The sequence below is a fragment of the Ensifer sp. genome (genome assembly GCF_035999185.1).
Taxonomy (GTDB): Bacteria; Pseudomonadota; Alphaproteobacteria; order Rhizobiales; family Rhizobiaceae; genus Ensifer.
In genome coordinates this window covers 1-57671 of the sequence record NZ_DASYHB010000127.1, presented here as the reverse complement: position 1 = coordinate 57671, position 57671 = coordinate 1, and the positions used below count along the sequence as shown (strand labels likewise).

Below are 57671 nucleotides of genomic sequence, written 5' to 3'. Positions count from 1 at the left end.
CGGCCGGTGCAGACCCTGCCGCCGGTGCGCCGCAACGTCGCCATGGCGTTCGAGGGCTATTCGCTCTATCCGCCGCTGACGGTGCGCGAAAACATCGCCTTCGCGCTCAAGGCTTCGAAGCTCTCGCAGAGCGTCGTCGACGAGAAGGTGGCGGGTATCGCCAAGCTTCTGGAAATCGAGGACATTCTCGGGCGTTACCCGAGCTCGATCTCCGGCGGCCAGCAGCAGCGCGCCTCGCTCGGCCGGGCGCTGATCCGCGATGCCAACCTGCACCTGCTCGACGAGCCGATGGGGCAGCTCGAGCCGCAGCTGCGGGCACTTTTGCGCGGCCGCATCAAGCACTTCATCAAGGAGCGCGGGCTGACGGCGATCCTCGTTACCCACGACCAGACGGAAGCCAATGCGCTTGCCGACCGCATCGCGGTCATGGAAGGCGGAGTGCTGCAGCAATTCGACACGCCGCAGAAGATCAAGGAGCGGCCGGCCAATCTCTTCACCGGCACCTTCGTCGGCGAGCCACCGATGAACGTCTTCGAGGCGAGTGTCACCGGTTCCGAAAGCAGGATGGCCTTCGGCCTCAAGGACGGCGTGCGGCTCGAATATCCGGCCTCGGATTTTTCGCATGCGGTGCGTGACGAACTCATCAAGCGGCAGAAGGTGGTGCTCGGCATCCGCCCCTATTCGGTGCGTCGCAGCGCCGATGGCGTGACCGGCCGCGTCGCCGTCAACCAGTGGCTCGGCGACCAGACCCATATCGCCGCCGACTTTGCCGGTGGCACCATGGTGCTGGTCGAGCACGACCGCACCGAGCTCGATGTCGGCCAGCCGATCGGCATCCATCTCGACCCGTCGAGCCTGCACGTCTTCGATGGCGAGAGCGGCCGGGCGATCAGCCATGGACAGGAGCTCGCCTGATGCGGGACATCCTCATCGGCATCGATGCGGGAACCTCGGTCATCAAGTCGGTGGCCTTCGATCTCGCCGGCCGGCAGCTTGGCATGGCCGCCTTGCCGAACGCCTATGAGGCGGCCGGCCGTGCCGGCAGCGTCCAGGATCTGGAGCGCACCTGGGCCGATGCGGCGACCACGCTGAAGCAACTGTCGGAGAAGATCGATAACCTCGCCGGCCGTGTCGCCGCAATCGCGGTGACCGGGCAGGGTGATGGCACCTGGATGATCGACCGGGACGGGGCGCCTGTCGGCAAGGGCTGGCTCTGGCTCGATGCGCGCGCCGGCGAGACGGTCGAGCGGCTGCGCGGCGACAGCGGCGACGTCGCCCGCTTTGAAAGCACCGGCTCAGGCCTTGCCGCCTGCCAGCAGGGGCCGCAACTTCGCTGGATGAGCGACCATGCGCCGGAGATGCTCTCAGGCGTCGCTACCACCTTCCACTGCAAGGACTGGCTCTATTTCAGGCTGACCGGCAAGCGCGCCACCGATCCCTCCGAGGCCAATTTCAGTTTCGGCAATTTCCGCACCCGCAGCTACAGCGACGACGTCATCGCCTTCCTCGGCCTCGAAAAGCTGAAGCATGTGCTGCCCGAGATCGTCGATGGCGCCACCACCCATCACCTGCTTTCCGGCGAAGCGGCGAAGGCCACGGGCCTCACCGAGGGAACGCCCATCGTACTCGGTTACGTCGACGTCGTCTGCACGGCGCTTGGGGCAGGGCTCTACGATCCGGGCACCGACACCGGCTGCTCGATCATCGGTTCGACCGGCATGCACATGCGGCTTGCCAATGGCGCCGACGACGTGCGGCTCAACCGCGATCTCACCGGCTACACCATGTGCATGCCGATCCCCGGCGCCTATGCGCAGATGCAGTCGAACATGGCGGCGACGCTCAACATCGACTGGATCCTGTCGGTGGCGTCGGGGCTACTGAAAGGCATGGGTGTCGAGAAATCGAAGAGCGAGCTGCTTACCCATGTCGACGGCTGGCTGGCGGATGCGAAGGACACGTCGCTGATCTTCCAGCCCTATATCTCGGAGGCCGGCGAGCGCGGGCCCTTCGTCGATGCCTCGGCGCGCGCGTCCTTCGTCGGGCTCTCGGTCAGCCATGGCTTTCCCGACATGGTGAAGGCGGTGTTCGACGGCCTCGCCATGGCCGCGCGCGATTGCTACGCCGAGATGGGGCCGTTGCCCGGCCGCATCCGGCTGACGGGCGGCGCTGCGCGTAGCGCTTCGCTGCGCCGTATCCTCGGTGCCGCCCTTGGCGCCAGCGTGCAGACGAGCGAGCGGGAAGAGGCGGGTGCGGCGGGTGCCGCCATGATCGCCGCCGTTTCGCTCGGCATCTATCCCTCGATGGCCGATTGCCTCGGTGAATGGGTCGCCCCCTATCAACGCCCGGCGGAGGCGCCTGACCCGGCGCTAGCCCAACGCTTCGAAGAACTTTTCCCCGCCTACAAGCAGTCGCGCACAGCGCTCAGGCCCGTCTGGCACGCACTCTCCCAAGGTGCAGCCGCGGGACACCAACAGGAAAGACCGAAATGAAGAAGATAGCCATTATCGGCGACCGGTTCATGCTGCCGGACGTGTTTCGCGACAAGATCGTCGAGGCGACCGGCAACGGCCATGACATCCGCACGCTCGAACTGCCCTGGCCTGACGTGCCGATGGAGCACGGTTATGCCGTCGAGGGCATGGACGGGCTGAAAGAATATCTCGGCACGCCCGACGAGATCGTCGAGTTCGTCGGCGACGCCGAGATCCTGGTGACGCAGCTGGCGCCGCTGTCGCGCGGCATGCTTCAGGCGCTGCCCGGGTTGAAGCTGGTCGCCGTGTCGCGCGGCGGTCCGGTCAACATCGACATGGGGGCGGCGAGGGATGCCGGCGTGCGCGTCGTCAACACGCCCGGCCGCAACGCAAACGCCGTCGCCGAATTCACGCTTGGCGCCATCCTTGCCGAGACACGGCTGATCCGCACCGGCCACGAGGCCCTGCGCAAGGGCGAATGGCGCGGCGATCTCTACCGCGCCGACCGCACCGGCCGCGAGCTCTGCGAAATGACCGTCGGCGTCATCGGCTACGGCAATATTGGCACCAAGGTGGTGCGCCTCCTGCGCGCCTTCGGGACCAAGGTGCTGGTGCACGACCCTTACGTGCAGCTCTCGGCCGACGATCTCAACGCCGGCGTCGAGCAGGTCTCGCTTGATGCCCTGCTTTCCCGCTCAGACGTGGTGACCTTGCACCCGCGCGTGACCGAAGAGACGCGCAACATGATGAACGCCGAGACCTTTGCGAAGATGAAACCCGGCGCGATCTTCGTGAACACGGCGCGCGGGCCGCTCTGCGATTACGACGCGCTCTACGAGAACCTGGTCAGCGGACATCTGTCTGCGGCGATGCTCGAAACCTTTTCGGTCGAGCCGGTGCCGGAGGACTGGCCGCTGCTGCAACTGCCGAACGTGACGCTGACGCCGCATATCGCCGGCGCCTCGGTGCGCACCGTCACTTACGCGGCCGAAATGGCGGCCGAGGAAGTGCGCCGCTACATCGCCGGCCTGCCGCCGGTCAATCCGTGCTGATGACAGGAGAGGCGACGGTGAGTTCCGAGACCGGAATATACGATCTGTTCGTCGTCGGCGGCGGCGTCAATGGCGCGGGCATTGCGCGCGATGCCGCCGGGCGCGGGCTTTCGGTGCTTCTCTGCGAAAAGGACGATCTGGCGCAAGGAACCAGCTCGCGCTCTGGCAAGCTGGTGCATGGCGGCCTGCGGTATCTCGAATATTATGAGTTCCGGCTGGTGCGCGAGGCGCTGATCGAGCGCGAGGTGCTGCTGCAGTCCGCCCCGCACATCATCTGGCCGATGCGCTTCGTGCTGCCGCACAACCCGGCGGACCGGCCGGCCTGGCTCGTGCGGCTTGGGCTCTTCCTCTATGACCATCTTGGCGGCCGCAAGCGGCTGCCGGGTACCCGCAGCCTCGACCTTGCGACCGCACCCGAGGGCGCGCCGATCAAGCGCGAATACCGCAAGGCGTTCGAGTATTCCGACTGTTGGGTGGACGACGCCCGGCTGGTGGTCTTGAACGCGCTCGATGCTCGGGATCGCGGCGCCCGGGTTTTGACGCGCACCGCCTGCAGCTCCATCCGCCGCCGCGACGGGCTGTGGTCGATCGAGATGACCGACACCCGCACCGGCGCAAAGACCGAGGCCAAGGCGCGATGCGTCGTCAACACCGCGGGCCCCTGGGTCAACGATGTCATCGGCCGGATCGGGGGCTTGAACTCCGCCCGCAGCGTGCGCCTGGTCAAAGGCAGCCACATCGTCGTGCCGAAATTCTGGGAGGGGCGGCAGGCCTATCTGGTGCAGAACCCGGACAAGCGGGTGATCTTCATCAACCCCTACCAGAATGACCTGGCGCTGATCGGCACGACGGACATCCCCTATGAGGGGCGCCCTGAGGACGTGGCGGCGGATGACAACGAAATCGCCTATCTCCTGAAATCGGTGAACCGCTACTTCAAGCAGCAGCTGACGTCAGACGATATCGTCTACAGCTTCTCCGGCGTGCGCCCGCTCTACGACGACAACGCCGAGAACCCGTCGGCCGTGACCCGCGACTACATTTTCGAGGTCGATGCTGCCGACAACCAGGCGCCGCTGCTTTCGGTTTTCGGCGGCAAGATCACCACGTTCCGCAAGCTTTCCGAGCATGCGCTGGAGCGGTTGAAGCCGTTCTTCCCGCGCATGGGGCCGGCCTGGACAGCAAAGTCCCACCTGCCGGGCGGTGACATGGCGGATGCAGATTTCGAACAGTTCCTGGGGGAACTCAAGGCGCGCTATCGCTGGCTGCCGGGTGAACTCGCAAAGCACTATGCGCGGCTCTACGGCACGCGGACGCACACGTTGCTTGCCGGCGCCACGGCCGTCGAAGATCTCGGCCCGGCCTTCGGCCCACACCTTTGCGAGCGCGAGGCGCGCTTTCTCATCGACACCGAATGGGCACTGACGGCGGACGACATTCTCGATCGCCGCACCAAGCACGGCCTGCACATGACATCAGCCGAACGGCAGGCCTTTACCCATTGGCTGGAACGCCAGCAGCAAGCGGCCTGAAGGAGAGCGGATGCGTAGCCTGGAATTCGAAGCGCTTCTCGACCTTTCAGCCCGCGTCGGGGCGGACCCGCTTTTGGTGCAGGGCGCGGGCGGCAACACCTCGATCAAGGAGGGCGGCACGCTCTGGATCAAGGCCTCAGGTCTGTGGCTGGCACAGGCGCGCCAGCGCGACGTGATGGTGCCGGTGGCGCTCGACGACTTGCTCGACGCGCTCGAACGCGGCGACCCGGCGACGGAGAAGGCCCAGGACTTCGTGATCGCCGAGCGCAACCCTTCGGGCCTGCGCCCCTCGATCGAGACGACGGTGCATGCGCTGATGCCGCAGAAGGTGGTGGTGCATGTCCACTGCGTCGAGACGATTGCGACGGCGGTGCAGACCAATGGTGCTGCGATCGTTGCAGAGCGGCTTGCCGGATTTCCCCATGTCTTCGTGCCCTATGCACGGCCGGGACTGCCGCTCGCGCGCGCGATCGCCGAGCGCTTGCAGGACAACACCTCGGTGCTCGTTCTCGGCAATCATGGCCTCGTCGTCGCCGCCAACAACGTCATCGATGCGGCGATCCTCCTGACGGACGTTACCCGTCGGCTGACGGGCGCGCGCCGGCCGGCACCGGCGGCCGACCTTGTTTCGCTCGGCCGCCTTGCCGTCGATAGCGATTACCGGCTGCCGGAGGATGTGAGCCTCCATGCGGTCGCAGCCGATCTCGACAGCTGCCGGCTTGCGGCCGGCGGCAGCCTCTACCCTGATCATGTGATCTTCCTCGGCAAGGGCGTCGTGGTTGCCGCACCCGGCGAGACGGCGCTGACGATCGAGGCGAAACGACGTGCGGCTGGCGAGAGCCTGCCGCCGCTTCTGCTTTTCCCCGGCAAGGGCGTGCTGGTGCAGAAGGAGATTTCCGCCGGTGCCTTCGCGATGGCGCGCTGCCTTGCCGACGTGACAGCCCGCATCCCGACGGATGCCCGGCTGCGTTACCTCACGGAAGCTGAAAATGCCGAGCTTCTCGGCTGGGATGCGGAAAAATACCGCCAGCAGCTCAACCGCGCCGGACAGGTGCTGCAATGAACCGCAGTAAGCTGGTTATCGGTATCGATATCGGCACGTCGGGTGCACGGGCGGTCGCCATGGCCGAGGATGGCACGGTCGTCGCGACGGGTGCAGCAAAACTCGCGTCCCATAGCGACGATCACCGCGACCCGATCGGCTGGTGGAAGGCCGTGCAGGCAGCGCTTGTCGAGACGCTTGGGGGTATCGACCGCCAGAACGTTGTGGCGCTTTCGATCGACGGCACGTCCGGCACGATGCTGCCGGTCGATGAGAAGGGCGCGCCGCTGGCTGTGCCGATGATGTACAACGATACGGTCGCCGACCGCGCGTTTCTCGATGCGATCGCCGCCCATGCACCGCGCGAAAGCGCTGCCCATGGCGCCACGTCAGGCCTTGCCAAGCTTCTTGTCTTCCAGTCGCTGCCGGGTATTTTTCGCGTCATCCATCAGGCAGACTGGCTCGCCGGACATTTCACCGGGCTCTACGACGTCTCCGACGAAAACAATGCACTGAAGACCGGCTACGATCCTGTGTCGCGGTCGTGGCCGGAGTGGATCGAGAAAACAGGCGCGCGTGTCGATCTGCTGCCGAACGTGCTGCCCGCCGGCACTCCGGTCGCGACGATCAGTCCTATGGCGGCCGAAGCCTTTGGTCTTTCGGATGATGTGGTGGTCGTTGCCGGCACTACGGACGGGTGTGCGTCTTTCCTTGCAACGGGCGCCGACCAGCCGGGCGACGGCGTCAGCGCGCTCGGCACGACACTGACGGTAAAAATGCTCTCCGACCGTCCGCTGTTTGCCCCGGAATACGGGCTCTACAGCCACCGGATCGGCGAGATGTGGTTGGCCGGTGGTGCGTCGAACACCGGCGGCGTGGTGCTCGCCGAACATTTTTCGCCGGAGCGGATCGCCGCATTGTCTGGCGAGATCGATCCGGACGTCGAGACCGGGCTCGACTATTATCCGCTGGTCAGGCCCGGCGAGCGCTTTCCCATCGCCGACCCGGATCTTGCGCCGCGCATGAGCCCGCGGCCCGCTGACGATGCGTCCTTCCTCAAGGCGATCTTTGAGGGCATCGCCGGCGTCGAGAGCCTTGCTTACCAGCGCCTGACCGCTCTTGGCGGACCGGCGCTCCAGTCGCTGCGCAGCGTCGGCGGCGGTGCGAAAAATACGGCCTGGACTGCGATCCGTTCACGCAAGCTGCGCGTGCCATTCCTGCCCGTGATTTCCGAGGAGGCCGCCGCCGGTACGGCGCGGCTTGCTCTTTCGGGCGCAAGAAAGGCAGGTGTGCTGTGACGATCGCGCATGTGATAGAGGGGCTTGCAGCGGTCGCCGACCGCTACGATGCGTTCCTGATCGATCAGTATGGTGTGCTCCGGGATGGGCGTGGACCCTATCCGGGGGCTGCCGAAACACTGGTGAGGCTTAAGCAGGCGGGCAAGCGCGTCATCATCCTCTCCAATTCCGGAAAACGCTCCGCGGAAAATGATCGTCGCCTCGTCGATCTCGGCTTTGCCGCCGGCAGCTGGGACTGGTTCCTGACCTCGGGCGAAGTGGCCTGGCAGATTTTGAAACGAGAGAGCGGGGCAGGTGGCGGCTCGCCACGCAAATGCCTGCTGATCAGCCGTGACGGTGATCTATCGCCGATGTCGGGGCTTAATCTTCAACGCGCCGAAAACGGCGCGGAGGCCGACATCGTGCTTTTGGCCGGCAGCGAGGGCGACCTCTATCCGCTCTCTCACTACGAGGCGCTGCTGGCGCCGGCGGCCAAGCGCGGCGTTCCCTGCCTCTGCACCAATCCCGACAAGGTGATGCTGACGAAGACCGGGAACGCTTTTGCCGCCGGGCGCATCGCCGAGCTTTACGAAGAACTTGGCGGTAGCGTGCGCTGGATCGGCAAGCCTTTCGCCGACATCTACGCCTCCGCGCTCGATTTTCTCGGCAATCCCGATCCGACACGGGTCTTGGCGATCGGCGACAGCATCGAGCACGATATTGCCGGGGCCGCGACTGCCAGCCTTCATTCTGTGCTGGTGACGACCGGGATCCTGGAGCAGGCCTCCGACGCGGAGCGCCACAAGCTCTTTGCCGAGCACGGCGCCAGCCCAGACTTCATCCTTCCGAAATTTCTCTGGTAGCCAGGAGTAAGGTCGTGGCCTTCACGCTGTCGCTCAACACCAATCCGCTGGTCAACCGCTTCGCCGAGCCCGACGACCTGATCGACACGATCGCCGAGAAGATCCGCATCGGCTACGTGCAGTTGACCCATGAATTCGTCAATCCGGGCTGGCCGGCCGCGACAATTGCCAAGAGCGTCCGACAGTTTCGAAAGGCGCTCAATCGTACCGGCGTCAAGATCACCTCGGGCATGACCGGGCCCTATGGCCGGCTCAACCATTTCGGCCATCCGGACCCGGACGTCAGGCGCTATTATGTCGACTGGTTCAAGACCTTCGCCGATATCTCCGCCGAGCTTGGCGCCGCAGGCATGGGCACGCAGTTCGCGATCTTCACGCTGAAGGACTACGACGATCCGGCGCGCCGCGAGGAGATGATGCGGATCGCCATCGATTGCTGGCGCGAGGTGGCCGAACACGGCAAGGCGGCGGGGCTTTCCTATGTCTTCTGGGAGCCGATGTCGGTCGGTCGCGAATTCGGCCACACGATCGAGGAATGCCGGACGCTTGATCGAAGGCTGGCCGATGCCGAACTGCCGATCCCGATGAAGATGATGGTCGACATCGACCATGGCGACGTCACCTCCGACAACCCCGACGACATCGACCCCTATGCCTGGGCGGGCGCCTTTCCGGAGCGATCGCCGATCATCCACATCAAGCAGTCCTCGATGAACAAGGGTGGCCATTGGCCCTTTACCGCCGCCTACAACCGGGACGGCCGTATCACGCCGGAAAAGCTCATTGGCGCGGTCCGGGCCGGAGGCGGTACCGACAACGAGATCTGCCTGGAGCTTTCCTTCCGCGAGCGCGAGCCGACTGATCACAACGTCGTCGAGATGATCCGGGAGTCGGTGGAATTCTGGGAGCCGCATATAGACACAGGTTTCAATCACCCACAAAAATCACATTGAAAGATCACAAAATCACACAACAGAAATTGAAATATCACAAATAGGTGTTATCTTCTCACGGTGAGCGCGGCTGAGGCTGCGCGCGATCGGGGCCGAGACGATGAAGCCGGAAGACAGGCGACAGGCGATCATGGATGTGCTGATGGAGGCCGGAACGGCGTCCGTCGAAGACCTGTCCTTGCGTTTCGGCGTCAGCAAGATGACGGTGCATCGCGATCTCGACGACCTCGAGCAGGCGGGGTTGCTGCGCAAGGTGCATGGCGGCGCCTCGATCCAGTCGAGCCCGCAATTCGAAAGCGACTTCCGCTATCGCGAGAAGATCGCGACCGCCGAAAAGCGCCGGATCGCCGAACACGCGGCGTCGCTGATCGAGCCGGGGCAGAGCATCCTGATCGACGACAGCTCGACGACGGGCGCGATCGCCGACTGCATCCGCGACATTCGCCCCTTGACCGTCATCACCAACAATCTCGGTGTGATCACCAGTCTTTCGGGTGCTGCGGGCATCAACGTGATCGCGCTCGGCGGGCAGTACAGCAAGAAGTTCAACGGCTTCTTCGGCATCGTCACCGACGAGGCGCTCAGGTCGCTGCGCGTCGATATCGCCTTCCTGTCGAGCTCGGCGATCGAGGGCACGACGGCCTTCCACCAGGACCAGGAAGTGGTGCAGGCCAAGCGCCTGATGGTGAGGGCGGCCAAGCGCAAATATCTGCTGGTCGATCACGACAAATTCGGGCGCTCGGCGCTGCACTTCCTGACCGGGCTCGATGCCTTCGACGCGGTGCTGACCGGCGCGGAAGTTTCAGCCGAGCACGCAGCGCCACTCGAAGAGGCGGGCGTGCGGCTGGTCAGGATCGACAATTCCAAGGAGAAAGCATGAGTAAGTCCGCACTCTGGGTCGGCACCAGCTGGAAGATGAACAAGACGATCGCTGAGGCGATAGCCTTTGCCGACGGGCTTGCGGCTGCCGACGCGTCGCGCGACGACCGCATCCAGCGCTTCGTCATTCCGCCGTTTACGGCGGTGCGTGAGGTAAAGGCACGGCTTTCCGGAACCAGCGTCAAGGTCGGTGCGCAGAACATGCACTGGGACGATGCTGGCGCGTGGACCGGCGAAGTGTCGCCGCTGATGCTTAGAGATTGCAACCTCGACGTGGTCGAGCTTGGCCACAGCGAACGTCGCGAGCATTTCGGCGAGACCGATCGCACCGTCGGCCTGAAGACGGCGGCCGCCGTACGTCACGGCCTGGTGCCGCTGATCTGCATCGGCGAGACGCTTGCCGAGCGCGAGGCGGGCGAGGCGGACCAGGTGCTGAAGCGCCAGGTCGAGGGCGCGCTTAAGCTTCTCGAAGGCGAGGCGAAGGCGGCGACGATCCTGCTTGCCTACGAGCCGGTCTGGGCGATCGGCGTCAACGGCATTCCGGCGACGTCGGACTATGCGAACGAGCGCCACAAGCGCATCGCAGACGTGGCGGAAGCCGCCCTCGGCCGACGTGTGCCGGTGCTCTACGGCGGCAGCGTCAATCCCGGCAATTGCGAAGAACTGATCGCGGAGACGCATATCGACGGCCTGTTCATCGGTCGCTCCGCCTGGGACGTCACTGGTTATCTCGACATTCTGCAGCGTGTTTCAAAGGCGATCTGAGCCTGTCGCGCGGCAGTTCATGAGGAATGGAAAGGAACAATCATGAAGATTGCAATCGGGGCAGACAGCGCCGGCAAGCCCCTGCTGGACGTCATCGCGGCCCATCTCGCGGGCCGGGCCGACGTCGAGGTCGTGGACCTCAGCCAGTCCGGCTTTTACGCCGATCTCGCGCAGAAGCTGGCGCAGACGATCGTCGAGGGTGAAAACCAGCGCGGCATCCTCTTCTGCGGTACCGGCATCGGCGTGTGCATATCCGCCAACAAGGTGCCGGGCATCCGCGCAGCGCTGACGCACGACACCTATTCGGCCGAGCGTGCCGCCAAGTCGAACAACGCCCAGATCATCACCATGGGCGCCCGCGTTATCGGGCCGGAACTGGCCAAGTCGATCGTCGACACCTGGATTGCATCGGAGTTCGACCCGAACGGACCTTCGGCCGGCAACGTCGATGCGATCGACCGGCTCGACGCGGCTAAAGCCTGACATCAGAATTCGCGACGCCCGTTGATCCTCCCTCAGGCATCGTGACGACACGCCCGGCAGAAATGCCGGGCGTTTTTATTGGGACCATCGCCCCGTCTTGACGAATATTCTGCAAATATTTGAATATGCTTGCGGATCGTCAAAATGGGGCGTCACCGCATGAGCGAAACTACCTCGACTGAGCCGCATCCGGGCAGCCATCACCACGTGGCGCGCATGAGTGGCCGCGATACGCACGAACATCACCGGACGGCGACGACACTCGAGCTGCTGTTCGACCTTACCTTCGTCATCGCCTTCAGCCTGGCCGCATCCCAGCTCGCGCATCTCTTCGCCGAGGGACATTTCGGCCCCGGCCTGATCGGCTTCGGCTTTGCCGCCTTCGCCATCTGCTGGGCCTGGATCAATTTCAGCTGGTTTGCATCGGCCTACGACACCGACGACTGGATCTACCGCAGCGTCACCATGGTGCAGATGGTGGGCGTGCTGATCCTGGCGATCGGCCTGCCGCCGATGTTCGAGTCGATCGACAAGGGCGAGCATTTGAACAACGGCGTCATGGTGCTCGGCTATGTGGTCATGCGCGTGGCGATGGTCTTCCAGTGGCTGCGAGCAAGCCGCCAGGATCCGGCGCGGCGCGAGGCCTGCATGGCCTATGTGAAAGCGATCAGCGTCGCCCAGCTTGGCTGGATCGTGCTGATCTTCTTCGATTTCTCGCTGGCCGTGACTTTCGCCATGGTCGTCGCGCTGACGGCAATCGAGATGCTCGGTCCCTATGTTGCCGAGATGCGCTATGGCGGCACGCCCTGGCATGCGCATCACATCGCTGAGCGCTACGGTCTGCTCGCGATCATCGCGCTCGGGGAAGGGGTGGTCGGCACGGTCGCCTCGATCTCGGCCGTGGTCGAGGGCGAGGGGTGGAACCTTGACGTCGCGCTGGTCTGCCTCGCCGGCACGGGGCTGACCTTCGGCATGTGGTGGATCTACTTTCTCTTGCCGAGCGCCGAGGTGCTGCACCACCACCGCCTCAAGCGGTCCTTCGTCTGGGGCTATGGCCATATCCCGATCTTCGCCGCGATCGTCGCCACCGGCGCCGGGCTGCATGTGGCGGCCTATTACATCGAGCACAAGGCGCATATCAGCTCGGTCGCAACCGTGCTGACAGTGGCCGTGCCCGTCGCGCTCTATATCGGCCTGCTCTATGCGATGTATGCCTATCTCTTGCGGCAGACGAGCCGGTTGCATCTCTGGCTGCTCGTTGGAACGGCGCTGGTCCTGGCTGCCTCCGTCGTCGCGGCCATGGCCGGGCTCGACATGGCGATGTGCCTTATCATCCTGATGTTTGCGCCCGTCGTCACCGTCGTCGGCTACGAGGCGGGCGGGCACCGGCATCGCATGGCGGCGCTGGAGCGCAGCTTGCAGGACGGCGAGGTTGCGCACTAGGCGGGAGTTCGAGAGTCGAAACAGCGGGTTATCGGCCGGTGCTGCCGGATTGATTCAGATGGTTCAGAGATTGATTCAAGGGGAGTCCGTGCGAGCCGGCCGGCTTGGAGCGGTCGGAGCCCCTTGCCCCTCTCCTCGGGTTTAACCCGAGGACTAACCCTCTCCCCGCGGGCGGGGAGAGGGGACGAGGTCTCCGGCTGCCTCAGCGTGTCTGGTTGGCCCAATGAGGACGGCTGTTCTCCATAGCTGATGGTTTGGGCGACAAGGGCGCCACATGCGTCCTTCTCCCCGCAAGCGGGGAGAAGGTGGCGGCAGCCGGATGAGGGGCAAGCCCTCACCGGGCGGATGAGGGGCAGGCGCGGCGACGAGACGTCGCACCGCCGCCTGAGGATCAGGCGTTGACGAGCGCCAGCTTGGCGCGGGCGTCCAAAATTTGGGCGCAGGCGTTGGCGGCCTCGGTTCCCTTGGCGACGAAGTGCTCTCGGAAGAAGGCGATCAGCGGTTCGCTTTCCTGGAAATTGTGTGGCGTCAGCACCGCCGAAAGCACCGGGACATTTGTGTCGAGCTGGACGCGCATCATGGCGTCGAGCACGGTGCCGGCGACGAAGTCGTGGCGGTAGATGCCGCCGTCGACGACAAAGGCGGTGCCGAGGATCGCGGCATAGCGGCCGGTCTTTGCCAGCGTCTGTGCATGCAACGGGATTTCGAGCGCGCCCGGCACGTCGAAGATCTCGACGTCGGCGGCCGAACCGCCGAGCTTCGTCCATTGCGCGACGAAAGCATCGACTGCACGGTCGACGATATCGGCGTGCCAGCGGGCACGGACGATCGCGATCTTGGCGGTGGGGTGGGAAAGAATAGTCATAGGTCTCAAGCCTTCCAGGGTTTGGCGTTTCCAATGATCCCGTCGGGCGAACATGCATGCGCGCGGGGTCCCGTTGTGGGGCCCACGTTCCTGCTTGCTCTCTTCCATCCGGACTGTGACCGTCGGCTCCGGAATTTGACCGGATCTGCTGACCCCTGAAGCGTGAGCTCCAAAGCGCTCGCGGGCTTCGAGGTTTCCCTCGCTACCGCCGGTGGGGAGTTTCGCCCCGCCCTGAGAACAATGCGACTATATAGGCGGGGACTGCCCGGTCAAACGCACGGCGCGACGAAAACAGCGGAAATCACGACAGATTTTTGCTTGTGCGGTGCAAGGACGACAAATTCGTTCCCGCAGTCATGCATTGGACTTTGCAGCGGTGGTGAGGCGCTATCCGCGCAGCTCGTCGTCTTCGGCTGCAAGTGCTCGCCCGGCCCAGTGGAGAAGGGCATCGCGATCGTCCAGGCAATCGATCGGCGCTTCGTAGAAGCGGTGCACGACCACCGTCTTTCCACCCTTCTCGTAGGTGAAGGGTTGGCAGCCCTCGGCGGCAAGTGCGTCTTTCAGCGCCTGGTCGACCCGAAAATAGAGGCGGTCCTTGATGCTGACGGCAAAACGCTTGTCGGCGACGAGATAGGCCCAGCCGCCGAAGAAGCGGTCTATCTGGACAGGTCCGATGTCGGAGAGCTCGTCCTGGATGTGCCTGACGAAGGCACTTGGCTCGGCCTTCGCCATGGTCGCGACCTCACGAAAGTTCGATCAAAAAAGCCTGCGGTCCTTGCCGGGAACGCTGGCGCCGCCGGCGCCAGCGTTGGCACTAGCTGGCGCTACTCGCGAATGACGAGCAGGTCCTTGGCGGCAAAGCGCAGCGTGACGTTGTCGCCGGAAACCGGCGGGGCCACGCCCGGATTGTTGAACATGTCGAAGGAGATGACGTCGCCGCCGACACGCAGGCGCGTGCGGATGACCGAGCCGAGGAAGCTGGTCGAGACGACTTGGCCGGCAAGCGACGTGTCGCCGGTGGCGCCTTCGGCAATCGAGCCTGCTTCCGGGCGCAGGGCCAGCGAGATGCTGTCGCCGCCCTTCATGCCGGCGATCGGCTCCTTCAGCGCCACCTGCTGGTTGCCGATCGTCACCGCGCCGGCTGCCGGGTCGGCGACCTTGCCTTCGATGATGCTCAGCGTGCCGACGAAGGAGGCGACAAAGCGCGTCGAGGGCGTGTTGTAGATCTCGAAGGGCGTGCCGATCTGATCGGCGCGGCCGGCATTCATGACCACGATGCGGTCCGAGATAGACAGCGCCTCTTCCTGGTCATGGGTGACGAATACGGTGGTGATGCCGAGCTGCTGCTGGATCTGCCGGATTTCCTCGCGCAGCGACACGCGGATCTTGGCGTCGAGCGCCGAGAGCGGCTCGTCGAGCAAGAGCACCTGCGGCTTGACCGCAATCGCGCGGGCTAGCGCCACGCGCTGCTGCTGGCCGCCGGAGAGCTGGTAGGGGAAGCGGTCCGCCAAGTGCTCGAGCTTGATCAGCCCGAGCATCTGCTTCACCCGTGCGTCGATCTCCGACTTGTCGGTACCCGCGATTTTCAGGCCGAAGGCGACGTTGTCATGCACGTTCATGTTGGGAAACAGCGCATAGGCCTGGAACACCATGCCGATGTTGCGCTGGTTGGGCTTCAGCGATCCCTGGTCCTTGCCGTTGATGACGATCTTGCCGGCCGACGGTGTCTCGAAGCCGGCGATCATGCGAAGCACGGTCGTCTTGCCGCAGCCGGACGGACCGAGGAACGAGACGAATTCGCCCTTCTCGATGTTCATGTTGAAATCGTGCACGACGTGAACCGGGCCGAAGGACTTCTTGATGCTGGTGAGTGACAGGAAACTCATGGGTGCGGTCCTCAGGCCTTAGGAGGCGCGCTTTTTTGAAAGCGCGAGACGAGTTGGATGAGGCCGAGGCAGCCCCAGGTGATGCCGAATGCGATGACGGCGAGTGCTGCCGGCTCATAGGCGCGGTTGGCGCCGAGAAGCTGCATGTAGGGGCCGAAGGCCGGACGGTTGAGCAGGGCCGCCATGGTGAACTCGCCGATGACGATAGCAAAGGTCAGGAAGGCGCCCGAGAGAACCGCGACGAGCACGTTCGGCAGGATGATCTTGGCAAGGATCGTCGCCCAGCCGGCGCCAAGGCTCTGCGCCGCTTCCGTCAAGGTGGCGACGTCGATGGTGCGAAGACCGGTATCGACCGCGCGGTACATGTAGGGCAGTGCAAGCGTCGCATAGCCGAACATCAGGAGGATGTTGGTGCCGGTCAGCGAGCCCGTCAGTGGCAGCCAGCTCGAGGTGTTGTAGAGCCGGATGTAGCCGAAGACGATGACGATCGCCGGAATGACCAGCGGCAGAAGCGTGATGAACTCGATGACGGGGCGCAGCCGCGGCAGCTTGAGGCGGACCCAATAGGCGGTCGGCACGACGAGCAGGACGCCGAAAATGATGGTGAACAGCGCCTGCATGACCGAATAGCTGAAGGTTTCCTGGAAGCGCGGATCGGCAAAGACCTTCTGATAGGCGTCGAAGGAATATTCGCCGCGGCGCATCTTCAGGGAGAAGTTGGTCATGCCGATGAGCGGCAGGGTGAAATAGAGGAGGCCGAAAACGAGGGCCCCCCAGGCCCAGATCTTCTTCATTTCAGCCACCTTTCGCTGCGGCCGCGCAGCCAGATGTAGATCGCGTTGGCGATGCCGGTAACGACGATCATGCCGAAGGCAAGCGCGTAGCCGAGATGCGGATTGCCAAGCACGTCGCCGCGGATCTGGGCGAACAGCAGGATCGGCACGATCGACAGCGACGAGCCGGTGAGTGCGATCGCGGTCGCGACGGCGCCGAAGGCGTTGGCGAAAAGCAGCGCCAGCGTGCCGAGGAGCGAGGGAAGCAGGATCGGGAAGGCGACCAGGCGCCAGTACTGGAAGCCGGTGGCGCCGAGGATTTCGGCGGCTTCGCGCCATTCGCGCTTCAGCCCGTCGAGCGCCGGCGTGATGATCAGGATCATCAGCGGGATCTGGAAGAACAGATAGGTAACCGTCAGCCCCCAGAAGGAGAGCAGATTGAAGCCGAGCATCCGCAGGTCGAGGCCGAAGTTCGAGCGCAGGAACACTGTGACGATGCCGACGGGACCAAGGGTTGCCAGGAAGGCGAAGGCGAGCGGCACGCCGGCGAAGTTGGAGGCGACGCCGGAGAAGGTCAGGAGCGGCCCGCGGATCCCCTTCGGCAGGCCGCCGAAGACGATGGCGGACGCCATGGCAAAGCCGATCAGGCAGCCGAGAAGCGCCGAGGCAATGCTGATCTTGATCGAAATCCAGTAGGCCGCAAGGATCGAGGGCGTGAACAGGCCGCGGATGTTTTCAAGCGTGAAGCTGCCATCCGGCGTCTGGAAAGCGCCGACCACGATCTTCATCGTCGGCAGGATCAGAAACAGCGTCACGAAGGCGGCAAAGGGCAGAATACCCAGCCAGTGAAGCGGTAGGCGACGCGCCGGCGGGCTGACGTCGGGTTTAGCAGATGACATTCCGGTCGCGCCCCTCATGCCGCGTTATTGACGCGGACGTTTCTTCATTCACGGCGAGCGGGACGTGGACAGAGACCGCGACGCCGCTCCAAAGAATTGATTTTCTTACGAATAACGTATGCGCCCCGGCCGGAAAACCGGTCGGGGCGACATGGTTGTGGAAAGACTTACTGGACGTTCGCGCCGACGACGGAATCCCAGCCGCCGGTGACGGCGGCCTTGTTGGCGTCGACTTCTTCGAGCGTCGGGAAGTAGGCCTTTTCATAGGCCGCTGCCGGCGGCAGGGCGTCGATCAGTTCCTGCGGAACCTTGCCGGCCTTGACCATGGCGTTGAAGCGGGCCGGGTGGCAGAAGCCCTTGAGCCAGCCGAGCTGACCTTCGTCCGAGTAGACATGCTCCATCCAGAGCTTCGCTGCATTCGGGTGCGGCGCGTAGGCCGAGATGCCCTGAACGTAGACGCCGGCGAGAACGCCGCTGGCCGGAACGACGACTTCGGTCGGCGGGTTGCCGGCAAGCGTCTTGGCCCAGCCGAGCGCATTGTAGTCCCAGGCAACGATGATCGGGGTCGAGCCCTGGGCGAGCGTGCCCGACTTGCCGATGACCGGTACGAAGTTGCCAGCCTTGTTGAGCTCGGCGAAGTAGCCGAGGCCGGCTTCACCGGCTTCCTTGCCCGACTTTGCGCCCTTGGCAAGACCAGCGGCGAGAACGCCGAGGATCGCCTGGTTGGAGGCGCGCGGATCGCCGGCAAGAGCGACCTGACCGGCATATTCCGGCTTCAGCAGGTCGGCCCAGTCCTTCGGCGCTTCCTTGACGAGGTCCTTGTTTACCAGGAACGACATCACGCCGTAGTAGTCGCCGTACCAGTAGCCTTCGGCGTCCTTGACCGAGTCCGGGATCTCGTCCCAGGTCGAGACCTTGTAAGGCTGCAGCAGGCCTTCGGCCTTCATCTGCGGGCCGAAGGCGAGACCGACGTCGACGACGTCAGGAGCCTGCGGGCCCTTGTTGTCCTTGTTGGCCTTGACCGCCTCGACTTCGTCGGCAGAGCCTGCGTCCGGGTTCAGTTCGTTGACCTGGATTTCCGGATACTTGGCCTTGAAGGAAGCGATGACGTCGCCGTAGCCGCACCAGTCATGGGGCAGGGCGATCGTGGTCAGCATGCCTTCCTTCTTGGCGGCTTCGATGAGCTCGGCGCTCGGCTCGGCGACGGCAATGGCCGTCGTTGCCATGAAAATGGCGGTGGAGAGCGAAAGCAGGCGTTGGGTCTTTGAAATCACTGGTGTTCTCCTTATGGGTTTTCAGTCAATTTCGGCGATGCAGTTAAAGAGATGCTATGAAAGTTGTGTGACAGCGATCAGTCTGTTCGCGCCGCGCATGTCGTTGGAAGAACAAATCTTTTTCCGACACGGCGCCTTCACTGAAACACATGTGCATAAAACTTTGTGAACGTGCCGGCTGTCCCTCCTAAACCGGTTTGCGAAAGATGCGGGTCGAATCGAACAGCCCCTCCAGCGTCTTCATCCGATCCCGGGTTTCGTCCCAGTTCGAACTCTGAACAGCCTCGATCAACGCTTCGACCAGAAACAGGATCACCACCGAGCTGTCCCATGCCGAGGGCACTTCGATCTGCGAGCGGAACACCCTGGTCGCGGACTTGGCGACCGGCGACGTCCAGCGGTCGGTGAAGAGCACGATCTCGACGCCGCGCTCGCGGGCGGACCTTGCAAGCGTCACCATCTCCTGCTCGTAGCGGCGGATGTCGAAGAGAATCAGCACGTCGCCCTGGCGCATGTCGAGCACGTAATGCGGCCAGGCGCTGGCATTGGTGGCGATTTCGGTCACGCCCGGGCGGATGACCTGAAGGTGGGTGAAGAGATAGTCGGCGAGCGAGCGCGTGATGCGACCGCCAAGCAGGTAGATGCTGCGCTTGCGGTCGGCGATCAGGGCCGCTGCCGCATCGAAATCCTGTGGCTCTATCTGGGTCAGCGTCTCGCGCAGATTGCTGGTGATCGCATCGGCAAATCGATTGAGCGTATGGGTGCCGGGGGCATTGGCGGCCCAGCGGTCGTGCTTGGTGATCGGGTTTGAGATCGTCGCTTCCAGCTCCTGATGCAGCCGCGCCTGGAAATCCGGAAAGCCTTTGAAACCAAGCTTTTGCACCATGCGTGCGACCGTCGGCGTCGACACGCCGGCGTTCTCGGCGACCGTGGTGATCGAGCCGAGTCCCGAAACGGGATAATTGTCGAGAAGTGTCTCCGCCAATTGCTTCTCCGCACGGGTCAGTGCGGTGAATTGGGCAGTGATCACGTCCGACACCGTCGTGGATGTCGCCTTGCTGCTCAAACTGTCTCCCCTGAACCGATCTAAAGCCGGTTTGTGACAGATTAAACATCGCTGTCACAATTGGAGTCAATCGCAATTTTGAAGAGATCGTTTCAGATTTCGATTGACACTCGCCGATCTCTGAAGAATTCTTTTCATTAACGAACGTCTAACGGGGCAAGAGGGGATGCCGGTGTTGACGCGACTTTTGACCGAAGCAGATGGCGATCCGGTTGCGATCGAAAACGCCGGCGGGCGAGGCGACATCGTTCTCGTCTGCGAGCATGCCTCGCGCCGGGTGCCCGAGCGGCTCGGCACGCTCGGCCTGAGCGCGCAGGCGCTCGAAAGCCACATCGCCTGGGATCCCGGCGCGCTTGCCGTTGCCAGGCTGCTTGCCGCCAAGCTTGATGCGGCGCTGATCTACCAGCGCTTCTCGCGCCTTGCCTATGATTGCAACCGTCCGCCGGAGGCGGAGGCGGCGATGCCCGTGGTCAGCGAAGTCTATGAAATCCCGGGAAACCGGACGATGTCTTCCGACGAGCGCCAGGCGCGGGTCGACGAGATCTACCGGCCGTTCCACGACGCGGTCGCCAGCTTCGTCTCGGAACGCCAAGCCCGCGACCGGCCGCCGGTTCTGGTGACCATGCACAGTTTCACGCCCGTCTACTTCGGCAATCCGCGGGCGGTCGAGGTCGGCGTGTTGCACGATACCGACAGCCGCCTGGCCGACCATATGCTGAACGTCGCGACCAAGGGGCAGGTCGCCTACGATATCCGCCGCAACGAGCCCTATGGGCCGGCCGACGGCGTCACCCATAGCCTGATCGAATACGGCGTCCAGAACGGACTGCCCAATGTGATGATCGAGATCCGCAACGATCTCATTCGCAATGACATCGGCCAAAGGGTCATGGCCGATTACCTGGAAGGGCTGCTGCGCAAGGGCGCCGCGGCACTTTCGGCACAATAAAAGACCCTGGGGAGCGGCTTTGCCGCGGTCCTGTTCCGGGAAGCTGGGGCAGGGTGGTTGATGGGACCCTGCCGCAATGGGGCGGTGTGGTCTGAAGAAATCAGGGGAAGAAAAATGCAAGACTACAGTGATTCAGACCAAAAGCAGGACATGAGTGTCTTGCACTCGATGGGCTACGCCCAGGAGCTCGAGCGGCGCATGAGCCAGTTCTCGAACTTCGCGGTGTCGTTCTCGATTATCTGCATTCTTTCGGGTGGCATCAACTCGCTCGCCCAGGCGACCGCGGGCGCGGGGGGCGCGGCGATCGGTATCGGCTGGCCGCTCGGCTGCTTCATTTCCTTCGTCTTCGCCGTTGCCATGGCGCAGATCAGCTCGGCCTATCCGACGGCAGGTGGCCTTTATCACTGGGGTTCGATCCTCGGTAACCGCTTCACCGGCTGGCTGACCGCCTGGTTCAACCTGCTCGGTCTCGTCACCGTTCTCGGCGCGATCAACGTCGGCACCTACTACTTCTTCATGGGCTCCTTCGGCACGCCTTACTTCGGGCTTACCGACACGACGCTGACGCGGATCGTCTTCCTGGCGATCATCACCGGCGGCCAGGCACTCGTGAACCACATGGGCATCGGGCTCACCGCCAAGCTCACGGACTTCTCCGGCTACCTGATCTTCGCAACGGCGATCCTTTTGGCTCTCGTCTGCCTCACGGCTGCCGACAGCTACGACATCGCCCGTCTCTTCACCTTCTCCAACTATTCCGGTGAAGCCGGCGGCAATGTCTGGCCTGAGACTTCGGGCACCTGGGTGTTCCTGCTCGGCTTACTGCTGCCGATCTACACGATCACCGGCTACGATGCCTCGGCGCATACCTCGGAAGAAACGGTCAAGGCCGCCCATTCCGTGCCGCGCGGCATGGTTTCCTCGGTGCTCTGGTCGGCGCTCTTCGGCTACATCATGCTGTGCTCGTTCGTCTTGATGATCCCGAACATGGACGAAGCCGCCAAGCAGGGCTGGAACGTGTTCTTCTGGGCGATGGATGCGCAGGTGCATCCCATCATCAAGGACATCCTCTATCTCGCCATTCTCGTCAGCCAGTGGCTGTGCGGCCTGGCAACGGTGACCTCGGTGTCGCGCATGATCTTTGCGTTCTCGCGTGACGGCGGCCTGCCGGCCTCCAAGGCGCTTGCCAAGGTCAGCCCGACCTACCGCACGCCGGTGGCGGCGATCTGGGTCGGCTCGATCCTGTCGGTCCTGTTCGTCTGGGGCTCGTCGCTGGTTTCGATCGGCGAGACGCCGGTCTACACCATCGTCGTGTCGTGCACGGTCATCTTCCTCTTCTTCTCCTTCGCGATCCCGATCACCCTCGGTCTCTTCGCCTGGGGAACCTCGAAGTGGGACAAGATGGGCCCGTGGAACCTCGGCGAAAGCATGTTCAAGCTCTTCGCCGTGCTTTCGATCATCGCCATGGTGCTGATCTTCATCCTGGGCGTACAGCCGCCGAACGACTGGGCGCTCTACATCACCGTGGGCTTCCTGGTGCTGACCGCCCTCATCTGGTTCGGCCTTGAAAGCCGCCGCTTCCGCGGCCCGCCGATCGGCGACGAAGTGGCGCGCCGTCAGGCGGAAATCGCCGCAGCCGAAAAGGCCGTCGGCCAGATCTGACCAACGACAAAAAGGGCGGGAGCGCGACCGCGACTTCCGCCTTTTCTTTTGCCGGAACCAATCCGGTTACTGAACGGAACACGTTCACGCGACCCAATAATATCGTGACCCAAGGGAACGGCCGCGTGACAAAAACATGGGATGGACGTTGATGAGCTATACGTTTGACGAGTTGAAGGAAGACGTCGCCGCCGGGCGCATCGATACGGTGCTTGCCTGCCAGGTCGACATGCAGGGCCGCCTGATGGGCAAGCGCTTCCACGCGCAGTTCTTCGTCGACGGCGCCTGGAAGGAAACGCATAGCTGCAACTACCTGCTTGCGACCGACATGGAGATGGAGACCGTTCCCGGCTACAAGGCGACGAGCTGGGAAAAGGGTTATGGCGACTACACGATGAAGCCGGATCTTTCGACGCTTCGCCGCATCCCCTGGCTTGAAGGCACGGCGCTCGTGCTCTGCGACATGCTCGACCCCCACACCCACGAGGAAGTGCCGCACTCGCCGCGCGCGATCCTGAAGAAACAGGTGGCACGTCTCGAGAATATGGGGCTGAAGGCCTATATGGCGAGCGAACTCGAATTCTTCCTGTTCGACCAGTCCTATGACGATGCCCGCCAGTCCGGCTATCGCGACCTGCAGCTCGTCAGCGGCTACAACGAGGACTACCACATCTTCCAGACGACCAAGGAAGAGGATGTAATGCGGGCGATCCGCAACGGCCTGCAGGGCGCCGACATTCCGGTCGAGAATTCCAAGGGCGAGGCGTCTGCCGGCCAGGAAGAAATCAACGTGCGCTACGCCGACGCGCTGACGATGGCCGACCGCCACGCGATCATCAAGAACGGCTGCAAGGAAATCGCCTGGTCGCGCGGCAAGGCCATCACCTTCCTTGCCAAGTGGAACTATCAGGCGGCGGGTTCGTCCTCGCATATCCATCAGTCGCTGTGGAGCGCCGACGGCAAGACCTCGAAGTTCTACGACGAGAGCGGCAAATACGGCATGTCGGAGATGATGCGCCACTATGTGGCCGGGCTTCTCACCCATGCGAGCGAGATCACCTATTTCCTTGCCCCCTATATCAACTCCTACAAGCGGTTCATGGCCGGCACGTTTGCGCCGACCAAGGCGGTCTGGAGCAAGGACAACCGCACCGCCGGCTATCGCCTCTGCGGCGAAGAGACCAAGGCGATCCGCATCGAGTGCCGCGTCGGCGGCTCCGATCTCAATCCCTATCTCGCCTTTGCCGCTTTGATCGCCGCCGGCATTTCCGGTATCGAGAACAAGATGGAATTGGAAGCGCCCTTCGTCGGCGACGCCTATGGCGGCAAGGATGTGCGCGAGATCCCGCGCACGCTACGTGACGCCACGGCGGCACTGAGTGAATCCAAGATGCTTCGCGAAGCCTTCGGCGACGAGGTCATCGAGCACTATGCGCGGGCAGGGCGCTGGGAACAGGAAGAATACGACCGCCGCGTCACCGATTGGGAGGTCGCACGCGGCTTCGAACGGGCCTGATCAGGGGCTCATCCTTCACGTCGATGGCCGGTCCTGAAGAGGGCCGGCCATCGCACCATTCGCAATGAAAGCAGGAAGACGATCATGAGCATGATCAAGTGCATTTCGCCGGTGAACGGCGAAGTCTACGCAGAGCGCCCGGCGATGCCGCTGGAGCTCGCAAAGCAGGTGGTTTCCCGCGCCCGGCAGGCGCAGAAGGCCTGGGCGCGCCGGCCGCTCGACGAACGCGTCAATCTGGTCCTTGCCGGTGTCGCGCGTCTCAACGAGATGGTCGACGAGGTGGTGCCGGAGATCGCCTGGCAGATGGGCCGGCCGGTGCGCTATGGCGGCGAGTTCAAGGGCTTCAACGAGCGCTCGAACTATGTCGCCTCGATTGCCGCCGATGCGCTGAAGCCGCTGGTGATCGAGGAAAGCGACCGCTTCGAGCGCCGCATCGCCCGCGAGCCGCATGGCGTCGTCTTCGTCGTCGCCCCGTGGAATTATCCCTACATGACCGCGATCAACACGGTCGCACCGGCGCTGATGGCCGGCAACACTGTCATCATCAAGCATGCGAGCCAGACGATCCTCGTCGGCGAGCGCATGGTGCGCGCCTTCGTCGAGGCCGGTGTTCCCGCCGACGTCTTCCAGAATATCTTCCTCGACCATGAGACGACGGCAGCGCTGATTGCCGCCAAGAGCTTCGACTTCGTCAACTTTACCGGCTCGGTCGAAGGTGGACGCTCGATCGAGCGGGCTGCCGCCGGTACCTTCACCGGCCTCGGCCTCGAACTCGGCGGCAAGGATCCGGGCTACGTCATGGAAGACGCCGATCTCGATGCGGCCGTCGATACGCTGATGGATGGCGCCACCTACAATTCGGGCCAGTGCTGCTGCGGCATCGAGCGCATCTATGTGCACGAATCTCTCTACGACGCCTTCGTCGAGAAGTCGGTCGCCTGGGTTTCCAACTACAAGCTCGGCAATCCGCTCGATCCGGAAACGACGCTCGGACCAATGGCCAACAAGCGCTTCGCCGCCACCGTGCGCGAGCAGATCGCCGATGCCATCTCCAAGGGCGCCAAGGCGCTGGTCGATCCGAAGCTGTTCCCGCAGGATGATGGCGGCGCCTATCTCGCGCCGCAGATCCTTGTGAATGTCGACCACTCCATGGCCTTCATGCGCGAAGAAACCTTCGGGCCCGCCGTCGGCATCATGAAGGTGAAGAGCGACAGCCAGGCGATCGAACTGATGAATGACAGCCAATATGGTCTGACCGCCTCGCTCTGGACCAAGGATGCCGAGCGCGCCGCGCGCATCGGCGCCGACATCGAGACCGGCACCGTGTTCATGAACCGCGCCGACTATCTCGACCCAGCGCTCTGCTGGACTGGCGTCAAGGAAACAGGCCGCGGCGGCTCGCTTTCGGTTCTCGGCTTCCAGAACCTTACCCGTCCGAAATCCTACCATCTGAAGAAAGTCACCGCATGACCATCACCGCCAACTGGAGCTATCCGACCGCCCTCAAGTTCGGTGCCGGCCGGATCAAGGAACTCGCCGACCATTGCAAGGCGGCGGGCATGAAGAAGCCGCTTTTGATCACCGACCGGGGCCTGGCGCCGATGGCTATCACGCAGAACGCGCTCGACATCCTCTCGGCCGCCGGTCTTGGCCGGGCGATCTTCGCCGACGTCGACCCGAACCCGAACGACGTCAACCTCGAAGCCGGCGTGAAGGCGTTCAAGGACGGCGGCCATGACGGCGTCGTCGCCTTCGGCGGCGGCTCGGGCCTCGACCTCGGCAAGTGCGTTGCCTTCATGGCCGGCCAGACCCGGCCCGTCTGGGACTTCGAGGACATCGGCGACTGGTGGACACGCGCGAGCGTCGAAGGCATCGCGCCGATCGTCGCCGTGCCGACGACCGCCGGCACCGGCTCCGAGGTTGGCCGCGCCAGCGTCATCACCAACTCGGCGAGCCACGTCAAAAAAGTGATCTTCCATCCGAAGTTCCTGCCGGCAGTGACGATCTGCGATCCGGAACTGACGGTTGGTATGCCCAAGGTGATCACCGCTGGCACCGGCATGGACGCCTTTGCCCATTGCCTGGAAGCCTATTCCTCGCCGTTCTACCATCCGATGTCGGCGGGCATTGCGCTCGAGGGCATGCGCCTCGTCAAGGAATACCTGCCGCGTGCCTATAAGGATGGCACCGACATCGAGGCCCGCGCCAACATGATGAGTGCGGCCGCCATGGGCGCCGTCGCCTTCCAGAAGGGCCTCGGCGCCATCCACTCGCTGTCGCATCCGGTGGGCGCGATCTACAACACCCACCACGGCATGACCAACGCCGTCGTGATGCCGCCGGTGCTGCGCTTCAACCGCCCGGCGATCGAGGACAGAATAGTGCGCGCTGCTGCCTATCTCGGCATTTCCGGTGGCTTTGACGGCTTCTACGACTACGTGCTGAAGCTGCGCGAGGAACTCGGCGTTCCCGATAAGCTCTCCGCACTTGGCGTCGGCACCGACCGGATCGACGAGATGTCGGAAATGGCGATCGTCGACCCGACAGCCGGTGGCAACCCGGTCGAGCTGACTCTCGATGCGGCCAAGAAGCTCTTCCGCGAGTGCATCTGATCTCGCTTCCGGCGCCCTGATTGCTCAGGGCGCCGGCTCTTTCGTACGTTGGTTACTCCAAAAGTACCACTTGCCATTGCAGACGATTCGTCGCCTAATTGTCATGGAACTGTCACGAATTGGTTCCGTGGAACGCGATCTTCACGCTTCGTTTACCCCGATCTGAAACGCTTCCATTAGAGTGCGCGTATGTATTCGGCCGCAAGGTTTTGCGGCCGTGGCGAGTAGGGTCGACCGATGGCGATTATTTCCCTCGCAAATGCGAAGGGGGGCGCGGGCAAGACGACGGCAGCCTTGCTGCTTGCCTGTGAGTTCGCCCGGCGCGGCGACCGTGTCGCGGTTCTCGATTGCGATCAACTTGCCTGCATGACCGACTGGTTCGGTCATGGTCGCAGCGACAGCAATCTTTCCGTTGTATCAGGAGTTTCGACCGGTACGCTCAGCGACCACCTCCGACGCCTGCGTGGCCAGGTCGAGCATGTGGTCATCGACCTCTCGGGCGCGGCGGATGTGCTCGTCGCGCTTGCAATCGGCCTCTCCGACCTGACGCTGATCCCGGTGCAGGGCTGCGTCATGGACGCGCGCGGCGCGATACAGGTACTTGATCTCATCCGCTACATCGAGAATAACGCGCGCGCCAACATCAACCACGCCGTGCTTCTGACGCGGGTGAACCCGATCGTGACGACGCGGGCGATGCGAAAGGTCAAGCTGCTGCTCGCCGAGAGCCGCATCCGGCTCGTCGATACGCCGCTCGTCGAGCGCACCGCCTTCCGCGAACTGTTCGAACAGGGCGACACGCTCTATTCGCTTGATCCCGCGAAGGTCAGCAACCTTTTGAAGGCGCAGGTCAACGCCCGCGAATTTGCCGACGACGTGCTCCGGCTGCTTGATCCGCCGGGCGAGGCGACGCCGCACGGGCCGTTTTCGTCCATGTGCTACCGCACGCGACGGGACGCGGAGCCGGTTGTAGCGCGAGCCTGAACATCCTGCTTTTCAAGATCTTTTCGGCCTGTTCCCCTGCACTTGAAGGGGATGCCGGGAGGGACGGACTGTCAGGTTTGACGTCCGGTCGTTACCATTTCGTTAACCATCTTCTGTAAGGTTTCGTTAAGAAGCGAAGCACCGGCCCTGGCCGAATGGTTCGCGCGGTAACATGCACAGAATTGGGGAATATCATGGCGGTCATCACTTTCGCCAATGCGAAGGGCGGCGCGGGCAAGACGACGGCGGCGCTGATCCTGTCGACGGAGCTGGCGCGGCAGGGACACCGGGTGGTGGTTCTCGATGCCGACCCGCAGCGCTGGATCACCAGCTGGGCCGAGACCTCCGGCCATATCGCCAACCTCACGGTCATTTCGCACATCACGCCCGGCTCGCTGGAGTGTCATATCCGCGAGGCGAAGGACGAGGCGGATTACATCGTCATCGATCTCGCGGGCGCCAAGGACCAGATCGTCGCGCTGGCGCTGGCCATCTCCGACCAGGTGCTGATCCCGGTGCAGGGCTGCGCCATGGACGCCAAGGGTGCCGCGCAGATCCTTGAACTGATCCGCCAGATCCAGGATCGCTCGGGCCTCAAGATCAGCCATTCGGTTGTGCTTACCCGCGTCAATTCGCTGGTCACCACCCGCGCGCTGCAGACCATCAAGGCGATGCTTGCCGAACGCGGCGTTTCCGTGCTCGATACCCCGATCGTCGAGCGCGCTGCCTATCGCGAAATTTTCGAGTGCGGCGGAACGCTGCACGCCATGGATCCCGCCCGCGTCAGCAATCTCGACAAGGCCTGCGAGAATGCGGCGGCGCTCGCCCGCGAAGTGCAGGCGCTGATGCCGGTGAAGACGCGCCGCTCCTGGGCAGCCCGCATGCCATCCTGGGCGTCGCGCCGCGCGGCGTGATGTTTCGACGCAGGCAGGCAGCTGTCGGCAACGCCAGCTCGGAAAAGTCCCGCTCGCAGCCCGTTCGTGGCTGCCATAACCTATTGAAATAGCGCGATTTTATTCCAGAGATCGCACGTCGCTTTTGTTGCATTGTTGCGGCTCAACCGGAATTGACGTTCGTCAGTTCCGGTTGAATCCTGTTTCAGCCTTCGCGAATTGGCTGTCGCCCGTAAGGCTTCCTTTACCCTGTGCTCTTAACTGTGCGGTTGGACGCAGCTAGCCCTTGCCATTAGAGCAGAAGGCAAAGCGGCCGCCATGATTGCGGCCACGATCTCCGACGCCTTGCGCCGTCGATCCTGTCTCCATGATTCATATAAAGCATGCAGGGAAGTCGCGCATGAAGACGGAACAAACCGCAGCCGGAACACAGGATGTTGCCGGTCGTCTGAATTTCATGGCGCTCGATGACGCCGCCAGAACAAGCCTCAAGGCGCTGAAGCCGATCCTGGAAAAGGAACTGAAGCCGGCGCTCGACACGTTCTACGAAAAGGTGAAGGCGACGCCTGAGACGAAGCGCTTCTTTTCCTCAGACGCGCATATCGACCGCGCCAAGGGTGCGCAGGTCGGCCACTGGGCCAACATTGCCGACGCCAATTTCAATGAAGACTACAGCGCCAAGGTGCGCACCATCGGCCAGGTGCACGCGCGCATCGGTCTTGAGCCGCGCTGGTACATTGGCGGCTATGCGCTGATTGCCGAGCACCTGATCACCGAAATCGTCAGGGCGCATTGGCCGAAGGCCGGGCTGCTCTCGCGCAAGGGTACCTCTGCCGAGGACATGGGCGCGATGCTGTCGAGCCTGATCAAGGGCGTGTTCCTCGACATGGACCTGTCGATTTCCGTCTATATGGACGCATCCGACGTCACCAAGCAGCGCGCCGTGCAGGAAGAAGTGCTGGCGGCCGAGCGGGCCTTGATCAGCAAGACCTTCGGCGCCGCCTTGAAGAAGATTGCCGACGGCGACCTGACGGCCCGCATCGGTGCGGACCTGCCTGTCGCCTACCAGGAGCTCGGCGAGAACTTCAATCACGCGATCGGCGAGCTTTCGCGCGCGATCGGCGGCATCGAGGCCGGCGCCAGCCAGATCCACACCAGCGCCAAGGAAATTGCAGCGGCCGCGGACGATCTCGCCCGTCGCACCGAGCGGCAGGCGGCCAACCTTGAGGAAACCGCGGCTGCCGTCGAGCAGGTGACGCGCACCGTCAAGCAGACCGCCGAAGGCGCCAACCAGGCGAATTCGACGGTGATTGCCGCGCGCGCCAATGCCGAACAGAGCGGGGAGATCGTCAGCCACGCGATCGAGGTGATGCAGGAGATCCAGACATCTTCGGCAAGCATCGCCCGCATCGTCGACGTCATCGACGAGATCGCCTTCCAGACCAATCTGCTTGCGCTCAATGCCGGCATCGAGGCGGCGCGTGCCGGCGAGGCGGGCAGGGGCTTTGCGGTCGTTGCCTCCGAGGTCCGCGCGCTCGCCCAGCGCTGCGCCGACGCGGCCAAGGACATCCAGGGTCTGATCGCCAAGTCGCGCGGCCAGGTGGACGATGGTGTCAACTCGGTCAACCAGGTCGCCCAGTCGCTGCAGCAGATCGTCGCCCAGGTGGTCGAAGTCAGCTCCGTCTTCGGCGCTATCCGCGCGAGCACCGCCGAACAGGCAACCGGCCTGCAGGAGGTCAACACCGCCATCACCCAGATGGACCAGATCACCCAGCAGAACGCCGCCATGGTCGAGCAGGCGAATGCCGCAAGCCAGGCGCTGACGGGCGAAGCTGAGACGATCGCCACGCGGCTTAGGGCGTTCCGGACGTCAGGGCAGGTACAGGTGAATGCCGGCTCGGGTTACCGCGCGGCGGCGTAACTGCTGCTTGCTTCGGAGATATGACGCCTCGGGTCAGGGATGATCCGGGGCGTTTTCGGTTTGGAGGTAGGAAGGGCTGCGTACTTGGGACAGATCCGTCGCAAGGCAAGAAGCGGTCACCGCGGCTCTCACCAAATCTATTGTCCTGTAGCGAAAATGTATCAGCGAACAAACGGCATTTTTCAACTTCTACAAGAGACTAAGTTGGGCTGTTAACAGTCTGGTGGCTAAGGTCGACCTTTAAACCCGCGCTAACAACTTCATATACGACTAATTGCTCAACAGGGCTTCCGATGGCTACCTCCCCAAAATTGGATTTTATCTCGCTCTCATACGACAAGAAAATTCCCGAAGGCCTAAAGAACACATTCGTCGTCCAGGGCGACAACTGGGACGACTATGGTAGCAAGGTGCGTTTCGGCCTTTTCTGGTTCGATGAAGACGGCGAGAAGAAGAGAGTTGGTACGACTAAGATTCTCCACGGCTCTGAGGAGAAGGCGGCTTGGGTTGTCGATAATAGCACCACCCTCCCGGCTCAGTTCAGCTCTGACATCGGATCGGACTTCATTTCATTGGGCCAATCCAAGGCTTACTATGTTTGGATGCATGACACTTTTGGCGACGACGCACACGAGGTGCTATCCGCGTTGCGTGACATTGCGATCATGCCCGGCCTCGCCGGACGGTTCGAGACATCGACTATTTTCCGAAACGGCATGATGCGCGAAAATGTGGCGTGGAGGTCGCGGCAGTTCGGGAGTGCTTGGTCGTTAGGAGACGACCCCATCGAAGAGCCATCCTTCGCTTATACTTGTCTGCCATCCGGCGATGAACAGTCGTTCCTAATCGAGTTCGATTTCTCCGTACGCGATATACTGCCTGGCCGCGTCGTCGGCGTCGTTGGTCGCAATGCGGTCGGAAAGACGCGTTTCCTCGCGCAGTTAAGCGCCGACCTCACTCAGTCCAGACAGGTTTCGGCTGCGACAGTCGAAGAACGCAAGCGGAGGTTTCCTAACGGGCAGCCGCTCTTCACAAGAGTATTAGCGGTATCTTACAGTGCATTCGACCGCTTTCGTCGACCGATCGCCCATGCCGAGAGCAGTTACGTCTATTGTGGTATTCGCGATGAAAAAGGGAACCTTTCTCAAACTGGATTGCAGCGTAGCTTTCACAACAATAAAGCCCGGGTCCGCGATCTGCGACGAGATAGCGAATGGGTAGGATACATCGCAGCGATTCTCGGGGAAGCAAGTGACCTCAGTGAAACGGATTTGCGGCGCGAGATTGACAGTGATTTAGAGGACAGTGAAATGCTTGGGCGGCTGAGCTCGGGGCAAGCTATTCTCTGTCATTTTGTAACCGGCTTGCTCGCATGGCTACAACCCGAAAGTCTGGTTCTGTTCGACGAGCCGGAGACACACCTTCATCCAAACGCTGTCGCCAACCTCTTCGTAGTCCTAACCAACATCCTCCGTCAGCATAAATCTTATGCCATCGTGGCCACTCACTCACCCATTGTGATTCAAGAAATTCCGTCAAAGAGGGTCATGCAATTTACGCGAGAAGACGGTGTAACGTACGCTGCCCCTCTTGAGTTTGAGAGCTTCGGCGAAAGCGTGGCGGAACTGACGGAGCATGTGTTTAAGACGCAGGAAGCAGAGAGTTTATATCGAGATGTGCTTAACAAGATAGCAAAGACTGTGACGCTGGAAGAGGCGCTCGAACTGTTCACAAATCGTCTTAGCATGAACGCTAAATCCTACCTGCTTGCCCGCTACGCCAAGGATGTCAAGCAGTGAAGAGCCTGACCCCTGTCGCTCGCCCGCCGGAATACATCGATATATTCGAGAAAATTCGCGACAATAAGAAAAGAGTGGCAAAAGCTGCGCTGATCGGCGCTCAAGCCGCTATCCGGAGTCGTTTCATCTATTACGAGATTTGTTTTGCGGCAAACACACTGCAAGGCATCCCGTCATCTACGCTCGCGCCCGTCAAGGCGGAATTACGCTCTTGTTATGGACCCAACAAGGGCATGAGGGCTCTTCAGGAGGCAATCAAAGCCGCGCAGCCAAGGGGCCGACTCTTGTGGTGTCCATATTGCGGAGCAACTACTCCGGGAAGTCACGATCATTATCTGCCAGCGGAGAAGTTCCCGGAATTCTCGGCGCATGCTCTCAATTTGATTCCGTCGTGTACCCGGTGCAACTCCATCAAGGATGATGACTGGCTTTGTAATGGAGCGAGGGAATACATTCATTTCTACCGAGACGCGATACCGGATGTACCTTTTCTCACGGTCGATATAACTTCCAACGCGCCCGTCCAAGCGCTTGCGGCAACTTTCGCCATTCAGCAGGCCGGCATGAATGCCGAGTCATGGGCGCTTTTGGAAGCGCATTTTCGAAAGCTCAGACTGATCGAACTCTACGACTCCTATTCAAACGATCTGATCAATACAGTGCTCAGAAGCGCACGTTCGTATCTTAATGCGGGTGGCGCCAACCCGGCCGCATTTCTTGCTAGCGAGGCACACGAAAATGCCGAGCTCTACGGACAGTATAGTTGGCGCGCCGTACTACTGCGCGAGATGAGCACCCATCTCGATCTTAATCAATGGATACAATGGCTGTAACCATTCTGACGCGCTTTAGCGCGAGTGAGAAATGGCGAGATTTGACTTCAATCGATGTAGCAAGTGGGGCAAGCGTCAAATCACTCGGTGCGAACATATCGTTCTCTTTCGGCCGAGAGCGCTCACCCCGCTTTCTTGCAGTATCATCTTGGTCCTGTTCGGGCCGGCCCAGAGTAGTCGCCGGACAGAGCGGACTAGGTAGCGAGGCCGACGTCCTCCTTACCCCCTCAGAACCGCCGGTCGATGAAATGCTTGGCCTGGGCGCCTGCATGATAGAACGCCGACTTCACGCCGCGCCATGTATCCGGCGTAACCGGCGTTTCCGCAAGCGGGATCGCTGAAGCCTCGCCGGTGACGTGATTTGCCAGGGCGCGGCCGAAGACGGTGCCAGGGGCGATGCCGCGGCCGTTGTAGCCGCTGACGGAGACGACGTCGGGGGCGAGCGTGTGCATCGCCGGCAGGTTGTTGGTGGTCATGCCGATGCGACCGTCCCACCAGTATTCGAAGCGGAAATCGCCGAGGAACGGGAAGAGCTTGCGCAGCGAGCGGGCGGCAAAGGCGCGGTGCGTGCCTTCAGCGAGCGCGTCGAGCCTGCCGATCGAGCCGAAGATCAGCCGGTTCTGCTGGTCCATGCGGAACGAGGTCATGACGAGGCCGGTGTCCCACGTGCCCTGGCGCTCCGGCAGGATGCGGCTTGCAACCTGTTCCGGCAGCGGATTGGTGGCGAACTGGAAATAGGGCAGGATCGTCAGTTCCTGCGTATGCGCCTGCCAGGGGCTTTTGGCGAAAAGGCCGCCATAGGCGTTGGTGGCAAGGATGACCTTCTTGGCCCGCACGGTGCGATTGCCAGCCTTCAGTACCCAGCTGTCGCCCTGGCGCTCGGCGCCGGTCAGTGGCGTGTCGGTGTAGATCTCGGCGCCGGCGGCAAGGGCGGCGCGGGCAAGGCCGCGGGCATAGGCGAGCGGCTGGATGGTGCCAGCGCGGCGGTCGAGCAGGGCGCCGGAGAAACCTTCGGCGCCGGTCAGCGCATGGGCGCGTTCGGCCGACAGCGCCTCGACGGGGGCGCCTCGCTTTTGCCATTGCGCTTCGCGATCCTTGATCTCGGTGACGCCCTCGCTGCCGACGGCCATGTGCAAGGTGCCGTTGCGCACCGCCTCGCAAGCGATGCCGTGCTTTTCGACCAGCGCGTAGACCATGGACGGGCCATCGCCGAGCTCGGTGAGCAGCCGGTTGCCGGCGTCTGAGCCCAGCGTCGAGATAAGGTCGTCGGGCTTTACCCACATGCCGGCATTGACGAGGCCGACATTGCGGCCGGAGCCGCCGAAGCCGATCATCTTGGCTTCGATGACCGTTGCCTTCACGCCTTTTTCGGCGAGGTGAAGGGCGGCCGACAGGCCGGTAAAGCCGCCGCCGATGATGGCGACATCGGTCGAAAGATCGGCCGCAAGGGGTCTGGTTTCGGGCGCGGCCGGTGCCGTCGCATGCCAGAGATTGGGCAGGGTGCGCTCCGTCGCCATTGCGGCCATCCTTCAAAGTGCGGCCGCATGTCGGCCATTGTCATTGAGATATCCGGTGATAGCCGATTGCCCGGAAAATTCTCATGACAATGTTTCATGAAGTCATGATGGAAGGCGGGTGGGGACGGTTTTGCGCGGAGGCTTGAAAAAGAACCGCAGCTGGGTCGTCGGCAGCTGCGGTCTTTTAAAATGCATACGTCTGAAAAGGATTTGCCGAACGACGGGCGCCGGCGCAAAGACATTTAACAAGGGTGCCTTGTCGTGGATGGTCAACCAGGCACGTCCATCATCTATGCTGCAGGCGCGAAGTCACTCACCCAATTGGGGGAAACCTCGAAAAAAATCCTCGAAAAACAACGCTTCGGTTAACGAGCGGCCGGGTACGGTCAGTCGACGAACTCGACCGTAACCCCGGCGCTCACCATCTTGGCAAGTTCGGTCGCGTCCCAGTTGGTCAGGCGCACGCAGCCGTGGCTCTGGGTCTTACCAATCTTCGACGGTTCCGGCGTGCCGTGAATGCCGTAGGTCGGCTTCGAAAGCGCGATCCAGACGGTCCCTACAGGTCCGTTCGGGCCCGGCTGCAGGGTCAGCACCTTGTCGTTGTTGCCCTGCTTGAAGTTGATCTTCGGATTGTAAGTGTAACCCGGATTGAGTGCGATGCGCTCGACATTGACCGTTCCCGAGGGCGACGGCGTGTCGGACGAGCCGATGGTTGCCGGATAGGCGGCAATCAGCTTGCCGGCTTCGTCATAGGCAAGAACCTGCTTGCGGCCCTTGTCGGCGAGGATGCGGGCGACCTTGCCGGTCTTGTTGGCGCCGGGGTTGATCACCTTGATGATCGTGCCGGGGATGGTGAAATCGACGCCCGGATTGAGCTCGCGCAGATAGGCCTCGTCCATATGGAACTTCTCGCCGAGCATTTCCGTCGTCGAGGTAAAGGACATGTGCGGAAGCTGCGCCTTGTGGGCGTAATCCTCGGGAATTGACGCCACATAGGGGCCGGCGGCGTCGGCAGCCGTGATCGTGTAGCTGGTGATCGGCATGCCGCCGCTCATGCGCAGCCGCTCGAGAATGTCGTCGGTGTTGTTCGGGTCGAGCGTTTCGCCCGTCGACTGCTGCCAGGCTTCGATCGCCTTGGTGACGTTCGAGCCCATCTTGCCGTCGATGACGCCTGGCGAGAAGCCTTCGCGGTCGAGGAAGACCTGAAGTGCTGTGATTTCGGCGCGCGACTTCGACTTGACCGAGATTGCCGGCGGCATCGACGGGCCGGCCGGGCTGCTGACGTTTGGATCGATCGAGGCTTCCTCAGTACCGTCGATCAGGCCCGGCAGGCTGTTTGGCAGCTCGTTGCCGTCGGTCGACGGTGGCACGACATCGCGATAGTCGGGGATCGAGCCGGTGGTGACCTCGCCGGGTTCGGAATAGCCGTATTCGGGCTCGGAATAACCATAGCCGCGGTCGCGGTTGCGCGGGCGCTGGTTCGAATAGATGTCGACGTCGCCCTGGCGGCGGTAGCCGCCGTTGTCCGTTTGGCGCTGGCCGCCATAGCCGTCCCGGCGGTTGCGATTGGGCACCACGGTTGCCACCACGTTGCCCCAGCTGTCGATGAGCAGCGTGCGGCCGCGGCTGTCGCGCATGGTCTGCACTTCGTCGGCACCCGGCACATAGTCGAGGATTTCGCCGTTGGGCGTCACCAGCATGACGTCGTCGCCATAGCGGTTATAGCCGCGATAGTCCTGCGCGAAAGCTGCCGTCAGATCCACGGCGAGAAAGCCGGCTGCGGCGAGGAGCGAGAGGCCTGTGCGGGTCGCTGACGTCACGGGTAAACCTGTTTTCATGGTGGTAGATCTGGCGCGGTACATTTGGATTTCGACGTTAATGTGAAAAAAATGAATTCATCATGAACAAGCGGTTAAATTCTATCTATGTGGCACGGCCGGCGGGTTCAACCGATGAATTGTGTCTATCCTCGGGTATCATCTCTTTGTGATTGCAGTGATTCTGCGGCCGATTTGAGGAAGGGGACATGCTGAGAACGCTCGAAGAACCCACCGACAGGCAAGAGAATCACGTGCTGTTCGACCGTCTGTCGGCGCTCGACATTGCCGTCTTCGTCGTCGACGGCGTCGACCTTTCGCCGGGCGCGGCAATCCCATCCGATGGTGACCCGCGGATCGACCGGGCGCTTGCCGGCTTCCTCTTTACCTGCGGACCGGACCATATCCGCCATCCGGAGCCGATCGACGGCGGTGCGGACGGCGCTCGCTATCCCTTGCACGGCTCGCTTGCCGGAACGCCAGTCAGCCACACCGAGATGGGCGAGGGCGGCAACGAATGCACGGCGACGATCGACGTGGCGCTTGCGGATGGCGGGCAGGCTCGGGTCGAGCGGCGCTGGCGGATCGATGGCGAGGGCCAAGAGGTCGTGCTTGAGGATCGCGTCGTCAATGTCGGAACCTCCGCCTTTCCGCCTGCCATGATGTATCACCTCAACATTGCCGGGCGGTTGCTCGGGCCGGACGCCCGCATCCTCAGTGCATCGATCGAGAACGGCGCGCGCGCCTGGCGTTTCGGCGAGGGGGAGAGCGCGCATTTCTGTGTTCCGGCGGCGGTCGGTCGCGATGGGTGGTCGCAGGTGACGCTGGCAAACCTTGCCGGCCTCGGCGGGCGCGACCTTCGGGTGCGTTTTCGCGCCGACACGCTTCCATTCCTGCAGATGTGGCGCTGCCAGCGCGGCGAGGCGGATGTGATCAGCATCGAGCCGGTGTCGCACCGCATCGCCAAGAGGCCGGAGCTTGCGGAAAGGGGAGAGCTGGTGCCGCTTTCGCCGGGTGAGGCGCAGAGCTACGCGATCGCCTTTGCCGTGGTGTGAGCCGTGGCTTTTGAATTGACGGAAGATAAGGCTGCGCCTACATCAGTGGCCACCACATTTCCTTGAGGAAGACGACTATGGACATCCGCCAGATCAACGACGAATACTCGGTCACCGGCCAGATCAGCGTCGAGGATCTCGACCAGATCAAGGCGCTCGGCTTCAAGTCCATCGTCTGCCACCGCCCGGATTTCGAGGCACCGGACCAGCCGACCTTTGATTCCATCGCCGCGCGCGCCGAGGAACTCGGCATCGAGACCAAGCACATCCCCGTCGGCCCGATGGGCGTGACGGCAGACGCAGTGACCAGCATGGTCGACGCGCTCGACGAGTTCCAGCGGCCGATGCTCGGCTACTGCCGCTCGGGCGCCCGCTCGACCGCCGTCTACCAGCAGACCCAGCATATTCGCGGCTGAGCCCACGCGAACCTTTCGCTCTCGCGCTCGGCCGTCTGTTCCATCTGACAGTGGAGGATCGGCATGGCCGAAGCGTATCTCATTCCGCGCGAGCAATGGGCGGATGAGCCCGAAGTCTGGAAGGGCGAATTCGAGGGCGGCGCCTATGGCGCCGGCGTCTCGGTGATCTTTGTTTCCACGGACGAGATCGGCTACGGGCCGAAGCTGCACCGCCATCCCTATCCCGAAACCTTCATCGTTCGCGTGGGTCGCGCCCGCTTTACCGTCGGCGATCGCGTCATCGACGCCGAAGCCGGCCAGATCGTCGTGGCGCCGGCGAATGTGCCGCACAAGTTCGAGAACCTCGGGCCGGGCCGGCTGGAGACGACCGACCTGCACGAGGCTGGCTCGTTTTCGACGGAGTGGCTGGAAGAATAGGACGACCGCCGCACTTCGTAGCGTCGTAGCAAGGGACAAAACAAACTACTCAACAGCCCGGTAAACACAGTTGCCAGCCACGGCGCGTCTGCGCCGTGATTGAACCCGTCTCAAGCCAAACCTGCTCAGCCTGCCCTGATCTCGCTCAGCGTGCGCGTCGGCGTGATCGCTTCCGGGTCGAGCTTGATCTCGATGATCGACGGCTTGCCGCTGGCGCGGGCGCGCAGGAACGCGTCGGCAAACTCTTCCGTTTTCTCGACCGTCTCGCCGTGGCCGCCATAGGCGCGGGCGAGCGCTGCAAAATCCGGGTTGGTGAGATCGGTGGCGCTGACGCGGCCGGGGTAATCACGCTCCTGGTGCATGCGGATCGTACCGTAGATGCCGTTGTTGACGACGACGGTGATGATCGGCAGGCGGTAGCGCACGGCCGTTGCGAACTCCTGTCCGTGCATCAGGAAACAGCCGTCGCCGGCAAAGCAGATGACTTCGCGATCGGGATGCAGCTGCTTGGCAGCAACCGCCGCCGGCAGGCCGTAGCCCATCGAACCTGAAGCAGGGGCTGCTTGCGTGGCAAAGCGGCGGAAGCGATGGAAGCGGTGGACCCAGGTGGCGTAGTTGCCGGCGCCGTTGGTGAAGATCGCGTCCTCAGGCACGTTCGCCTCGATCCAATTCATGATCGGGCCCATCTGCACCGCACCCGGTCCGGTCTCCGGTGGCGTCGACCATTTGAGATAGGCGGCGTGCATGACTTCCGTGCGTCCTGCCCAGACGGGTTCGCCTGCGGGCGCAAGGCCTTCGAGTGCTGCGACGAAGTCGCGCGGGCTTGCGGCGATCGCCAGTTCCGGCCGGTAGACGCGGCCGAGCTCGGAACTGTCGGGATGCACATGCACCAGCGTCTGGCTCGGATAGGGGCTGTCCAGAAGCGTGTAGCCGGAGGAGGGCATTTCGGAGAAACGGCCACCGAGAAGCAGGACGAGATCGGCCTCCTTGATCTCTTTTGCGAGAGCCGGGTTGATGCCGATGCCGACATCGCCGGCGTAACTCGGATGCAGATGATCAAACAGCATCTGGCGGCGGAAGGAGCAGCCGACCGGCAGCTTCCAGCGCTCGGCAAAATGCTGGAACTGAGCGACGCTCTCAGCCGTCCAGCGGGTGCCGCCAAGGATGGCGATCGGTCGCTTGGCGTTTTCGAGCATCTCGCCGAGGCGCTTGACCTGTGCTGCGCCAGGATGTCCCTCGACCGGCTGGTAAGCCTTCGCGGCCGGGGCTTCGGCGCTGCGCGTCAGCATATCCTCTGGCAGCGTCAGCACGACCGGGCCGGGTCGGCCTGACGTGGCGACCGCAAAGGCGCGCGTGACGAATTCGGGAATGCGCGCGGGGTCGTCGATCTCGCCCACCCATTTGGCGACCTCGGTGAAGGCGCGGCGGTATTCGATCTCCTGGAAGGCCTCGCGCTCGCGCGCCTCGCTCTGCACCTGTCCGATGAAGAGGATCATCGGGATCGAATCCTGCTTTGCGACGTGGAGGCCCGCCGAAGCGTTGGTGGCCCCGGGGCCGCGCGTCACCATGCAGATACCTGGCTCGCCTGTCAGCCGTCCCCAGGCGTCGGCCATCATCGCCGCACCACCCTCCTGGCGGCAGACGAGCACGTCGATGTCGGTGTCGTAAAGCGCGTCGAGCACGGCCAGATAGCTTTCGCCCGGCACGCAGGCGATGCGCTTGACGCCGTTGGCGACGAGCGCATCGACGATGAGCTGACCTCCAGTTTTCATTTTCTTCCTCCCGTTGGTCTTTCTTTTGTTCTTGGATCGCCCGCGTCAGATCGCGGGCGACACCTGTGCGACGCTCGTGTCCTTGTGCAGCCGGCGTTCGCGCCAGATGATGTAGAGTCCGGAACCGATGATGATGGTGATGCCGAGCCATTTCAGCGCATCCGACAGATCGCCAAACACCAGCCAGCCGAAGATCGTCGCCGAGACGATTTCGAGATATTGCAGCGGCGCCAGCACCGAGGCAGGTGCTGCGCGATAGGCGTAGACGCCAAGCACGCCGGAGATGGTGGCCGTGACGCCGACGCCGAGCAGGTAATACCAGGTGGCGCCTTCGGGCCAGACCGGATCAAAGACACTGGAGCCGGTGCCTTCGCCGAAATAGAGCAGCACCAGGCAAAAGAGGCCGCCCCAGATGCCGGCGTGAAACTGCATCGACCAGGGGTCCTCGTTCTGCGCCACCATGCGGGTGACGAGCAGGAACACGGCAAGGCCAAAGGCGGCGACGACAGGCAGGAGAGCGATCCACCCGACCTCCTGCATGCTCGGCTGGATGACGAGGAGCGCGCCGAAGAAGCCGACGCCGCAGGCGGTGTAGCGCCGCCAGCCGATGGTCTCCTTCAGGAAGATGCTGCCGAGGATCGTCAGAATGATCGGCTCGACGAAGAAGATCGCAATCGCGTCGGCGACCTCCATCACCTTCAGCGTGGTAATGAAGGAGAGCATGGTGACGACGAGCAGGCCGCCACGCAGCGCGTGGAGCGCGGTCTTCTTCCAGGTGAGATCGAAAAGGCTGCCACGGAAAAGCACGATCGGCAGGATGAAGACGACCTGGAGCAGGAAGCGGACGGCGGTGATTTCGGCCGAAGGGACCTGCGCAATCGCGAGTTTGGCGAATATGTCGATCAACGGCGAGAGCAGCACCGAGATCACCATCAGCGTCAGGCCGAAGGAGATGCGGTTGTGATCGGAGGCGATCTTGGAGAGGGGCATGTCGGCCATCAGGACTACCGGTCAGCGCTTCTTTGCGACGGCGCGAAGGCACCAGGCGGCAAAATCCGCAGTCGCCTTTTCTCGGCCAAGCTCATTCAGGGTTTCGTGGCGCATGCCATCATAGACGGTGACGGTGACATCGCTCATGCCGGCTCTCTGCATCGTCTTGCCGAGCCAGCTGACGGCGTTGCCCATCTCAGTCGATGGGTCGGCGCTGCCGCCGACCAGGTGAACGGGCAGGTCCTTCTTGAGGCGTTCCAGCCGATCGGGCCGGGCGCCTGCAAAGGATAGCCGGAAAAGATCGAGCCAAAGCGATACGGTCGCGTCGAAACCGCAGAGCGGATCGGCGGCATATTTCGCGACCTCTGCGTCGTCGCGCGAGAGCCAGTCAAGATCGGTCTTGCGATCCTTGATCGCCCCGCCCCACATGCCGAAAGTGAGCTTCGTCAGAAGCGGGCTCGGCACGTCGGAGCCTTTCAGGGCCTTTTCGATCTTCAGGATCATCTGCCCGCCGCGACCGGCAAGGCCGGGGCGGAAATTGGAGTTCCAGACGGCAAGCGCATCGTAAAGACCAGGGTCGGTCTCGGCGGCGTTGAGCGCAATCAGCCCGCCCATGGAGTGGCCGAAGAGGATCACCGGAAGACCGGGATGGGTCGCGATGGCGATGTCGCGAACGGCCCTGATGTCGGCGAAGATCTTGTCGAGGCCGTCACGGTTTGAAAACATGCCGAGCGGCGCATCGGGGGCGCGGGTTGCGCCATGGCCGCGATGGTCGTGGGCATAGACGTGGAAGCCGTGGCCGGCCATCGCCTCGGCAAAGCGCTGATAGCGGCCCGAATGTTCGGCCAGGCCATGGCTCAAGAGAAGGATGCCGCGAGCGTCGGTGGATGCCGGAACGTGGCGCCAGCTCAAGGTGGCGCCGGTCGGGCTCTGATGCGTGTTCACCTGCCCGAACATCTTTTCTCCCGGCAACAATCTCGACAGACCAACGCGATTTCAAATCGATTTGTGTCGGAAAGGCAATCGCCGCTTGTTGATCGTTGCGCATGAGGTCACAAGCGATTTGGCGGCATTCACATTAGGAGTTGCAATTTTCCCGTTTTGAGCGATATTCGTTCCTGTTTTGTTTTCGCAGGAGGATGTCATGACGCGTTTCTTTAAAGCGATATCAGGGTTGCCGGCGGTTGCCCTTGCAGCGCTGATGCTGTTGCTTGCACCAACAGCCTTTGCTGCCAGCGAGGTGGTTTCCAAGGAGGCGCAGCCGGCGGGCGCTGCGAGCCGCACCGAGTATGTGCTGGCGGTCAGCTGGCAGCCAGGCTTCTGCGAAACGCGGCCGGAGCGCAAGGAATGCGCGAGCCAGACGGCGGAACGCTTCGATGCCACCAATTTCTCGCTGCATGGCCTCTGGCCCTTGCGCAAAAGTTACTGCGGCGTGGCGGCCGAGATGCGCGCGAAGGACCGCACGGGCAACTGGATGGAGCTGCCGAAGCTTGGCGTTGCCGACGACATGGCGGCGCGATTGCTTGTCGCCATGCCCGGCGTGCAATCCGGCCTCGACCGGCACCAGTGGCTGATGAGCGGCACATGCCAGGAGGGTTCGGTCGACGACTACTTCGCCGTGCAGCTGCGGATGCTGGAGGAGCTCAATCGCTCGGCTGTCGGTGCACTCTTTCGCCAGCGCATCGGGTCCGAGCTCGACGAGAAGACAATCAAGCAGGCCTTTGACCAGAGCTTTGGCGCAGGGGCAGGCGACCGGGTGCGCATGCGCTGCCAGACCGTTCAAGGGCGCAGCCTCATCACCGGGCTGACGATCGGGTTGACTGGCGACGTGTTGAAGGCATCGAGCCTTTCACCGCTGATCCAGGCGGCGGGTACGACCGAGTTCAAATGCGCCAAGGGCATCGCCGACAGCGCTGGCCGCGGCTAGGCGATTGCGCCCGATCTGGTGCGTGAGCTGGCTTTTGGGCGGAGTGGTCCGCGCCCGTCGCGGAGACATGGCGCAAGCCACATGGACGGAGACGCTCGCTTGGGATGGGCCGGGGGATAGACAGGGGCTGACGCCTTTGATCATTGCCCCCTTCCCATAATTCGCCTACATAGCGGGCAAATTTCCTTTCCCTGCGGAGCATTCCCTCATGGCACGTCAGTTCATCTATCATATGGCCGGACTTAATAAGTCCTACGGCGCAAAGAAGGTTCTCGAGAACGTTCATCTGTCGTTCTACCCGGACGCCAAGATCGGTATCCTCGGCCCGAACGGTGCCGGTAAGTCGACGGTCCTGCGCATCATGGCCGGCCTCGACAAGGAATTCACCGGCGAAGCCTGGGTCGCCGAAGGTGCGACCGTCGGCTACCTGCCGCAGGAGCCGCAGCTCGACCCGACGAAAACAGTGCTTGAAAACGCCATGGAAGGCGTTGCCAAGAAGAAGGCGATCGTCGACCGCTACAACGAACTGATGATGAACTACTCCGACGAGACGGCGGAAGAGGGCGCCAAGCTCCAGGATATCATCGACAGCCAGAACCTGTGGGATCTCGAGAGCCAGGTGGAAATGGCCATGGAAGCCCTGCGTTGCCCTCCGGGCGATGCGGAAGTCACCAACCTGTCGGGCGGTGAAAAGCGCCGCGTTGCGCTCTGCAAGCTGCTCCTTTCGCAGCCGGACCTGCTGCTGCTCGACGAACCGACCAACCACCTCGACGCCGAGACGATTGCCTGGCTCGAAAAGCACCTGCGCGAGTATCCGGGCGCCGTGCTGATGATCACCCACGACCGCTACTTCCTCGACAACGTCACCGGCTGGATCCTCGAGCTCGACCGCGGCCGCAGCATTCCTTACGAAGGCAACTACTCGGCCTACCTCGTTGCCAAGGCCAAGCGCATGCAGCAGGAAGGCCGCGAAGAGGCTTCCCGCCAGAAGGCGATCGCTCGCGAACAGGAATGGATCGCATCGAGCCCCAAGGCCCGCCAGGCCAAGTCCAAGGCGCGTATCCGCTCCTATGACGAGTTGGTCAACGCGGCTGAAAACCAGCGCCCGGGCGACGCCCAGATCATCATCCCGGTCGGCGAGCGCCTCGGCCAGGTGGTCATCGAGATGGAAGGCGTCACCAAGGGTTATGGCGATCGCCTGCTCATCGACGGCCTGTCCTTGAAGCTGCCGCCGGGCGGCATCGTCGGCATCATCGGCCCGAACGGCGCCGGTAAGACGACGCTCTTCCGCATGATCACCGGCCAGGAGCAGCCCGACAGCGGCTCGATCCGCATCGGCGAGACGGTGCACCTCGGCTACGTCGACCAGAGCCGCGACGCGCTCGATGGCAACAAGACCGTCTGGGAGGAAATCTCCGGCGGTGCCGAAGTCATCAAGCTCGGCAAGCACGAGATGAACTCGCGCGCCTATTGCTCGACCTTCAACTTCAAGGGCGGCGACCAGCAGCAGAAGGTCGGCAACCTCTCGGGTGGTCAGCGCAACCGCGTGCACCTTGCCAAGATGCTGAAGGCCGGTGGCAACGTTCTGCTGCTCGACGAACCGACCAACGACCTCGACACCGAGACGCTGGCAGCACTCGAAATCGCGCTCGAAAACTTCGCCGGTTGCGCCGTTATCATCAGCCACGACCGCATGTTCCTCGACCGCCTGGCAACGCACATTCTCGCCTTTGAAGGCGACAGCCAGGTCGAATGGTTCGAAGGCAACTTCGAAGACTACGAAAAGGACAAGATCCGCCGCCTCGGCCCGGATTCGGTCAATCCGAAGCGCGTCACCTACAAGCGCCTGACGCGCTAATAGGACCGGCACCGGCTTGCCTGCGGATGCAGGCAGGTACGTCAAGCATACTGGAACGGGCGAGGCGCAGCTTCGCCCGTTTTCTGTTGCGGGCGTTCTACTGCCTCTTTCCATTAATCCTATCCGATCAAGGGGGGAACTGGAGCCAATCCAAAGTGCGACGCGGTATTTCGCGCCCCTGAGGGGGCTCTGTGCTTTGGAGCCGGTCAGGGGCGAGGGGTCTGGAAGTGGCATTACCAGTGGGCAGCGGCCTCTCCGATCGTTGGCAGTCCGGGGCGAGCTCGCTGGCCGCCTGGTGTGCCGCACGTTACCCTGACCGCACAATGGGTGCTCCGGCATCTTCGTCCGTGAGCGGCCTGCCTCCAGTGACGCTACGTGAGGGCAGGATGCTCCAGTGACGTACAACGTGCCAGCGCCGCGCCTTCGATTGCTGAACGTGAAGGCGACGGCCTTGGGTGGACAGGCCGGGCGGAGCCAGGCTGGCGGACGTGACACCTTGGCATGGCCTATACGGCTATGGTCCTGTTTCGCCAGCGGCATTCTTTGGCCTTCCAGCGCAAATCCGCTTGCGCCAGCGTCGCAAATCACATAAACATATCTTTATGTGTTGATGGGGATGGCGATGGCTACTCAGGGGCAACTGGGACTGGATGCGCTGGTGGACGTGCTGAAGGCGGCGGGCGAGCCGACCCGCATGCGTCTGGTCGCGCTCTTGGCTGCGGGCGATCTTACCGTTACCGATCTTACCGAAATTCTCGGGCAATCGCAGCCGCGTATTTCGCGGCATCTGAAGCTGCTTGCCGAGGTCGAACTGATCGACCGTTACCAGGAAGGCGCCTGGGCCTATTTTCGACTGAGACAGGATGGCGCCCGTGTGGGTCTCGTGCGGGCGATGCTGGCTTCCGCCTCTGTCGAGGATGCCGTGCTTTCGCGCGATGCAGCGAGGCTCACCACGCTCAAGAAGGCCAGAGCCGAGAAGGCCCAGGCCTATTTCAGCCGCAACGCTGCCGGCTGGGACGAGCTTCGCCGCCTGCACGTCAGCGAGCGCGACGTCGAGGCTCAGCTGCGCGAGATGGTTGGCGACGAGCCGGTCGAAAGCCTGCTCGATCTCGGCACCGGGACGGGCCGTATCCTGCAGCTGTTCGAAGGGCTCTATCGCCGGGGCACCGGGGTCGACGCCAGCCGCGACATGCTCGCGGTTGCGCGCTCCAATCTCGACCGGGCCGGCATCACCAAGGCATCGATCCGCCATGGCGACATCTTCAACCTGCCGCTCGACGGCCAGACCTTCGATCTCGTCACCATCCATCAGGTGCTGCATTTCCTCGAAGAGCCGGAGGCGGCGATCGCCGAGGCCGCGCGGATGCTGATGCCCGGTGGTCGCCTGGTCATCATCGACTTTGCGCCGCACGGGCTCGAGCACCTGCGCGACGAGCACGCCCATGCCCGCCTCGGCTTCTCGCATCAGGCCATGGCCGACTGGCTGGCCAAGGCGGGGCTGGTCCTCGAAAAGACCACGGATCTGTCGCCTGAGGGGGCGGACGGCGGGAAACTGACGGTGACCATCTGGCTGGCGCGCGATCGGCGGGCCGTGAATGAGAATGAAACGCCGAGGCCGCGTGTCCAGGCGGGGGGAGTTTAAATATGACGGCACAGACGCTTTATCCGGCCGAACGCGGCAATCTGAAGCTCTCCTTCGAGTATTTCCCGCCGAAGACCGATGAGATGGAAGCGCAGCTCTTCCAGACAGCGGAAGATCTTTCCGTCTTCGGTCCGGCCTTCGTGACCGTCACCTATGGCGCCGGCGGCTCGACCAAGGCACGCTCGCTGACGACGGTCCGTCGCATGATCGAGGAAAAGGGTTTTGCCAATACCGCGGCTCACCTGACCTGCGTCGGCGCGCCGAAGGCGGAAGTCGACGCGGTGATCGACGAGTACATTGCCTGCGGCGTCCGGCACTTCGTCGCCTTGCGCGGCGATCCGCAGGGCGGCATTGGCAGCGTCTACCAGCCGCATCCAGGCGGCTACGAGAGCAGCGCCGATCTCGTCAGGGCGATCCGCGCGCGCGGCGACGATATCGAGATCTCCGTCTCGTCCTATCCGGAAAAGCACCCGGAAAGCCCCGACGTCGCGTCCGACATCGACATGCTGAAGCGCAAGGTGGACGCCGGTGCGAACCGGGCGCTGACCCAGTTCTTCTTCGACAACAATGATTACGAACGCTACCTGGAGCGCGTACGCCGCGCCGGCATCAATATCCCGATCGTCCCGGGCATCCTGCCGATCAACAATCTCACGCAGGTGCAGAAGTTTGCCGGTCTCTGTGGCGCCAGCGTGCCGGAGGCAATCGTTACGCGGCTCGTCCACCTTGAGGACCAGCCGGCCGAGCGCTTCAAGGAGGCGACCCACATCGCCGCCGAGCAGATCGTCGATCTGGCGCGTCGCGGCGTGCGCGATTTCCATCTCTATACGATGAACCGCACGCCTCTGGTGACCGCTGTACTCGATCTCGTCGGCTTCGAGCAGGTTCAACCGGAGACGAGCGGCGCGCTCGAGGAAGCGCCGCAGAAGAGAGTGGCAGGTGCCGCGGCCTGAGCCGCGCTGCCTCAGCCACACGCCTCGAACCGCTTCAATGGTTCAGCCTGTGGCCGCTTCAGGAAAAGGTCGCCCAAAAAGGAAAGCGCCCGAAGATCGATCTTCAGGCGCTTTCTCGTTTGTCGCAGCGTCTAGACCCTGTGCTCTCTTGGCGGTCTAACTTGCTTGGTGCTGCAAAATGGTTTCCCGGAAATTTAAGTCCCTATTCGGTTTTGGACTGTCAGCAGCTCGCTCTTCAGATGAAAAGCATCGTGGCTACGAATACGAACGCTGCACTGATCATGAGGACGTTCAGCGAATGTGTAAGGCCCATGGAAGACCCTCCCTGCGTTAACGCGTTAAAACATAGGGCGAAATCAGGGAGGGTTAAAGGGAAACTTGTGCTGCAGTGCGAAATCCGTGAGGTCGGAAACCCTTATTCACAGGCCTATAGATCTGAAAACATTGCTATTTCGAGGCTGCCACATTTTTTTCACAATCGCTTCGACAAGGTTAATGTAAACGTTTGTAACCGTGCGTGAGTGCCCCAAACGGGTACCATTCAAGCCCCCGATTCCCCCGTTCAGGCGGCCCGTTTGCGGCGCAGGATTCGGCCGTCGAGGACGGCCAGGCCGAGTGCGATCAGCACCATGCCGGCGAAATCCGCCACCTGCAGCGTCTCGCCGAGAAAGAGGTAGCCGAGCAGGATCGCGCTTGGCGGCACCATGAGGGTGACGAGCGAAGTGTTGGTGGCACCGGCTTCCCGCATGATGCGGAAGAAGAGGATGTAGGCATAGGCGGTGGAGACGAGCGCCAGGCCGAGGATCGAAAGGACCACCTCGATTGGTGGCATGGGCAGCAGCCAGGGCGTATCGCTGAAAGCGGCGACGGGCAGGGCAATCAGCGTCGAAGCCGTCAGTTGTCCTGCGGCCGTCACCGGCGGTGCCAGGTCCTTGAAGCGTTTGCCGTAGGTTGCGGCAAAGCCGTAGCTGACGGCCGCAAGCACAGGCAGGATGAGCGCCCAGAGTGGCACGCTGCTCGACGTGCCGAAGAGACCGGCGACGGCGCTCGGCCCGATCAGGACCACGGTGCCGGCAAGGCCAAGCAGGCAGCCGGCAAGCTTGGTCGAGCTCAGCTTTTCGTCCTCCGTTGCCATATTGGCGATGAGGACGGTCCAGACCGGCGTGGTGGCGTTGAGGATCGCCGCAAGCCCGGCGCCGATATGGGTTTGCCCAAGGAAGATGAAGGCATGGGGGATGGCATTGTTGATCAGCCCCATCAGCGCGAATTCGCGCCAGCGGCTGGCAAGGGCCTCGTACATGCCGAAGCGGCCGCGGATGTAGAGATGCAGGGCCACGGCGGCGAGGCCCAGCCGAAGGAACACCAGCGTGAACGGCGGCACATGGGCGACGGCAACGCGAGCGAAGAAAAACGATCCGCCCCAGATCAGGCCGAGAAGCGCAAGCAGCGCCCATGTCGTGACATTCATCTGCTGGCCGTTCACTGCGGGGCGTGCGTTCATGGTCCTGCCTGCCGGTTCTGATCTGACGCTGTTTCATAGCCCGGCGCGGGAGAAGCGACCACCCGGTTCTTGCAAGCGTGCGTGGTAGCGAGGGGAGCGGTCGGCGTGGGAGGTACACCAACATTGCCGGAGGCTACGGCTGTGCGACTGACAAAAAGAAGCCCCGGCAATCCGTGCGATCACCGGGGCGGTTGGTCGTCAGCAAAGGGCAGGCGCGCTTGCCCGCGCCGTTGCGCCTAGATCATTTCATTGTTTCGTCGAAACAGCGAAATGATCTAACTCTCTGATATTACGCAATTCCGGACGGAAAACCGTTCTACACTGGAATTGCTTTAGAGAGCGTTCAAGAGTTCCAGCGTTGCCCAGCCGTCGGCCGGGCGGCCGAGGCGAAGCTGCTCCTTCTGGAGTGCTGCGCGCGTGCCGGAGCCGAGGATGCCGTCGATCTTGCCAACGTTGTGGCCGAGCGTCTGGAGCTTGGTCTGCAGTGCCTTCATGCCAACGTCGTCGAGGCCCGGTTCCGGATTGCCGCCCTCATAGGTGGGCGCGCCGCCGAGGCGGGTCGCGAAGTAGGCGGCCGAGGTCGTGTAAATGAACGACTGGTTCCACTCGAGATAGACGTTGAAGTTGGGGTAGGTGAGGAAGGCAACGCCCTTGCGGCCCTGCGGCAGCACCAGCGAGGCTTCGAGATTGCCGAAAGCGGTGTCGCCGTTGCGCGGCTTGACGCCGAGCGCGAACCAGTCGCTAGCCTTCATGCCTGGCTGCAGGCCGGTCTTTTCCCAGGGAAGCTCAGCGGGAACGCTGACTTCCTGGATCACCGGCTGGCCAGCCTTGAAGCCGAGGCTCTGGATGAACTTGGCGGCAGTCAGGATCGCGTCGGGCGAGCTCTTCTTCAGGTTGACGTGGCCGTCGCCGTCGCCATCGACGCCATAGGCGATGATGTCTTCCGGCAGCATCTGCACCTGGCCGATCTCGCCGGCCCAGGCGCCGGTGGTGGTCGCCGGGTCGAGGTCGCCGTGCTGCACCATCTCGATGGCTGCGATCAGCTGCGGGCGGAACATTTCCGGTCGGCGGCAATCATGCGACAGCGTCACCAGCGCGTCGCGGGTGTTGAAGTCGCCCTGGACGGCACCGAAGTCGGTTTCCATCGCCCAGAAGGCGGTGATGACGGGGGCGGGCACGCCGAATTCCTTCTCGGCGCGGGCAAAGACGTCGGCATATTCCTTCATCTTCTGCTGGCCGATATCGAGCCGCGACTTGCTGACGGTACGCTTGGAAAATTCGGTGAAGGTCTGCTTGAAGACGCCCTGGGCGCGGTCGCGGCTGAGCACCTTTTCGTTGATGGCGGCACCCGCAAGCGCCCGGTCGGCGACATCGGCCGGAACGCCCTTGGCGACCGCCTCGGCCTTCACGCCCTGAAGGAACGCGCCGAGGTCGCCGCCGCAGGCAACCGCCGGAGCTGCTGCCTGCGTGCCCGTCGCAGCCGCGGTCTGGGCGGCAGCCGCAGACGCGGTCAGGGCCAGAAGAGCGACGGAGGCGAGGGCGTGCCGGGCTATGCGGATCATCATAAATTCCTTTCTTTGCCGTGGGATGCGCGTGCGCCACCACGGACGAAACTGCTGTTTGTAAATCTGCCGTTGCTCTTTCAGAGCATTATGACCGAAAGAAGAAAAAGGGTTCGCCTGCCACAGTTGTCGGCAGGAATGTCAGTTCTGCTTCGGTTGCGAGACCGCCGCGACCCATTTCTTCCAGTTTTTCGCCGAGCCGGCGAAGACATTGATATCGGTGGCGCCGTCGATGCCGGGAATCACCCCGGTGCTGGTGTATTGCCAGAACGCCCAGCGACGCTCGACATAGGTTTCGCCCGGATGCTTGGCGACCGAGCGCACCCAGAAGTGATGCTCCTTGAACTGGTCAACGAGATTGTCGCGGTGGAAGTCGACCGAGGTGTAGATGATCGGCCGCTTGCCGTAATGCGCTTCGAGGCGGTCCATGAAGCGCTTCATCTCGACGCGTACTTCGTCGGGCGAGGGGCGATGGCGGCAGGTCTTCGATTCGCCGTTCCACTCGACGTCGAGCACCGGCGGCAGGTAGACCGCGCTTTTCGGCACGTTGGCGATGAACCAGTCGGCCTGATCGTCCGCGGTCGAGCAGAAGTAATAGAAGTGATAGGGCGCGTAGGGGATGCCGGCGGCCCGCGCCCGCTGCCAATACTCGTTGAAGCGCGTATCGACCCGATCCTTGCCTTCCGTCGCCTTGATGAAGGCGAAGGAGACGCCCGAGTTCTTCACCTTCGTCCAGTCGATATCGCCATTCCATTTCGAAACGTCGATGCCGTGGATGTTGTGGTGCTGCGGGGTCCGGTCGCCGAAGTTCTGCGGGTCCGTATCCTGAAAGCGCGGTGGGATCGATGCCGTCTGCATCAGGTCGTAGTCGGTCGAGGAACAGGCGGAAAGAAGGGTGGCAATGGGCAATAGAGCCAGGAGAAGCCGGCGCATGGGGTACCTGTTTCGAGACGATCGACGAACCTGCCTCACACGATGGCTTCCATATCGGTGATTTCCCCCGCGAGGCGTGAACCCCATTTTCACCATATCATCGTAAAAATTGGGTTAGCTCAAGCGGGAATTGCGGTCGTGCCCATGGTCGAAAGCGCCGAAAACCGGGAGATTTTCGGCGCCGACCCAAAAGCGGCAACGCGCGGATTGCCCGCGCGTTGCACGACATGGGCTGCTGGTCTCAGGCAGCGACCGCAACGGCTGGGCGTTGATAGACGGCCAGCCAAGCATAACCACGGCCGATCGCGCGCCGTTCGAGGTCGGCACCGTTCGCTCTCGCCTTGTCGCGCAAAACCTCGAACAGGCGCTCGCGCGGCGTCACGTGGAAGCGATTGAGCCAGCCGCGCAGCGCCCGACGAAAGCCTGCCGGCAGGCGTTCCTGCTGGCCGAAATCGGCGATGTGCAGCGAGCCGCCAGGATTGAGCGCCGCGATTGCCGCGTCGATCGCCTTCTGCCAGTCGGGGATCATCGACAGCGAATAGGAGATGACGACGTGGTCGAAGCCTCGCTCGCCGAAGATGGCCGGGTCAAAATCCGTGGCATCGGCGACCCGAAGCGTTGCTCGCGGCCTGGAGCCGCGGTTGAGCTTTGCATCGGCCGAGGTCAGCATCTCCTGCGAAATGTCGAGGCCGAACAGGCGGGCCGAGGGGAAGCAGCGGCCGATTAGCGAGAGATTGCGGCCGGTGCCGCAACCCACTTCAAGCACCGAGGCGCCAGGTGCTGCGTGCATCTCCCGGATCAGCGTGTCGCGACCGAAGAGGTAGTACTTGCGCGTCAGATCGTAGAAATGCCGCTGGTAGCGGTACATGTGGTCCATGCGCCGCGCGTGGGAACTGCGAGCCTCAAGCACGGGCCTAGCCTTTCTTCCGGTAGATGTGGAAGCCGCCATAGATGGCGGAGCGATCCTCTGCGCCAAGCCTCAGCGAGGTCTCGGCGTCGTAGTGCCACTGGTCAAGCAGGGCTGCGGAAACACGGCCTGGCAGGATGCTGTCTTCGGCCGCGGTGCGGAAGATGACAACCGCGCCGGTATCGGCCGTACGGGTGATTTCCGTCCAGAGGTCGTTCAGCTGCTGGTCGTTCATCCAGTCCTGGGCGTCGAGCAGCACGTAGCGATCGACGGCGCCGGCAGCCTTGCCGGCCAGAAGCTCGGTGAAGCTTGCGTGATGAACCTCGACGCGTTCGGCGTTGTTGCGGATCGTCTCATAGGCAGAGGCGCTCAGATAGGGCGGCAGGTCGCCCTCTTGCGGCAGCGGGTAACGCCGTGCGAACGCCTGCCAGGCAAAGTAGTTCTCGCGCAGCGGGAAGTGACAGGTGAGCTTTTCGAGACGCTGGCGGAGCACGGCGGCGAGCGACTTCTCGGCACTCAGGCTTGCGAGCTCGTCGAACTGCTGCGGCGGAATGCCGAGGCCGAAGAGCGAGCTCTTGCGCCCGGTGATCCAGCGGATGGTGGGACGATCAAACAGCGGCGCCAGGCGCTCGTCGAAGAACTGGCGCTGTTCGCGCATCGAGCGCGCCTGGACGAACTCTTCCGGATTGACGCCGTGCATGCGCGAAAGCAGGTGGGCCGCCGCAATGAAGCGGCCGAGAAGGCCGGTGCGATAGATGTTGCGGCCAAAGACGCCGATGCGGCGGCGGCCGGCGAGGCTGCGGCCGTTCCAGTAGCTGCGGGTCGCCGCGTCGAGTTTGGGTGCGAGGAAGAGATCGAAAGCCTGGACGTTGGTGCCGGTGCCTTGGGTGGCGAGGAAGCGCGTGACGTCCTTGTGGCTCGGCAGATGGCGGAAGGCCGCGAGCTTCAAGCGGTTGAGCGCGATATGGTGCGGGTTGAGATCGACGACGTCGATCTTGCGCGGGCCGGCTGATAGATAGGTCAGCATGTTGCAGCCGCCAGAGCCGATGGTGACGATGCGACTGTCGGGGCCGAGCTGCATCGCTTCCATGTCGACGATCGGGTCTTCCCAGATTTGCGGGTAGACGAGGCCCGAAAACAGCAGGCCGAAGAGACGTTCCGAGAGGCCCGCAAGCGAGAGGGTCTTGTGCTGCAGCAGGGCGTTTTTCAGCTTCGGATTTTTTCTGCCAAAGCCGACGTCGGGAGCGAGTTCATTCATCTCAGACGGTCATCCAGTTGAAACTTAGCCGCTTCTAAATTGACTCGGCTACACTTTGATGACGGGCTTTCCACAGCCGCCCGAACCCGCCGTAGAGGCTGTGACTGTGATTTTTCACCCATAAGAATTCATTAAACCCTAGCGTGCTAGCACCTTCTCATATTCGGGGGGCGTCGACATGATGTTAAGAACGTTTCTGCCGAAGCCCGAGCAGCGATTTGCGGCTGCCGGCGCGGCATTGGGGGCTCTGGTTTCTGCGGCATGGCTGGCGACGGAAACCGTTCTGATTGAACAATCGACGACCCATTGGGACGTTACCGCCATTGTGGCGGCCGGCGCCATGCCGTTTCTCCTCGGCGGTTCCTTCTATCGCTGGCGCTATTCGCGTCGGCTCGAACGTGAATTGTTTGCGGCCCGCCGTGCCGAGCGGCGGCTGCGCCACGAGGTCCACCGCGACAAGCTCACGGGGCTTGCAAACCGGGCGGCGCTGGAGGCTGATATTCGCCAGGCGCTTTGCGTCGAGGGGGCCGCGTTCGAACGCAAGTCATTGCTCCTCCTCGACCTTGATCGTTTCAAATCCATCAACGACACGCTGGGGCATGATGCTGGCGATCGGCTGCTGGCTCTGTTTGGCGCGCGGTTGCGCCGGGCATTCGCCGGAGAAGCGACGGTGTACCGGCTGGGGGGCGACGAGTTCGTGGTCGCGGCGGCCGGCGCGTCATCGCAAGCCGAGGCCGAAATGTTGGCAACGCGCGTCGAGAGACTGTTCGAGCTGCCGTTCGATCTCGGCGAGGCCCAGGTCGCTTCCGGCTGCAGCATCGGCATCGCCTTTATCGAGCGGACGGACATTTCGACGGGCGATGTGCTGAAGCGGGCGGATCTGGCGCTCTACGAGGCAAAAGCGATCAGCGGCAACAGCCATGCCTTCCATTCCGAAACGATGTCGGACGCCATGCGCCAGCGGGCGGAGGCGGAGCGCGATCTGGTGCGGGGTTTTGCGCAGGAGGAGTTCTTCCTCGAATTCCTGCCGATCGCCGGTGGCGAAAGCGGTGTTGTCCGAGGGTTCGAATCGCTGCTGCGCTGGAGGCATCCGCTTCGTGGCGTGATCGGGGCGGACGCATTCGAGCCGCCGGAGCAGAGCGCGTTCACGCTGTCGCTGGGGGCATGGGCACTTCAGGCCGCCTGCCGACAGGCGGCAAGCTGGCCATCGCCGACCGGGCTGACCGTGGTGCCCTTCGCTTCCCAGCTTAGGGATCGCGACTTCGTGGTGCAGGTGCAGCGATGCCTGCTTGCGGCGGGCCTGCCACCGGGGCGGTTGACGATCGAGGTTGCCGAGGGCGTTTCGACGGAAGACCTGGCCGTTTTCGCTGAGAACCTGCGCGGCCTGCGCGTGCTTGGCGTGCGGGTCGCGCTGGGCGGGGGCTCTGCCTCGTCGCTGCCCTTGAACCAGATTTCCGACGTGCAGCCCGACCAGGTGACGGTCGATCTGGCCGCCGTGCGGGCGGCCCACGGCAGTGAGCGCAGCGTTGCGCTGCTTGCCTGCCTGATCAAGACGGGCCAGGTGCTGCGTCTTGCGATCGGCGTCAGCGGCGTCGAGAAGGAAAGCGAGGCGGATTGCGCGCGCGCCTGCGGCGCGGCGGAACTCCGCGGCCCATGGATTTCGCCGCCAATTGCCGACGTGACCGTGCTGTTTGGCGGCGGCAAAATGGGTGAACTGCGACGCACTGCATAGAGCACGTCGCGCAAGGCGGCGCCGGGATCTTGCGCGCGAGCAATCTCTGCTATCTGCAAAGCGTCCGGGGCGGTTCTTCTTAAAATGACAGGTTGAAACCGTCGGGGCTTTTCCTGGCTGCGAAATGCTGGTTCTCTTTGCGCCTCAAGTCGGAGGAGCGCATGGGACGCGTGTTGAGGATATCGGGTGCTGCCTTGGTGCTGATTGCTGCCGGCCTTTTTGGCTGGCTCGCGCTGGCGCCACCGGAACTGCTCAAGATCGGTGACGGCTATGCGGCCAAGATCGTCTGCTCCAACGTGTTCATCGCCGGGCGCGATGCACAAGCGGTGCTTGCCGATGACGTCCAGGCACCCGGTCATCCCTTGCTGAAGTTGATCAGCGTCGCCGTGGATAGCGAGAAGCAGATGGTGACGGCCCGGATCCTGGGCTTTGCCGCTGCGGGCTACGCGGCCTATCGGCCGGGGACGGGCTGCACGAGCCTGCCTGATGGCGACGCGAGCGCGCTTGCACAGATCCGGACCGCGGCCGCCGCACCTGCACCTTTGCCGGATGCGACCTGGCCGGAAGGCGAGGGGGCACAAATCGACCCCGCCCTGCAGAAGCTGATCGAAGACGGAGAGCTTGCCGGGCCGGGCATGCGGGCGATCGCCGTCATAAGAGATGGTCGCCTGGTCGCGGAGACCTATGGGCAAGGCTTCGATCGTTCGACACCGCTTCTCGGCTGGTCGATGACCAAATCCGTGACGGCGGCGCTGATCGGTCTGCGCGTCGCTGGCGGACACATGGATGTGGCACGCGCCGGGCTCCTGCCGGAATGGGCTGGCGACGGGCGCGCGCGCATCACGCTTGCCGACCTCATGGGCATGCAGAGCGGGCTGGAGTTCAACGAGAACTATGGCGACGTCACCGACGTCACCCGCATGCTCTACCGCGAGAAGGATATGGCGGCTTACGCGGCGGCAAAGCCACTCTCCTCCGAGACCGGGACGGACTTCCGCTATTCCAGTGGCACGAGCACGCTTCTGGCGAAGCTCTGGATGCAAACCTTCGATGCCCCGGCCGCAGCACTTGCCTATCCGCACGACGCCCTTTTCTCACCCCTGGGCATGCGGAGCGCGGTGATGGAAACCGATGAGGCGGGCACGTTCGTCGGCTCGTCCTACATGTATGCGACAGCGCATGATTGGGCGCGTTTTGCTCAGTTCCTGTTGCAGGACGGCGTCTGGAAGGGGCAGGCGATGCTGCCTGCGGGCTATGTCGCGTTCATGCGCACGCCGACCAAGGCGTCCGGCGGCAAATACGGCCAGGGTCAGGTGTGGCTGGAGGAAAACGGGGTCAGGGCAGGGACGGGCCGCTTTCCGGCAGACAGCTTTTGGATGCTTGGCCATGACGGCCAGGCCATTATGCTCGTGCCCTCATTGAAGCTTGCGGTGGTCAGGCTCGGTCTGACACCCTCGCGGCTCGGCTATGACGTGCAGAAGCTCAACGGCAAAATAATAGAGGCGCTCGATTGAGCGCCTCTTTAAAAATCGTCCCGGTCAGCGGCTAGAGAAACTCCAGCAAGTGAGGCTTGCCTCACTTCATGCCGAGCTCTTCGAGCAGACCCTTGCGCTTGGCGTGGTAGTAATAGCCGCTCGCATAGAGCTTGACCGCGCCGTCATGCTGGTTGTCGGCCACCATCCAGGCGCCGTGCAGGTACTTCGTCGCGTATTTGATGTTGGTTTCGGCGTCGAACAGACCTTCCGCCGGACCGTCGTAGCCGAGGCCCTTGGCGGTGTTGTAGCGGATCTGCATCAGGCCGTAGTTGCCCTTGCTGTAGGCGCGCGGGTTGTAGTTGCTCTCGCGCTTGACGACACGGTGCACCAGTTCGACCGGGATACCGTTGAGGTCGGCGTAATACTTGATGAGCTTGTCGAGTTCGGGACGCGAGCTCGTCGGCGTCTTGGAGAACTTCATCGAATCCGGGATGACGCTGGCAACGGCGGCCACGGTCGAGCCGATGACGCCCGTCTTCGGGCGCTCGGTCGGTACGATCATGCGGTTTGCAACGAGGTTTTCGAGGCCGACGGGCTCGCCGGTGTCGAAGTCCGATTCCATTGCAGCGGCAACAGCGAGCGTGGAAACCGGCAGGTCCTGCACCCGGCTGGACTTGGCAGCAGCGACGGTCGGGGCGGTTGCTGCTACCTGCGAGGCATCGGCGGAGGCCAGGGTCACGGCGGCAGTCGCGGTCTCGGCATTGGTCATGGCGGCGTTCGTCGGGGCAACCATGGCAAGGGCCATGGTATCGCCCGGCTTGGCAGCGGGGACCGCTACCAGCGCCGGAGCCGCTTCGGCGCCTTGGGCAAGATCGGTCGCGACCGGATAGGTGGTCGCGACGCCGGTGGTTTGGGCCGCCGTCTGGGCGACAAGAGCAGCGCTCGTTGCGGTGGCAACGCCATCAGGCGTCGGCAGGGCATAGGCGGTCATTTCAGTGCCGGGCTTTGCGAGCGGCGTGACCGTCTGCACGGCCGTCAGATCTGCGAGCGACGTGTGCTCTACCGTTGAGCATCCCGAGACAATCGACGCCGACAGAATAGCTGCCACGCCAAACGTCTGTTTGGAAAGGGAAATACGGTACTTCGCCATTCTGTCACTTTCGTGCTTCTGGGCCCCGTAGCCCCTGCAAATCAGCGGTTGCCAGCCGCCAAGCGTGAATCTCCATTAACCTATGCGGCAGGCG

At 63.0% G+C, this 57671-nt stretch carries 49 protein-coding genes and 1 riboswitch (1 of these 50 running past the window's edge); of the genes, 31 read left to right on the top strand and 18 right to left on the bottom strand.

The window, feature by feature from the left end; all coding sequences use genetic code 11:
• From VGO04_RS16660 to VGO04_RS16605, 12 genes are all read left to right on the top strand, one after another.
• Window positions 1-915: the 3' portion of an ABC transporter ATP-binding protein gene (locus tag VGO04_RS16660; RefSeq protein ID WP_327497077.1), read on the top strand. 210 nt of this gene lie to the left of the window's left edge; 915 of the gene's 1125 nt are visible here — the last part of the coding sequence; its start codon lies off the left edge, out of view; the stop codon is at window positions 913-915.
• Complete coding sequence (locus VGO04_RS16655; RefSeq protein WP_327497076.1) at window positions 915-2492, top strand: FGGY-family carbohydrate kinase; 1578 nt, start codon at window positions 915-917, stop codon at window positions 2490-2492. The genes VGO04_RS16660 and VGO04_RS16655 overlap by 1 nt, the downstream gene beginning before the upstream one ends.
• A complete protein-coding gene (locus VGO04_RS16650; RefSeq protein WP_327497075.1) occupies window positions 2489-3526 on the top strand; it encodes a 2-hydroxyacid dehydrogenase in 1038 nt (345 codons plus the stop codon). The genes VGO04_RS16655 and VGO04_RS16650 overlap by 4 nt, the downstream gene beginning before the upstream one ends.
• On the top strand, window positions 3526-5058 hold the full coding sequence (locus VGO04_RS16645; RefSeq protein ID WP_327497085.1) for a glycerol-3-phosphate dehydrogenase: 1533 nt from the start codon (window positions 3526-3528) through the stop codon (window positions 5056-5058). Before VGO04_RS16650 ends, VGO04_RS16645 begins: the two co-directional genes overlap by 1 nt.
• Window positions 5059-5068: 10 nt before the next feature.
• A complete protein-coding gene (locus VGO04_RS16640; protein WP_327497074.1) occupies window positions 5069-6121 on the top strand; it encodes a class II aldolase/adducin family protein in 1053 nt (350 codons plus the stop codon).
• Window positions 6118-7398: an FGGY-family carbohydrate kinase gene (locus VGO04_RS16635; RefSeq protein WP_327497073.1), complete on the top strand. Its 1281-nt coding sequence runs from the start codon at window positions 6118-6120 to the stop codon at window positions 7396-7398. Before VGO04_RS16640 ends, VGO04_RS16635 begins: the two co-directional genes overlap by 4 nt.
• Window positions 7395-8240: a TIGR01459 family HAD-type hydrolase gene (locus VGO04_RS16630; protein WP_327497072.1), complete on the top strand. Its 846-nt coding sequence runs from the start codon at window positions 7395-7397 to the stop codon at window positions 8238-8240. The genes VGO04_RS16635 and VGO04_RS16630 overlap by 4 nt, the downstream gene beginning before the upstream one ends.
• A gap of 14 nt (window positions 8241-8254) precedes the next feature.
• Window positions 8255-9193, top strand: a complete 939-nt coding sequence (locus VGO04_RS16625) for a sugar phosphate isomerase/epimerase family protein (RefSeq protein WP_327497071.1) — start codon at window positions 8255-8257, stop codon at window positions 9191-9193.
• A 100-nt stretch (window positions 9194-9293) separates the two neighbouring features.
• Window positions 9294-10073: a DeoR/GlpR family DNA-binding transcription regulator gene (locus tag VGO04_RS16620; RefSeq protein WP_327497070.1), complete on the top strand. Its 780-nt coding sequence runs from the start codon at window positions 9294-9296 to the stop codon at window positions 10071-10073.
• Complete coding sequence (locus tag VGO04_RS16615; protein ID WP_327497069.1) at window positions 10070-10837, top strand: triose-phosphate isomerase; 768 nt, start codon at window positions 10070-10072, stop codon at window positions 10835-10837. Before VGO04_RS16620 ends, VGO04_RS16615 begins: the two co-directional genes overlap by 4 nt.
• A 42-nt stretch (window positions 10838-10879) precedes the next feature.
• On the top strand, window positions 10880-11320 hold the full coding sequence (locus VGO04_RS16610) for an RpiB/LacA/LacB family sugar-phosphate isomerase (RefSeq protein ID WP_327497068.1): 441 nt from the start codon (window positions 10880-10882) through the stop codon (window positions 11318-11320).
• Window positions 11321-11479: 159 nt separating this feature from the next.
• Window positions 11480-12763 carry a low temperature requirement protein A gene (locus tag VGO04_RS16605; RefSeq protein ID WP_327497067.1) on the top strand — a complete coding sequence of 428 codons (1284 nt, stop codon included), beginning with the start codon at window positions 11480-11482 and terminating at the stop codon, window positions 12761-12763.
• A 391-nt stretch (window positions 12764-13154) separates the two neighbouring features.
• On the opposite strand, the gene VGO04_RS16600 is transcribed toward VGO04_RS16605, so the two are convergent.
• The 7 genes from VGO04_RS16600 to VGO04_RS16570 all read right to left on the bottom strand — a co-directional run bounded on the left by VGO04_RS16600 (window position 13155) and on the right by VGO04_RS16570 (window position 19526).
• Window positions 13155-13628 (bottom strand): 6,7-dimethyl-8-ribityllumazine synthase, encoded by a 474-nt coding sequence (locus VGO04_RS16600; RefSeq protein WP_327497066.1) that lies wholly within the window; start codon window positions 13626-13628, stop codon window positions 13155-13157.
• Between the two features lie 92 nt (window positions 13629-13720).
• Window positions 13721-13871, bottom strand: a riboswitch (FMN riboswitch).
• A 144-nt stretch (window positions 13872-14015) separates the two neighbouring features.
• Complete coding sequence (locus VGO04_RS16595) at window positions 14016-14360, bottom strand: TfoX/Sxy family protein (RefSeq protein WP_327497065.1); 345 nt, start codon at window positions 14358-14360, stop codon at window positions 14016-14018.
• Between the two features lie 92 nt (window positions 14361-14452).
• Window positions 14453-15514 (bottom strand): ABC transporter ATP-binding protein, encoded by a 1062-nt coding sequence (locus tag VGO04_RS16590; RefSeq protein ID WP_327497064.1) that lies wholly within the window; start codon window positions 15512-15514, stop codon window positions 14453-14455.
• Between the two features lie 11 nt (window positions 15515-15525).
• Window positions 15526-16308, bottom strand: a complete 783-nt coding sequence (locus VGO04_RS16585) for an ABC transporter permease (RefSeq protein ID WP_327497063.1) — start codon at window positions 16306-16308, stop codon at window positions 15526-15528.
• Window positions 16305-17186 carry an ABC transporter permease subunit gene (locus VGO04_RS16580; protein ID WP_327497062.1) on the bottom strand — a complete coding sequence of 294 codons (882 nt, stop codon included), beginning with the start codon at window positions 17184-17186 and terminating at the stop codon, window positions 16305-16307. Before VGO04_RS16580 ends, VGO04_RS16585 begins: the two co-directional genes overlap by 4 nt.
• Before the next feature lie 167 nt (window positions 17187-17353).
• Window positions 17354-18460 carry an ABC transporter substrate-binding protein gene (locus VGO04_RS16575; RefSeq protein ID WP_327497061.1) on the bottom strand — a complete coding sequence of 369 codons (1107 nt, stop codon included), beginning with the start codon at window positions 18458-18460 and terminating at the stop codon, window positions 17354-17356.
• A 187-nt stretch (window positions 18461-18647) separates the two neighbouring features.
• Entirely contained in the window at window positions 18648-19526 is an 879-nt protein-coding gene (locus VGO04_RS16570; protein WP_327497060.1) for a MurR/RpiR family transcriptional regulator, read from the bottom strand.
• Between the two features lie 175 nt (window positions 19527-19701).
• On the opposite strand from VGO04_RS16570, the gene VGO04_RS16565 reads away from it, so the two are divergent.
• The 10 genes from VGO04_RS16565 (at window position 19702) to VGO04_RS16520 (ending at window position 32695) form a co-directional block, all read left to right on the top strand.
• Window positions 19702-20475 carry an N-formylglutamate amidohydrolase gene (locus VGO04_RS16565; RefSeq protein ID WP_327497084.1) on the top strand — a complete coding sequence of 258 codons (774 nt, stop codon included), beginning with the start codon at window positions 19702-19704 and terminating at the stop codon, window positions 20473-20475.
• A gap of 114 nt (window positions 20476-20589) precedes the next feature.
• The gene (locus VGO04_RS16560; RefSeq protein ID WP_327497059.1) at window positions 20590-22137 is read left to right on the top strand and encodes an amino acid permease; all 1548 of its coding nucleotides are present in this window, start codon (window positions 20590-20592) and stop codon (window positions 22135-22137) included.
• Window positions 22138-22288: 151 nt separating this feature from the next.
• Window positions 22289-23653, top strand: coding sequence for a glutamine synthetase family protein (locus VGO04_RS16555; RefSeq protein WP_327497058.1), 1365 nt, complete (start codon window positions 22289-22291; stop codon window positions 23651-23653).
• An 84-nt stretch (window positions 23654-23737) separates the two neighbouring features.
• Entirely contained in the window at window positions 23738-25123 is a 1386-nt protein-coding gene (locus VGO04_RS16550; protein ID WP_327497057.1) for an aldehyde dehydrogenase family protein, read from the top strand.
• Window positions 25120-26265: an iron-containing alcohol dehydrogenase gene (locus tag VGO04_RS16545; protein ID WP_327497056.1), complete on the top strand. Its 1146-nt coding sequence runs from the start codon at window positions 25120-25122 to the stop codon at window positions 26263-26265. The genes VGO04_RS16550 and VGO04_RS16545 overlap by 4 nt, the downstream gene beginning before the upstream one ends.
• Window positions 26266-26502: 237 nt before the next feature.
• Window positions 26503-27249, top strand: a complete 747-nt coding sequence (locus tag VGO04_RS16540; protein WP_327497055.1) for a ParA family protein — start codon at window positions 26503-26505, stop codon at window positions 27247-27249.
• Window positions 27250-27443: 194 nt separating this feature from the next.
• Entirely contained in the window at window positions 27444-28163 is a 720-nt protein-coding gene (locus VGO04_RS16535; RefSeq protein WP_327497054.1) for a ParA family protein, read from the top strand.
• Between the two features lie 379 nt (window positions 28164-28542).
• Complete coding sequence (locus VGO04_RS16530) at window positions 28543-30063, top strand: methyl-accepting chemotaxis protein (RefSeq protein WP_327497053.1); 1521 nt, start codon at window positions 28543-28545, stop codon at window positions 30061-30063.
• Window positions 30064-30356: 293 nt separating this feature from the next.
• Window positions 30357-31862 (top strand): AAA family ATPase, encoded by a 1506-nt coding sequence (locus tag VGO04_RS16525; RefSeq protein WP_327497052.1) that lies wholly within the window; start codon window positions 30357-30359, stop codon window positions 31860-31862.
• A complete protein-coding gene (locus VGO04_RS16520; RefSeq protein ID WP_327497051.1) occupies window positions 31859-32695 on the top strand; it encodes a hypothetical protein in 837 nt (278 codons plus the stop codon). The genes VGO04_RS16525 and VGO04_RS16520 overlap by 4 nt, the downstream gene beginning before the upstream one ends.
• A gap of 227 nt (window positions 32696-32922) precedes the next feature.
• Here the strand turns inward: VGO04_RS16520 and VGO04_RS16515 are convergent, their stop codons facing one another.
• Complete coding sequence (locus VGO04_RS16515) at window positions 32923-34212, bottom strand: FAD-binding oxidoreductase (protein ID WP_327497050.1); 1290 nt, start codon at window positions 34210-34212, stop codon at window positions 32923-32925.
• 386 nt (window positions 34213-34598) lie between these two features.
• Window positions 34599-36074, bottom strand: a complete 1476-nt coding sequence (locus VGO04_RS16510) for a L,D-transpeptidase (protein WP_327497049.1) — start codon at window positions 36072-36074, stop codon at window positions 34599-34601.
• Window positions 36075-36241: 167 nt separating this feature from the next.
• Between VGO04_RS16510 and VGO04_RS16505 the strand changes: the two genes are divergently transcribed.
• From VGO04_RS16505 to VGO04_RS16495, 3 genes are all read left to right on the top strand, one after another.
• Window positions 36242-37084, top strand: coding sequence for a DUF4432 family protein (locus tag VGO04_RS16505; RefSeq protein WP_414650554.1), 843 nt, complete (start codon window positions 36242-36244; stop codon window positions 37082-37084).
• Between the two features lie 77 nt (window positions 37085-37161).
• A complete protein-coding gene (locus VGO04_RS16500) occupies window positions 37162-37500 on the top strand; it encodes a TIGR01244 family sulfur transferase (RefSeq protein ID WP_327497047.1) in 339 nt (112 codons plus the stop codon).
• 63 nt (window positions 37501-37563) lie between these two features.
• Complete coding sequence (locus VGO04_RS16495) at window positions 37564-37917, top strand: cupin domain-containing protein (RefSeq protein WP_327497046.1); 354 nt, start codon at window positions 37564-37566, stop codon at window positions 37915-37917.
• A 125-nt stretch (window positions 37918-38042) separates the two neighbouring features.
• On the opposite strand, the gene VGO04_RS16490 is transcribed toward VGO04_RS16495, so the two are convergent.
• The 3 genes from VGO04_RS16490 to VGO04_RS16480 are packed head-to-tail and all read right to left on the bottom strand — an operon-like array spanning window position 38043 to window position 41636.
• The gene (locus tag VGO04_RS16490) at window positions 38043-39689 is read right to left on the bottom strand and encodes a thiamine pyrophosphate-binding protein (protein WP_327497045.1); all 1647 of its coding nucleotides are present in this window, start codon (window positions 39687-39689) and stop codon (window positions 38043-38045) included.
• Between the two features lie 45 nt (window positions 39690-39734).
• Window positions 39735-40688 (bottom strand): DMT family transporter, encoded by a 954-nt coding sequence (locus tag VGO04_RS16485; protein ID WP_327497044.1) that lies wholly within the window; start codon window positions 40686-40688, stop codon window positions 39735-39737.
• Window positions 40689-40700: 12 nt separating this feature from the next.
• Complete coding sequence (locus tag VGO04_RS16480; protein ID WP_327497043.1) at window positions 40701-41636, bottom strand: alpha/beta hydrolase; 936 nt, start codon at window positions 41634-41636, stop codon at window positions 40701-40703.
• 187 nt (window positions 41637-41823) lie between these two features.
• Here VGO04_RS16480 and VGO04_RS16475 point away from each other — a divergent pair, with 187 nt between their 5' ends.
• From VGO04_RS16475 to metF, 4 genes are all read left to right on the top strand, one after another.
• Complete coding sequence (locus VGO04_RS16475) at window positions 41824-42606, top strand: ribonuclease T2 (protein ID WP_327497042.1); 783 nt, start codon at window positions 41824-41826, stop codon at window positions 42604-42606.
• A gap of 208 nt (window positions 42607-42814) precedes the next feature.
• The gene (gene ettA, locus VGO04_RS16470) at window positions 42815-44464 is read left to right on the top strand and encodes an energy-dependent translational throttle protein EttA (protein WP_327497041.1); all 1650 of its coding nucleotides are present in this window, start codon (window positions 42815-42817) and stop codon (window positions 44462-44464) included.
• 622 nt (window positions 44465-45086) lie between these two features.
• Window positions 45087-46106: a metalloregulator ArsR/SmtB family transcription factor gene (locus tag VGO04_RS16465; RefSeq protein ID WP_327497040.1), complete on the top strand. Its 1020-nt coding sequence runs from the start codon at window positions 45087-45089 to the stop codon at window positions 46104-46106.
• Window positions 46107-46108: 2 nt separating this feature from the next.
• Window positions 46109-47059: a methylenetetrahydrofolate reductase [NAD(P)H] gene (gene metF, locus VGO04_RS16460; RefSeq protein ID WP_327497039.1), complete on the top strand. Its 951-nt coding sequence runs from the start codon at window positions 46109-46111 to the stop codon at window positions 47057-47059.
• A 562-nt stretch (window positions 47060-47621) separates the two neighbouring features.
• Here the strand turns inward: metF and VGO04_RS16455 are convergent.
• From VGO04_RS16455 to VGO04_RS16435, 5 genes are all read right to left on the bottom strand, one after another.
• Window positions 47622-48560, bottom strand: a complete 939-nt coding sequence (locus VGO04_RS16455; RefSeq protein WP_327497038.1) for a DMT family transporter — start codon at window positions 48558-48560, stop codon at window positions 47622-47624.
• Window positions 48561-48892: 332 nt separating this feature from the next.
• The gene (locus VGO04_RS16450; RefSeq protein ID WP_327497037.1) at window positions 48893-50122 is read right to left on the bottom strand and encodes a lytic murein transglycosylase; all 1230 of its coding nucleotides are present in this window, start codon (window positions 50120-50122) and stop codon (window positions 48893-48895) included.
• Between the two features lie 141 nt (window positions 50123-50263).
• Entirely contained in the window at window positions 50264-51055 is a 792-nt protein-coding gene (locus VGO04_RS16445; RefSeq protein ID WP_327497036.1) for a GH25 family lysozyme, read from the bottom strand.
• Window positions 51056-51296: 241 nt separating this feature from the next.
• Window positions 51297-51932, bottom strand: coding sequence for a class I SAM-dependent methyltransferase (locus VGO04_RS16440; RefSeq protein ID WP_327497083.1), 636 nt, complete (start codon window positions 51930-51932; stop codon window positions 51297-51299).
• 37 nt (window positions 51933-51969) lie between these two features.
• Window positions 51970-53220 (bottom strand): DUF3419 family protein, encoded by a 1251-nt coding sequence (locus VGO04_RS16435; RefSeq protein ID WP_327497035.1) that lies wholly within the window; start codon window positions 53218-53220, stop codon window positions 51970-51972.
• A 178-nt stretch (window positions 53221-53398) separates the two neighbouring features.
• On the opposite strand from VGO04_RS16435, the gene VGO04_RS16430 reads away from it, so the two are divergent.
• Together VGO04_RS16430 and VGO04_RS16425 are read left to right on the top strand one after the other, a co-directional pair.
• Complete coding sequence (locus VGO04_RS16430; RefSeq protein ID WP_327497034.1) at window positions 53399-54952, top strand: putative bifunctional diguanylate cyclase/phosphodiesterase; 1554 nt, start codon at window positions 53399-53401, stop codon at window positions 54950-54952.
• A gap of 161 nt (window positions 54953-55113) precedes the next feature.
• Complete coding sequence (locus VGO04_RS16425; protein WP_327497033.1) at window positions 55114-56466, top strand: serine hydrolase; 1353 nt, start codon at window positions 55114-55116, stop codon at window positions 56464-56466.
• Window positions 56467-56527: 61 nt separating this feature from the next.
• Here the strand turns inward: VGO04_RS16425 and VGO04_RS16420 are convergent, their stop codons facing one another.
• Window positions 56528-57577, bottom strand: coding sequence for a lytic transglycosylase domain-containing protein (locus VGO04_RS16420; protein ID WP_327497032.1), 1050 nt, complete (start codon window positions 57575-57577; stop codon window positions 56528-56530).
• Window positions 57578-57671: the final 94 nt, after the last annotated feature.

Excerpts from the sequence above, each read along its gene's own strand:
- VGO04_RS16655 (WP_327497076.1), top strand. The coding sequence starts at position 915 with ATGCGGGACATCCTCATCGGCATCGATGCGGGAACCTCGGTCATCAAG.
- VGO04_RS16650 (WP_327497075.1), top strand. The coding sequence starts at position 2,489 with ATGAAGAAGATAGCCATTATCGGCGACCGGTTCATGCTGCCGGACGTG.
- VGO04_RS16645 (WP_327497085.1), top strand. The coding sequence starts at position 3,526 with ATGACAGGAGAGGCGACGGTGAGTTCCGAGACCGGAATATACGATCTG.
- VGO04_RS16640 (WP_327497074.1), top strand. The coding sequence starts at position 5,069 with ATGCGTAGCCTGGAATTCGAAGCGCTTCTCGACCTTTCAGCCCGCGTC.
- VGO04_RS16635 (WP_327497073.1), top strand. The coding sequence starts at position 6,118 with ATGAACCGCAGTAAGCTGGTTATCGGTATCGATATCGGCACGTCGGGT.
- VGO04_RS16620 (WP_327497070.1), top strand. The coding sequence starts at position 9,294 with ATGAAGCCGGAAGACAGGCGACAGGCGATCATGGATGTGCTGATGGAG.
- VGO04_RS16615 (WP_327497069.1), top strand. The coding sequence starts at position 10,070 with ATGAGTAAGTCCGCACTCTGGGTCGGCACCAGCTGGAAGATGAACAAG.
- VGO04_RS16610 (WP_327497068.1), top strand. The coding sequence starts at position 10,880 with ATGAAGATTGCAATCGGGGCAGACAGCGCCGGCAAGCCCCTGCTGGAC.
- VGO04_RS16605 (WP_327497067.1), top strand. The coding sequence starts at position 11,480 with ATGAGCGAAACTACCTCGACTGAGCCGCATCCGGGCAGCCATCACCAC.
- VGO04_RS16600 (WP_327497066.1), bottom strand. The coding sequence starts at position 13,628 with ATGACTATTCTTTCCCACCCCACCGCCAAGATCGCGATCGTCCGTGCC.
- VGO04_RS16595 (WP_327497065.1), bottom strand. The coding sequence starts at position 14,360 with ATGGCGAAGGCCGAGCCAAGTGCCTTCGTCAGGCACATCCAGGACGAG.
- VGO04_RS16590 (WP_327497064.1), bottom strand. The coding sequence starts at position 15,514 with ATGAGTTTCCTGTCACTCACCAGCATCAAGAAGTCCTTCGGCCCGGTT.
- VGO04_RS16585 (WP_327497063.1), bottom strand. The coding sequence starts at position 16,308 with ATGAAGAAGATCTGGGCCTGGGGGGCCCTCGTTTTCGGCCTCCTCTAT.
- VGO04_RS16580 (WP_327497062.1), bottom strand. The coding sequence starts at position 17,186 with ATGTCATCTGCTAAACCCGACGTCAGCCCGCCGGCGCGTCGCCTACCG.
- VGO04_RS16560 (WP_327497059.1), top strand. The coding sequence starts at position 20,590 with ATGCAAGACTACAGTGATTCAGACCAAAAGCAGGACATGAGTGTCTTG.
- VGO04_RS16555 (WP_327497058.1), top strand. The coding sequence starts at position 22,289 with ATGAGCTATACGTTTGACGAGTTGAAGGAAGACGTCGCCGCCGGGCGC.
- VGO04_RS16550 (WP_327497057.1), top strand. The coding sequence starts at position 23,738 with ATGAGCATGATCAAGTGCATTTCGCCGGTGAACGGCGAAGTCTACGCA.
- VGO04_RS16545 (WP_327497056.1), top strand. The coding sequence starts at position 25,120 with ATGACCATCACCGCCAACTGGAGCTATCCGACCGCCCTCAAGTTCGGT.
- VGO04_RS16540 (WP_327497055.1), top strand. The coding sequence starts at position 26,503 with ATGGCGATTATTTCCCTCGCAAATGCGAAGGGGGGCGCGGGCAAGACG.
- VGO04_RS16535 (WP_327497054.1), top strand. The coding sequence starts at position 27,444 with ATGGCGGTCATCACTTTCGCCAATGCGAAGGGCGGCGCGGGCAAGACG.
- VGO04_RS16530 (WP_327497053.1), top strand. The coding sequence starts at position 28,543 with ATGAAGACGGAACAAACCGCAGCCGGAACACAGGATGTTGCCGGTCGT.
- VGO04_RS16525 (WP_327497052.1), top strand. The coding sequence starts at position 30,357 with ATGGCTACCTCCCCAAAATTGGATTTTATCTCGCTCTCATACGACAAG.
- VGO04_RS16515 (WP_327497050.1), bottom strand. The coding sequence starts at position 34,212 with ATGGCGACGGAGCGCACCCTGCCCAATCTCTGGCATGCGACGGCACCG.
- VGO04_RS16510 (WP_327497049.1), bottom strand. The coding sequence starts at position 36,074 with ATGTACCGCGCCAGATCTACCACCATGAAAACAGGTTTACCCGTGACG.
- VGO04_RS16500 (WP_327497047.1), top strand. The coding sequence starts at position 37,162 with ATGGACATCCGCCAGATCAACGACGAATACTCGGTCACCGGCCAGATC.
- VGO04_RS16495 (WP_327497046.1), top strand. The coding sequence starts at position 37,564 with ATGGCCGAAGCGTATCTCATTCCGCGCGAGCAATGGGCGGATGAGCCC.
- VGO04_RS16490 (WP_327497045.1), bottom strand. The coding sequence starts at position 39,689 with ATGAAAACTGGAGGTCAGCTCATCGTCGATGCGCTCGTCGCCAACGGC.
- VGO04_RS16485 (WP_327497044.1), bottom strand. The coding sequence starts at position 40,688 with ATGGCCGACATGCCCCTCTCCAAGATCGCCTCCGATCACAACCGCATC.
- VGO04_RS16480 (WP_327497043.1), bottom strand. The coding sequence starts at position 41,636 with ATGTTCGGGCAGGTGAACACGCATCAGAGCCCGACCGGCGCCACCTTG.
- VGO04_RS16475 (WP_327497042.1), top strand. The coding sequence starts at position 41,824 with ATGACGCGTTTCTTTAAAGCGATATCAGGGTTGCCGGCGGTTGCCCTT.
- ettA (WP_327497041.1), top strand. The coding sequence starts at position 42,815 with ATGGCACGTCAGTTCATCTATCATATGGCCGGACTTAATAAGTCCTAC.
- VGO04_RS16465 (WP_327497040.1), top strand. The coding sequence starts at position 45,087 with ATGGCTACTCAGGGGCAACTGGGACTGGATGCGCTGGTGGACGTGCTG.
- metF (WP_327497039.1), top strand. The coding sequence starts at position 46,109 with ATGACGGCACAGACGCTTTATCCGGCCGAACGCGGCAATCTGAAGCTC.
- VGO04_RS16455 (WP_327497038.1), bottom strand. The coding sequence starts at position 48,560 with ATGAACGCACGCCCCGCAGTGAACGGCCAGCAGATGAATGTCACGACA.
- VGO04_RS16450 (WP_327497037.1), bottom strand. The coding sequence starts at position 50,122 with ATGATCCGCATAGCCCGGCACGCCCTCGCCTCCGTCGCTCTTCTGGCC.
- VGO04_RS16445 (WP_327497036.1), bottom strand. The coding sequence starts at position 51,055 with ATGCGCCGGCTTCTCCTGGCTCTATTGCCCATTGCCACCCTTCTTTCC.
- VGO04_RS16440 (WP_327497083.1), bottom strand. The coding sequence starts at position 51,932 with ATGGACCACATGTACCGCTACCAGCGGCATTTCTACGATCTGACGCGC.
- VGO04_RS16435 (WP_327497035.1), bottom strand. The coding sequence starts at position 53,220 with ATGAATGAACTCGCTCCCGACGTCGGCTTTGGCAGAAAAAATCCGAAG.
- VGO04_RS16430 (WP_327497034.1), top strand. The coding sequence starts at position 53,399 with ATGATGTTAAGAACGTTTCTGCCGAAGCCCGAGCAGCGATTTGCGGCT.
- VGO04_RS16425 (WP_327497033.1), top strand. The coding sequence starts at position 55,114 with ATGGGACGCGTGTTGAGGATATCGGGTGCTGCCTTGGTGCTGATTGCT.
- VGO04_RS16420 (WP_327497032.1), bottom strand. The coding sequence starts at position 57,577 with ATGGCGAAGTACCGTATTTCCCTTTCCAAACAGACGTTTGGCGTGGCA.